Here is a 57,671-nt window from a genome sequence, read left to right on the forward strand (position 1 = left end):
CCAGCTTATTGTTTTCCGGCCTGGAATAAGCGCCATAAGCTCTGAAAGATAAGGAGTTTGTGAGCCCAAAAGTAAACAAGCCTGAAACACCTTTGTAGTTAGTAAACCCATTAGCATCTTTAGGCTCATAGTTTCCTGCTATAGCTTGAGCAAACCAATACTTGAGACTGTTTCCTCTACCTATTCCAGACACGTCTATTTCCGGAACCGCCAAAGCTTCAACGACTTCGTAACGAACAGTAACAGACCAATCTCCTGCTTGACGCAAAGAACCTAAAGTTCCTCCGACAAACCAAGCAAAATTTTCTTTTTTATTTAGTGTTGTTTCAGTAGCTTTTGCTAAATAGTTTGTTAAGACTGCTCCATAAAGATATATAGACTTTCGCTTCTTTTTTCCCCAAGGCAACGAGGATCTATTTCCTAGGAGGAACTGACCGACAAGATACTCATATTTCTGAGGTAAAGCCGAAGGTTTCGCCGAACTCTTTGGAAAAGAATCACTAAACGTTTCAGGCTTAAAGGAATTCCAATCAATAATGCTATACTTCATCAAGAAATTTGCAGGAAGATTACTCAAAATACCTTCTGCTACCCAAGCATAATGCTTTGTAGCCATATTCACTACAAATGGTCCTCCATGAATAATAACATTCCATGGTAAAGCTTTTGCAATTCGTCTAGAGCAGTATACGTGCACTCCGTCAAATTGACTGGAAAATTGCACTTCGGATTCAAACATATCCCCCAATCCAGATCTTCCGATCTCAATGAAAAAATCCGACTTAGTTGCAGGATTTCTAAACAAACGATAACCAATAAAGGCCCTATCTATGTCGACACCTGCTGCCGTATTCTCTCCGCCAGCAACCGCTGCCCAACGCATTTTGGATGACATCCAATTATTTTCTGCTTGGTAGCTAACATACATGTTAAATTCGCTACGATAACGATTGATAGGTAAAGGCGTTTTTGTATCTACAAATGTGTCTTCCTCTTTTTTCAAATCTTCTCTAGCATATATCCAACGAGCTCGAACGTCGCCAGCTAATCTTAAGACACCTCCCCGACCTCTAGTTTCTACATAGCCTCGCTTGGTCATGTATTCCTGAACATCGCTCCAAGAAACCGCTGCACTATCTTTTGTTTTTCTTGAAGCTGTTGTAAACTGATCAGAAGCAAGGGCCGAAAAAGAACTTCCTAGAAGACTACTTCCAAGAAGAAAGCATAAAAAGTTTTTCCTCATAACTCTCCACAAATAGGTATTTATCTATCAAGACGCCGTAAGCGATACAGGACAGTCTTTTCGCAAAGAGGTTCTTGCAACAACCCAAAAGTCAATGGAGGAAAAGTCTTAAAAAATGACGAAAGAGCGGCTGACCAAGGAAAGAAAAGGATTTCCTAACTTTCCTGCTCTTCTACCAATTGCTCATTTCGCCGCAAAACCCCTCCCTGACCTCTCCAGTAATCGAAAGAAGTCAAATTGAGAAGATCCTCAGTCCCGAAGAGTTTGGCAAATATAAACAAAAAAGCCAAGAAAATGCCGCTTTCAGAACAAAAAGCAAAGCACTGAGAGTATACTGCGGAAATAGAAAAAGCTTCTTTGGACGTTAATGAGTGAACCCAAATCACATTTGTGGTATGGGTAAGGAAGTTTATTCCTACAGTCACTAAGGCTGCTACTAATGTAGTAAAAAGCACTTTAAGCGCTCTAGAGAACGTTGCAGAAAGTATCCCCTTGTATGCGTCAAGTCTTTTCCCGGAGTACGTCCATAAAAGATATAACTGCACCCAAGAAACTATGGAAGTAGCCAAGGACACCCCATACACATTGTGGAAGAAATTCCCAAAGAAAAAGCTTAAACAAATATTGGATAGAGCTGTAACCACACCTATAAGCAGCGGTACGGTATATTTCCTATCAGCGTAAAACAGCACAGAAACCAGCGCGCTTAATGCCATAGGAATAATGCTTCCTCCGTATCCCCAAAGAACTTTGACTATTGCCTGCACAGCATCTTTGGAAAACTGTCCGTGTTCATACAACATCCTAACCCCAGGCAAGGCTAATAAAAACAGCCCTGTAGTCATGATGATCATTACTGATATAGTCAAGTTAAGAGCAAAGGAAAGAAGCTCGGAGCCTTTTTCATCATCTTTTTTCTGCACACAGCGTGAAATTGCTGGTAACAAAACAGTAAACACGCCCAAACCAAAAAGATGGATAGGCAGTTGCTGTATACGTGCTGCATACCAAAGATATAAAGGACCTATAGGATTGATATATTTTGCAATGAACATATCGCTCATTGTGTTGATTTGAAAGACTGCGCTATTTAGTAGACCTAACGACAAAGGTGCTAGCACTTTCTTAATGCTATCGATTTTTTGTGGTCTTGTTTTCCATTGAGATAAAAACTTTTGCACTCCAGGAACCGTCACAAACCATTCTAAGACAAAGCCACAAGTGATGATTATAGCAATTCGAATGATCCCTACTCTAGGCGGCACATTACGATTAATGATTACAGAGGCGATCCAAAGTAAATTTACAAGGGAAGGAGCCAGCCCAACGCCAAGAAATTTTTTCTCACAATGAAGTAGGGCTGCGTTCACGGTATAGAACAAAAGGAATATCCCTGCAGGCAACATAATCATCGTTAGCAAAAGAACATCCGAAGAATAATTAAGTGCTCGATATCGGTGAAACAATCCAACTTCTATTAAAAGTGTGAAGGAAACAGAAAAACTGACAAAAAACTTGAAGAACCTTCGAAAGAAGAAGGCTGCTCTGTTGGGATCTTGAGACCTTAAATATTCGAAATATGGAATAAAAGCGGTTCCTAGGACGTTTCCTCCTAAAACTTTTCTGAGCATGAAAATCATTCGAAAAGAGATCCAGAAAGTGGCCACTAAGGGATCTGCTCCAAAATACGTTGCCATAACTATTTCTCTTGCCATTCCTGTAACTCTACTAAACAAAGTTCCGGAAAGGACATTAAAAACAGCTCCTGCTACAGACTTTTGCCCATCTTTCTTATTCATTAATATTTTTATCTCCTTATATACTTCGAATGAATCGCATTATTTTATTTAATCATGGAAGTACTCGCACACCCAGATGAAATTCTCTTAGGAGCTCATACGTCAACAGCGGGAGGGCTGCACAACGCTCTCATAGAAGGCCAAGAAATAGGCGCGTCCACTGTTCAGTTATTCACAGCGAATCAAAGGCAATGGCGAAGAAAGCCTTTAACAAAAGAAGCCATTGCAGAATTTTACCAAGTTAAGAAGCAATCAAACTTAACCTATCTTATGAGCCACGCCAGTTACCTAATCAACCCAGGCTCTCCAAATTGTGAGACTTTAGCAAAAAGTCGTGAATGTTTGTACCAGGAAATTCAGGACTGTGTTTCTTTAGGAATTAGTTTTGTCAATTTTCATCCGGGTGCAGCCTTAGATTCTTCTAAAGAGCAATGTCTTGACACTATTATCCAAAGTTTTCTTTTAACAGCACCTTTATTTGAGCAATCTCCTCCTTTAATGGTTTTACTGGAAACTACGGCAGGGCAAGGTTCTTTGGTCGGCAGTTCTTTCGAAGAACTAGCCTACCTTATAGATGGACTAAAAAGCGTCATCCCTGTAGGAATTTGTCTGGACACCTGTCATATTTTTGCTGCTGGGTACGATATATCAACCTTTGAGGGGTGGGATTCCGTACTAAACCATTTTGACTCCACCATAGGTCTTTCCTATCTCCGAGCATTCCATTTAAATGACTCTGTCTTCCCTTGCGGCAAAAACAAGGACCGCCACGCTCCTCTGGGAGAAGGGTGTATAGGGCTAAAATGCTTTGAATTTTTAATGAAAAACCCAAAGACTCGGTTTATTCCTAAATACTTAGAAACCCCTGGCGGGCCAGATCTTTGGGAGAAAGAGATCCGAGTACTCAAAGGGCTTGCTTGATAACACCAGGCAAGCCTTCTTCTCTCTTAAAAAGACATAGTTAATATCTTTTTAAGTTCTGTGAGACAAGAACTCACAGATTAACGGAACGTTGATGGGCAAAGGAAGCTGCCCCTCCACCTGATCAGCCTCAGGAGAAGACACTAACACCCCTTTACACTTGGACTTATCCAAGGATATGTACGAAGGCAGCGAAGACTCGTCTTTAGCTTCCAAAGCTTCGCATACCATCTTCATCCGCTTAGATTTTTCTCCCAAGGTGATCTCCATTCCGGGGCGCACAAAAAACGATCTCCTATCAACCCTCTTCCCGTTGACCAAAACATGTCCGTGAGAAACCAGCTGCTGTGCTGCAAAGATTGTCTTAGCAAATCCCATCCTGTAAACCAGGTTGTCCAACCGGCACTCGAACCTTTCTAGAAATAGCTGAGCAGTATTTCCGTTTTTCCTTTCAGCTTCTTTGAAAGCTTTGACCAACTGTCTCTCCATGACCATGCCGTAGCATGCCTTTAACTTTTGTTTTTCTTCCAGCTGAGCTCCATATTCAGACTTCTTTCTTCTTTGAGCTCCGTGCTGCCCAGGAGGGTTCGCTTTTCGCAAGAGAGGATTGCGGCTTCTACCAAAAATGTTCGCTCCGAAGCGACGAGCTATTCTGTTCTTAGGACCACAATATCGAGCCATTATCCACCTTAAAGTTCTTGCCGCTGGCCTGATTCGCCTGCGGCGTTCTATATCGAATGATCAAAAAATACGAGTTAGTGCATCATTCTATTACTCGAAGGGAATTTTCTACAATGGAATTATTTTCCTCTTTCTGGTAGGGTTTTCCCCATGAAAAAAGATTATTATGCTTTAGCTTATTATTTGTTTACTGAAGTAAGCGATCCTCATCTAGAAATAGCTTTACACAAGGAGCTTTTTCAGAAAATGGACGTTAGCTGTCGGATCTATATCTCGGAAGAGGGTATTAACGGCCAGTTTAGTGGGTTTTTGCCAGATGCAGAATCTTACATGGCTTGGCTCAGGGAACGCCCGGCTTTCTCGGCAATAAAATTTAAAATTCATCATATTAAAGAAAACATTTTCCCTCGGGTAACTGTTAAATACAGAAAAGAGTTGGTTGCTCTTGGGTGTCAGGTGGACCCCTCCAAAGGAGGTGGGCATGTTTCCCCTGCTAAATGGAAAGAAATGTTGGATGATCCGAGATTTCTGATCTTAGATGTTCGCAATAACTATGAAACTAAAATTGGGCACTTTGAGAACGCCGTTCTACCGGACATTACAACTTTTAGAGAGTTCCCTGAGTACGCAGACAGGCTTTCTAAAGAGTACGATCCGGCAACAACTCCTGTGATGATGTACTGCACTGGGGGCATTCGCTGTGAATTGTATTCCTCTTTGCTTAAAGACAAGGGTTTCAAGGAAGTGTATCAGCTGGATGGCGGAGTCATTGCTTATGGAAATCAAATTGGCGACGACAAGTGGAAAGGAAAGCTTTTTGTTTTTGATGACCGACTTGCCGTTCCCATTGACGAAAAAGCTCCTCCTAGAGAGCCCATCGTCCAATGTTCTTCCTGTAATAGGCCTAGCGACACCTATTATAACTGTGCAAACGTGGATTGTAATTTGCTGTTTCTAAGTTGCCCGGATTGCATTCAAAAATCCAAGGGATGTTGTAGCGAGTCTTGTCAGAAATCTCCAAGGATACGGAGCTTTGATGAAAGCAGAGGAAACAAGCCTTTTAGAAGAGCTCATCTAGAAAAAACGAGGGCTTCTAAAAACACTTCTTCCTCCATAGATTGCTGCGGGTGTTCTGTATAGCTTAGAAATCCCCTCCTTCCTAATTAGGTGATATCGCACTAGTAGACAAGAGGAGGGGCGCTTTAGGCCGCGTAACCCTCCACTCTGCCGATCTTTTAAAAAAGATGCTTTCTTTTAAATGTCTAGATCCAAAAAGAATTTGTTATGATCATTGGCTCTCAAAGCAAGATTTTGTGCAGTGAGATCATTCTCTTTCAACAAAGAATGCAGGGTTTCCAAAGTCTTTTCAGCCCTTCCAACACAAAGAATGCATACACTCTCGCCCCTTTCTAACCCCTCTCGAATAGAACTGATCGTTTGACACAAAGCCAAACTAAAAGAAGCCTTAGACTCTTCAGAGGATAAATTAGCTCTGATAACAGAGAAACAGAAAGAAAATATTCGCGAAGCTAGCTCTTCTTTAAAAATCACTGGCATGACTCGAGTTACTCTAGGAAGTAGCGCTAAAACTTTGTTTAACTCCCTTTCGTCATCAACTTGGCAAAGAAAACAAGATTTGGGAGCCACTTGTAAACGAAAGTGTTTTATAAAATGGCGCCGCAAGAAAACGTCACAAAACAGTCTGTATAAAATCTCTCTCCAAAAGAAGAGGTATCCCAAACTCAAAAGAGAAACAATCCAACCAATAAAAGCGAAGCTTTTTCCTGGGTCTAGTTGCAAAACATTCCCTAAAAACCACAAAACAAAGGAAGTCAACAAGACTCCAAAAAAGTCTAAGAAATTATTAGCAGCAAGAATCCTCCCTCGCTTATGTTCTGGACTGACGTACTGAACATAAGCGTGCAGGGGAACTTGATAAAAACCTCCGAAAACACCAAGGAGAAATAGACAACCTATCAAAGAAAAAAGCGTAGAAGAGAAATGCAGCCCCATTAGGAAAAATCCTATACCTACGCCAGCTAGAGGAGTGTAAGCCAACTCTATGTTTTTCCCGGAAACAACCCCAGCCAAGTATGAGCCTAAGCCAACACCTATAGCAACCATAGGAAACAGAAATCCCCCGTAATGTTCAGGCAAACCCAAATCGAACTGAACGAAGGGAACAATTTCCAATTGTACATAAGCTCCCATGAGGAGAAAGAAAGAACCTAAAAAGATCGCAGAAGTCAAGTAGCGAATGGATGTCGTAGCTCTCAGAGTTATCCAAATTTCCTTAAAATTAAACAGCTGAATTTTTTGATTTTTATTATCTACACGACTTCTAGCTATGTAGAAGGCTATGAGCGCTCCTACCAAAGAAAAAATCACACAAAAAGAGCTTATAAAAACATATTTTTCAACCCCACTTCCCCCAGTAATTCCACAAAACACAGAGGCCAAGCAAGAGCCCAAAATGCTAGCAGAATACGTTGCAGCGGCCATAATGCCATTGGCACGAGATAGTTGCTCTGTAGGCAAAATTTCTGGTAATATACCGAGCTTTGCTGGACCAAAAATGGCCGTGTGGGAAGCCATTAAAATCAATACTAAATACCCACCCCATTCGGACTGAATATAAAATAAGAAAGTCCCGAGGCAGGCGCAGAAAACCTCTACGGCTCGGGTAAACAAGATGATATTTCTTTTTTTAAACCTATCCGCTAAAGATCCCGCAAAAGGAGCTAATAAAAGAAACGGTAAAGCAAAACAGAAGCTGACTATGGACAGTATCTTCGTACTCTCTTGAGGAGTCTTGTCCTTCACAAGGAAAAAGACTAAAAGAAACTTGTACAGGTTATCGTTTAATACTGTAAGAAAATGAGTCGTAACTAAAGCTTTAAAAGATATCTCTCTGGATGTTTTCATGTCTCACAAAGAAAATAATGTTTTTTTTAGTAACTCTCTCCATCACCTGTTAGCGAAGCTTTCTATAGACTTATTCTCTACAAAGCAAACCCCATTTTCCAGAAGACGGATTCTCGTACCGACTATAGAAATCTGTAATTGGGTTCAAAACGAACTTCTTTCTGCATCCCCGAATCACACCGTTTTAGGCTCCAGATTTCTGACTTCTCCCGAAGCTTTTATCAAATTCCTGTACACGGAGTTCTGCCAAAAAAACTCCGAATTCCCTGATTTTCCCACACTCCCCCTATGGCTGCATGAGAAAATCAGAGAAAACACAGAAAACCCTATCTTTACAGACTTTTTTCAACAGCTAAAAAGCAAAATACCCTTTAACTTTACACTCTCTCTAGCCCAGGCCTTTAGAAAGTACTACTTAAACCACCAGCCCATAGGAGGCGCTAACAATTATTACCAATTGTTTTTTGAAAAAGTCTGCTCCCATTTTGTAAGCCCCACCAATATTATGCAAGAAATTCGGACGCAAGGCCGCCTGAAAGACAGCAACCTATCTCTTTTTGTTTTTACCCTTTCTGGCCTCCCTCTGCACATGCTTTCCTTTCTGTCAGAAATTTCTGCTCAAATCCCGGTATATTTCTACGTTTTGTTGCCCACTAAAGAATATTTTGGAGACATGATTTCTGATAACTTCATAGATAAATATTTAGAACGCCATATAGAAAAAGCCTCAACAAAGGCTCTTTCATCATGGGAAAACTATGTTTTCAGCAATAGAAATTCCCTTTTAGCCAACCTCTCCTTCTCCTGCAGATCTGCTTTAAATTTCTTCGTAGATAAAAATTTTTCATCAACAGAGCATTTTTTCCCGCCTAAGGAAGACTCTTCTTTTGAATTATTAAAAAGCGACATCTTTCAGCTAAAAGAAAGCTCTAAAAAAGAATTCTCTCAAAAAGCTTCTAGCATCACTATAAGCAAAGCCCCATCTCTAGTAAGAGAGGTACAAGCAGTTTTTTGTAAAATTTCTACTCTTATTCTTTCTGGAACCTCCTTAAAAGACATTCGAATTCTTTGTAAAAAGATCAAAGATTATGCTCCTATTATTCGCTCTATTTTTTCCCCGCACATTCCGTTGTCTATTAGAGGTGTAATTTCCTCCTCAGGGGAACGCTTGCAAAATAAAATTCGTATAATTTCTTCCCTGATCCTATCTAGAGGAAGTTTACCAAATCTACACAAGCTATTCTCCCATCCAGATATGCGGAGAGTTGACTATAAAGAAGATCTCGAAACTCAATTATCAACTATAGACAAGATTTTTTACCAAATCCCGATATCCGAAAGGAAAAAAGGATCTCATCTAAATTCTTTGGCAGATGCTATTATCGATAACTACCCCTTTTCAGAAACAACTGGTAAAGCTGTCTGTCCAGAACTTTTGGGAGAAATGGCTTTAACCTTGTACCGATTACATAGCCTTGTAGAAGAGAATCTTTTAGAGAAAGAAGCATCTATACAAGATTTTACTGAAAAGATTTTTTCTTTGATGGAAGATATCTTCCTTTTAGAAAATGAGGAACAATTCCTCGTTGACAAACTTAAAAAAAATTTAGCCTCCTACAAAGACCTTTCTTGTTCCTTGTTTTTCTTTTTTGACTTTTGTCTCCACTTTGTAGAATGTTTCCATCAAGAACCAGCCTTACATCAAGGAAAGCTTCTAGTCGGTCCCATCCAAACTTTAGCTTCCATTCCATCTACGCATACTTTTGTATTAGGAGCCTCCTCCTCACAAACTTCTAAAGAAGAGGATTCGTTTTCATTAGACCTAATAAAGTTAGACGAAGATAGCAACAATAACGACGATAAGAACAGCTTATTCTTAGAAATAATAACCTCAACAAAGGAAAGCTTACACATTAGTTTTTCCTCATCAGGAGAATGTCCCGAAGCACCTCTTCCGGCTGTTGAATGGATTGCGGAAGCTTCCCACACTCCTATGCAGACCATCCCAACCCAACCGTTTTCAAAAGAAAACTTTAAAGAGAGGCTCCCATTACACTCTTCCATGACCTATCATTTTGAGTTAGCAAAAGCCTTTTACTCTCCTAGAAAACAAGCCGATATTTTCATCAACTACGACCCACCAGTCTCTTATCCACAAGAAGAAAAAATCATTTCTCTATCTATTGCAGACATCGTTTCTACTCTTCAAAATCCTTTAAATGCGTTTTTAACAAAAAAAGCAAAGTTCTCCCCCTCTATTTTCTCTACCATCACTTCTCCCCTTTTATACACAACATCATACAAAGATCTTTTGAAAATATGGACAAACTACATTCGAGGAAACACAGAAAACGCTTCACTATCTCACAAGTATATTTCGGAACGGTTACGATCTGAGCTTACATCTCAGTCTAAACACTTAGTATCTTTCTTACAAAAATTACAAGCGGCCAAACAATCTGCATTATCTTCTGTTCGCTTTTCCTCTTCACTATTTCAAGAAAATTTTCAGGGAAGGAATGCGCCTGAATTCGAAATATTATGGAATGAGTATAAAATTAAACTTCGGGGAACCATTCATGGAGTTAGTGCTTCTGGCCTCAGCATTCTTTCTCCAGCCATGAGTTCTGGTTATAAGAAAGCTTTTCCTTTGTCTATTTTTTCCGAAAACCATCCATATCTCCATCATAGGATAGAAGCTAAGTTGTACATGGCTTTGCTTTCTTTAACAAAAATGATTTCACCTGACGCGAAGGTTATTCAAGAGGTTTTTTGTCTTCCAAACGAAATTTTTACAGAAAATCATTCCCAACAAAATCTTGATCCGGGAGAATATTTGCGCACAGTTTTAAAAACTTACTTTGCTGTCTTAGAAGTGCCCTTTCCTTTGTTTCGTACTTTGGATCAGGTTCACCAGATGAAATGGCTCAGTATGTCTAAAGGAGATTGGAATAAGTTTTGTTGTTCCACAAATCAACCCAAAGATTTTTCTCCTTCATTTTGGGTTACACAAAATAGGGCGCTTTCATCAGAGGAGTTTGAGGAGAGAACAAGAGACATTTTCGATTTATATACAAAATTACTTTGAAGAGAACATATGGCAGAAAACACTATTGGTTTCGATGTTACGAGTTTAGACTCCCCTGTTAAAGGAAAGTTTTTTTTAGACGCTTCGGCAGGAACAGGAAAAACTTTTGCTATAGAGAACATCGTTCTTAGATTAGTTCTCTCTGGAGATATTTCTTCCTTAGATAAGATCCTTGTGATGACCTTCACTAGAGCTGCAACAGAAGAATTGAAATCTAGAATTAAAGACACATTGCTCTCTGCAAAGAGCGCCTTAAAACTCTATCTGGATGACAGAGAGTCTTCTTTAGAATCTCTGCCCTATTATCTCTCTCCAGAGATGCATCCAGAAAAAGTAAAGCAGCTTTACATTCGAGTACGCCTAGCCATATCTACTTTAGAAAATGCTTCTATTTACACAATTCACGGCTTTTGTAGAAAGGTTTTAGATGAATACTCTCCAGGGTTTCAAATTCCTACTCCTCCCCCCGGAATGACCCGTTCTCAAAGTTTCCAAGAAGTTATTTCTCATTATCTATCACAGGATTTATGGAAGGACATCTTGTTTCCTCAACAGTTTCATTTCATAGCTTACCAACACAATCCCAATAAACCTGGAAGTATTGGATTGATAGAAAAACTCAAAAGTTCTCTGGAAACAAAAAATTTAGAACCTCTCTCTAAGGAGTACTTTTTTGAACGAGCTAAACACTATTCCTCTTCGCTGCAGCCCCTTATAAGATTGCCAAGGAAAGGGTTGCGAGCTCATTTAGAGCACGCACGACAAAATTTAAAAAAAGATATTCCTATAACAGAACATGATGTGGAAGCTTTTTTAGACAGCTTGTACAGCCTTCATCATCTCCAGGAGAGCTCGAATTATTCTTTAGAAGATTCCGCTCCCTCTATATTCCTTCATTATCGAGTAGCTCTAGCATTTTTGAATAATATAAAACAGTCCGCCCAGAAAATACTAAACTGTCCTGTGTTTTCTCTTTTGAGAACTTCCGGGTTGCTTTCCGATATAATACTTTTTTTCCATGAAGAAAGACTTCTTGCTACTCTAGCTATGGATATTAGAAAACATCTAGAATCTACTTTTGGTCCCTGTCTATCCTTTGATGACCTTGTCTCTACAGTGGAAAATATCCTATGCAGTAATACGGAAAAAGCTTCTCAAATTCGAAATACTATTCGAAATCAGTATGAGTTAGTATTGATAGATGAATCACAGGATACTGATAAGGCACAATGGAATATTTTTCAGTCTTTATTCCTTAGTGAAGAGTATTCTGGAAATCTTTTCATTATAGGAGATCCTAAGCAATCCATATATGAATGGAGAAAAGCCGACCTATCCTCTTACTTAAACATCAGAGATTCTTTCCCACCAAACAGTATTCTGCAAATGAATACGAACTATAGATCTACGCCAGATCTTATGCAGTCCATCAACCTTTTTTTCTCTTTAAGAAAACCTTTTTTAACAATCCTTTCAGAACAAAACTCTTCACCCAAGACACTTGATTATCACCATTGTCTATCGGGGAAAAATTCTCTTCTTCCGCCTCTGACACCAAGAAAACCCATCCATTTTTTTCTTTCAGAAACTCTTGAGGACGCAATTTCCAATATTTGTCAGGAAGCCCTCCGTCTCCATGAGGAGCATAAAGTTCCTTTTGGAGATATGGCTGTACTAGTATCCCAAAATGAGCACGCTTTCACATTTATTCGAACATCATCATTGCCAACTTCTCTATGTAAATCGAAATCTATTTTTTCTAAAACGCCTTCTCATACTTTATTACTCTTGCTTTTAGAAATTCTTAAGGACCCTTGCAATGCCAATAAAGTGGCAGCCATTCTTTCCAGTTGTTTATTTGGTTACACCTCTTCTGAAATCCAAAGAAAACTAGAAAGTGAAATTGAATTTTTTGTCGAACTATCCGAATACGTAAAAACAAGAAAACTACTTTCTACCTTCTACAAATTAATGAGTCGCTGTGGAGTTTCTCTTCTTTCCACTACTACCGAGGGTTCTTTAATTTATCAAGAAATGGAGCTTCTCTGTATTTACCTGGAAAAGCAAACGCCCAATCCAGCTCAGTATCTTATCTATTTAAAAGATCTTGAAGAATTAAAAGAACGAGAAGAAGAATTGCTAATAAATTTCTCTTCTGAGGACAAAGAAACATTAAAAGTCACTACTATCCACAGCTCTAAAGGATTAGAATACGAAGTGGTTTTCCTTTTGGGCCTCTTTTCATCAACAAAAAAATCTATAACGGAATCTATTCACGAAACTTATGTTGCTGTGACCCGAGCAAGAAGACAAGTATACATTCCCATCAATACAAAGACAAAATCTTCTCTATTTCACAATTATATAAAAGAAATCACCTCAGAATCAGCAGAAAGTTTTGCACAAAACCTATCCCAAAATCATTCTGAGTCTTTTTCTTTTTCTGAAAAAATGCAATATCAGACAAAAGAACGAAACCAACCCAAGGGAAACGACTCTTCACTAGCAGCCCCTCACCCATTTTCTCTTCCCCATATTGAAATTTCAGAAGTTTTATCTTTCTCGAAAGTATACGAAAATCTTTATCCCTACCCCGCCTCTACAAACAAAGATGAAAACATTCCAAGGGGACGCGCTTTTGGAATACTCGTTCATGAAATTTTAGAGAAACTAGACTTCTCTCTCTTTATCGACGCAAAAACTGAAGACAAAATACGTCTTGCCTTAGAACCTTTCATCAAAACTTTTACTAAAAATACTCCATTCCAAGAGCACAATACCTTTATAGCCCGAATCATTGCTAAAGCTTTTTCTACTCCTCTTAGTTTTAAAACTAATACGTTCCAACTAAGCGAGGTTGACCCACAAAAAATTTTTAGAGAAGAAGATTTTCTAACTAAAGATGACAATAACACTTGGAAAGGCGTTATAGACCTATTTTTTGAACACCAAGGTTCTTATTACCTCATAGATTGGAAGACAACAACTTTAGAAAGTTATTCTCAAGAGAACCTTTCTGAATACGTAAAACAAAACAACTTTGACAAACAAGCGGAGATCTATCTTACAGCTACAAAAAACTTTCTAAAACAATTTGACATCCAAACAAGCCCCGAGATAGCCTTTATTTTCCTCAAAGGACTTGATCAAGATGGTCAAGGAGTTTTTATTCCTTAATCCCACGGAGTTCCAAAAATATCTGGCCTATCATTGGGGTTAAATGACATTGGGGGTAAAATGCTTACCCAAGATAAGCGTTCTAACCCACTTATCAAAGACTTTGCTTCCAAAGAAAAAGTACAAGCGCCTTCTTTTAGGGGAAAAATCTTTGTCACTTCTGCCACAAGAAGTCCTGGAGGAAAGACTCCGTCCATACCAGTTGTTACCAAAACATCTCCAAGACTTAATCTTTCCTTATCGATATCACCAGAATAGCAGTAAAATCCATCTCCGTGTAAGACATCGACAGTGTTGCTCCATAGGGGATTTCCAGAACCAAAAAGAATTCCTCTGAAAACAGGACCGTCTTCTTCGCAACAAATAGAACGAGAAAACTCCGTTATCAAACGAATAAAATTTGCTTTTTCTTCATCTTCCAAACAACTTTGTGGAAGAGATTCTAGAGAAGCTACTAATCTATCTGCCAATATTTGGATACTTCCAGACTTCATAGAGCTTTTTGCAGAAGCTACAGAGGGCTTCATTCCCACATCAGAAACAACTCGAACTCTGGACTGTCTTTCTCCCACATAGTCTATTATTCCCAGAAGAACCTTACCGCAAACAACAGGGCTTTGTTTCTGGACAGAACAATTTTTTCCTACATTAATCCAAAGAGAACTCCCCCAACAAGTTGGATCTCTAAAAATTATCTTAGCTTCTATAGATTTATCATAGTATGGGCGCAAAAACTCTTCCATTACGGGAGAGGTTTTCTTTATACTATAAGAAGCTCGAAGTAGGTCTTTTGCTGATTCCAGCTCTTTTTTTAATAAAAAGTTTTCTGTTTCCAAAAAATGCGCTTCTGATTTCTTTTGTTCTTTGTTAGTTTCCCAGCTAAACAACGTCATGTAGGCGTCAACAAAAGCTATTCGAGCTCTTTCTTGTAAGGTCTTTGGTAGACATAAAGAACCAAAAACACCTAAAAAAATCAAAAGATAGATCCTAGCTCTTTTAAGAAATTCGATGTTGCGCATATGCCTCAGCAAAACCCTTGACAATCTTGGCTACATTCTTTTCTGTGATTCCATTTAGGTTAAATCTACCTCCAGGAGCCGTGTAAATAGCGTATTGCTCTCTTAAGAAGTCCACCTGCTCTTTAGAAAAAGCGGGATACCCGAAGAATCCTTTTTGGTTAAGGATATAGTCAAAAGCTCCTTTACATTCTGCAGACAGTTTTTCCACAAAAAACTTTCGTTTCTCATTCATAGCGGAGCGCATCTCTTCTAGTTCATCTCGCCACTCCTGTCTTAAGTATGGATTTTTCATGATAGTGTTAACTATCAAAGCACCGTGTCTTGGAGGATTAGAATATTCCCCACGAATTTTTTCTTTCATCAATGAAGACACTTTCTTTACACTATCCTCCGTCAAACAGTATATGGCGAACATGCCCACCCGTTCACCATACAAACAGAAATTCTTACTGGAACAAGCCGCCACAGCAACAGGAATTTCTCGATTAACGAAAAGCTCCACAGGAAACCTATCAGACTCTAGTCCGTCTCCAAACCCCTGATAAGCCATATCTATTATTGGAAATAAACTTTTAGTCTTAACGATCTGAGCTATTTCTTCCCATTGGCTTTTAGAAAAGTCTGTTCCAGTTGGATTGTGACAACAGCATTGAAATAAGATTACAGATTTTTCTGGAACACCTTTTAAGAATTGAAAGAATTCGTTTATTTTCAAACACTGCTGGTCGGGATCATAATAAGGATATTTAGAAACTCCTAATCCTAAATTGGAGAAAATTCTTTCATGATTTCCCCAACTTTGTTCTGAAATATAAACGTGTTTGTTTACCTCTGGTGCCGTTGCAAACAATATTGCAGCTAAATGCAGAGCTCCAGTCCCCCCCAGAGATTGACAAGAAAAGATGGATGTCATCCCATCGTTAGAGCCAAAGACCATCTTTCGCATCTCATCGATGTATCCCGAAAAACCTTCTATTGGTAGATACAATTTATTGGTTTCTTCTTCTGTTATCAAAGTCATCGCTTTTTTAATAGCTGAGCAACCCCCAAAACGCTTTGTAGGATGGACATACACTCCTATAAGAAGGTCTATTTTTTCTTCTCTAGGGTCTTCTTTAAAAGCTGAATCCAAGCCAAAAATAGCATCTGGTGGGAAAGACGGTAGCTCACTAAAAAAATTCATATATCCTCGTGTTTTAATGAAAGAGAGAGTTGATTCCAATACCCCTATCATGTTAGATTTACGTTCCTTTCCGGGGCATTAGCTCAGTTGGTAGAGCGCAACAATGGCATTGTTGAGGCCAGCGGTTCGACCCCGCTATGCTCCATAACTTCTTCTCAAACTTTTTCCAAGAAAGAATCTATTTTCAGTATAGAAAAAGTTTCTCCCCTAAAAGAGAATGTTTCGTTTAGCTTTAAGCCCTTCATTGCTTGAGCAAACTTTGATTGCATAGATAAAATACTCTTCTCTGGATCAGCGTCCCAGGCTCCAAGAAGTGTATACTCTATTTTCTTCCCAGATTCATTTTTTAAAGAAACAATACAACCAATACCGACACTGTCTGTAAAGATATCTTCTTTCGTCAAAATTCGGGCCTTATTTACTTGCTCAGAAAGCATTCTTATCCTTTCTTGAATACGGGATCTTCTTTCCAAGGCAAACTTATATTCAGAATTTTCTCTTAAATCTCCAAGGGCTCTAGCTTCTTCTATTTCTCGAGCATTATCTACCATTTCCCTGCCAACTAAAGAGCTCAACTCTTCCTTAGCTCTAGAAAAGCTTTCAGATGTACACCAGAAGATCTCTTCTTCTTCGTTTTTATCTTTTTTCAGCTCAGGACTAATTGCCTCTGAAATCCCCTGAAAAGCTCCTAAATCAGCGGAAGAAAACTGCGGACATTTTGTAGACAACAACAAGAACTCCTTCAGATAATTACTAGAAGCAGAGGAAAGGATCTCTCTTACAACCAAATATCTTTTGGCAACCAAAAATGCATGTACCTTTTTTCCTAAATCTTTGTGTTCTTGAGAGCTATAAACGCTATACATAAAATTCAATGCTGCTTCTAGAAAGGTTTGCCGTATCTGCTTGTCCCCTTGAAGAAAAATACCATCTTCTTTGCTACACAATTTCACAAAAAACCAAACAAAGACATCGGGAAACATTGTTGGTCTGTCTACTAAACTCAACAACCTCTCTTTCAATTCTTCTTTCCCTACGCTATCGCTCCTAAGTTCTTTAAAAAGGTATTCTCTAATAACCTGAGAAGATGTTGAAAACAACACATTAAAAAATATCTCAGACCATACTGCTGTTCCTGCTCTCAAATATGCTAAAAAGTTTTTTTGCAAACTAGCTATGCCCATGTTGTTGACCAATATGGACACATCAGAGTAAGAGCTCGCGATTTCGTTTATCTCTTCGCTTTTATTTTCTTCAAAGAAATCTGATATTAACAAAAGAGCCTGGATACAGATAGCAGGATCTACGTCATCTGCTAACTTGTTAAGTTCTTCTCGAATAAATTGTCGCCCAAGCTCTCTTTTAGCCTCTCCAGGGAAATCTCTCAGAAAATTATAAACGAGTGTGAGCTTTGAAAGCTTATCTAACGGATTTATTTTCGATATACTGTTCTTAAAAACATCTAGATGAGAAATTTCTTCTGTTGTTAAGAAAAAAGCGTCCCTCACATTCGAAGGAAATGCTATCCTGGTGTCTTTTTTTATCTTTAATTTAGCTCCCTGCCACCATCTATTCCAATCCTCTTGAGGAATAATAAGATCCAGAAATTCATCCTTGATCTCTTTTGCTGTTTTTGGCCCCAAATCTCTAAGCATCAAAATGATTGCTTCTACAGGACTCTCTTTAGCAAACCGTTCGAAAGCATCTGGATCTCCAAATCTCCTAGTCAAGAAATGCTCTTTAGATAGAGGAGAAAGGTTTTTTATAGCTGAATCAAAAGAAACGTCTTTAGCAGACATAACCCCTTCAAATTCAATACACACTTTTTTTTGTAAGAAGGAGCTTTCCATAACTTCTCCAACCCCCCATCCTCCGGAATGGAAGACAAAATTTCCCACCCTTAGATGTTGGATTAATTCAAACCTGCTAATAGCGTATTGAAAATCTCCTTTCTCCCTCAGGCCAACAAACCTCAAAGCATCACTAAAGTGATCATAATCAGAATATCTATCTGAAAGAAACTTAACGGCTAATTCAAAAAAAGTTTTAGAGTTTGTTGTTTGCAAATCAACAGCCAATCTAAAAACTTCGTCTTTTTCTTTGCCTTTTGGAAGCTTTTCCCAAAGGGGAAGCACGGTTTCTGCAATTCGACCAAAGATAGGAGCAACAGAAGAGCCTTTGATACTTTTCAGGATACCAACTAGCTCGTCTCCTCTGACAACATCATTGAAGCAAAATTCTTCCCAAAGAGACACAAATTCATTGGGTTGATCAGAGTCTATAAAGTACTGAAGTTTTTCTAGGTAATCCACGGCGATCTCTTAACTTTTTGAAGAAATATACGGAGACCACAAAAAAAGAGCAATAAAACATTACAATTAATAAAAGCTGCTTTAAAATAATAAAAAACACGGGGTTTTTATTATTATGAACAACAAATCCACACAACAAATATTAGATTCTATTAGACAAATACTACAAATATATAAAATAGATATAGATACCTCTTTTGAAAATGCTCTTTCTTCAGGAAATGAAGCGGACTACCAATACCTTATCGAAAAAACCCAAGAAAAAATCGAAGAACTCGATAAAAAAAGCAAAGAAATCTTAAAACAAACTGGAATGACCGAACAAGAGATGGAAGTGTTCGCTAGAAATCCAGACAACTTTTCTCCAGAAGAATGGCTTGCTCTAGAAAAAGTTAGAGCCTCTTGCGAAGCATACAAGCGAGAAACTGAAGCCATCATAGATGATATCTCGAAAGGTATCGGCTTTAACGCACCCTCTTCTAAAACACCTCAAAAGCCAACTTCTAAAAGTGGAGAGAAAAAAAATAAGAAAAAAAACTGGATTCCCTTATAGATTCTCTTATAATTCTCTTTCATGAGAATTTGTGTGAAAAAAGGCTTAGATCTGACTCTTGGTGGGTCTCCAAACCCATCCAAGAGGAAAGGGATGTTCCAATCGCAGCTTGTCGCCGTAGATTTGGAATCTTACTTTCCTGTCCCCTTGCGCCTCCTTGTTAAAGAAGGCCAAGAGATAAATAGAGGTGCTCCTGTTGCTGAATATAAGCATTTCACAAAAGTGAAAATCGTTTCGGTACATAGCGGTTCCGTCGTCAAAATTGTCCGAGGAGAGAAACGGCGCCCAAGATTCGTCGTGATTTCTGTGTCTCAAGAAACTAACAAAATCCTTGGGAAGCCTCCTGTCTCATTGACAAGCATAAGCAAAGAATCCCTAAAAGACCTTTTTGAAGAAAAAGGTTTGTTTGCTCTTCTCAGACAGAGACCTTTTGATATTCCAGCTCTTCCTATAACACAGCCTAGAGACATCTTTATCAACCTAGCTGACAACAGGCCCTTCTTCCCCCCGTTAAAAAAACAGTTAGAAGTTTTCTCTTCTATGGAAGAAGGATTAAAAGCCTTTTCTATAGCCATAGACGCTCTACATAAGATATTTGATGTAAAACCAAAAATAATACAAAGAGAACGTTTTACTTTACCCATAACAGATTTTCCAAACGCAGACTTTTTTGAAGTCTCAGGTCCTTATCCTTCTGGATCCCCGTCCATACACATTCAAGAGATATCTCCTATAAAAAGTGAAAAAGATTCTGTTCTGACTCTGGGATTTTATGAAGCTTTGTTCATAGGTAACTACCTTCTAAACGGCTCACTATTAGATTCTCGGGTTATATCTTTAGCTGGATCCTCTCTCAAAGAGCATTTAAGATCTTATATCAAAGTATCTAATGGATTTGATATATCCCAGCTGCTAACAAAGGATAACATAGAAGAGCCTTGTTCCATAATCTCTGGAGACCCTTTGAGCGGCAGATTGTGTAAAGATAAAAATGATCATTTTTTAGGCCTCTATCATCATGCAGTATCTGTACTACCTACACCCACACAAAGAGAGAGTTTTAGTTTCCTTCGCTTGGGAATGAAGAAATTTACCCTAACTAAGACGTACCTATATAGTTTCTTTAGACAGGGTAGACCTACGCCAGACACAAACCTTCATGGTGAAACAAGGCCTTTCATAGACTGCGATGTTTATGATAAAGTCATGCCCATGAAAATACCTGTAGTTCCCTTCATAAAAGCTCTTCTGACAAATAACTATGATTTGGCTACACAATTAGGTTTATTTAAGGTTAGTGCAGAGGATTTTTCTTTACCAACCTTAATAGATCCATCTAAAAATGAGATGGTTAAAATTGTTAGAGACAAATTAAATGAATACGTTATTGCTAATGGCATTCTCTGCAGTGATTCAGATTGACGTTCTCCAAAGAACAAAAAGTTCTCTACCATTCTAAAGGATTTTCTCCTAGCTTTATAAGCGTGGCGACGTCCTTAGAAGCGTACGAAACAATCATAGAAGCTCCTGCTCTTTTGATACAAATCATGGACTCATAGAAAGCCTTATTTTTGTCCAAAAACCCCTTCTGAGAAGCTATACTCAACATGGAATATTCTCCGCTAACTTGATAAGCAGCCAAAGGCAAAAGTGTTTTTTCTCTGACAGATTTAAGGATATCTAAATAATAACCAGCAGGTTTTATCATGAGTATATCAGCCCCTTCTTCTTCATCTAAAACGCATTCTAAAATAGCTTCTAAAGCATTTTTGGGATTCATTTGATACCCCATTTTACCTCCATAAGCTGGATGTGAACTCAAAGCATCCCTAAAGGGAGAATAAAAAGAAGAAGCATACTTAGCGCTATAAGACATTATTAAAACAGAAGTTAGTCCCGCTTGATCTAGCTTTGATCGTATATATCGAACTCTTCCATCCATCATATCGCTAGGAGCAACAATATCTGCTCCAGCCTCAGCCAACATGATAGCTTTCTGACCTAAGATGCAAACGGTCTCGTCATTTAAAACTTCACCAGAAACTGGATCTAAAATACCATCATGACCACTATCCGTATAAGGATCTAAAGCCAAATCGCCTATAACACAAATCTCTGGAAAAGTTTTTTTTATGCTTCTAATGCTTTTGTAAAGAAAGTTTCGGTGGTTTAAAGCATAGGTTCCGAAAGAATCTTTATTGGAGGAGTCTATTACAGGAAAGAGCATAATAGACTGAATACCAACTTCTAAAATATTTTCTAATTCAAATAAAAGAAGGTCTTCACTCCACCTGTATATGCTAGGCATGCTGGGGATAGATTCCTTTTTATTTGTTCCTTCGATTAAAAAAAAAGGAGCAATTAGATCTGAAGATGTTAAAGATGTTTCTTGGTTAAGGGCTCTTATAGCTAAAGATCTTCTGTTTCTTCGAGGTCTTTTCAGGATATTCAGAGACATTTCATCCTCCTATCAACAATTTCCACAACAGCATAATAGATATAGAAATACTATTAATAAAATTCTCTTATTCTTTAGGGGGTGTGGAAGTTGTTTAAAACAGTAAATTCTCGAGAGAAAATTTGTGGAAAACTTGTTTAAAACTTTGTTTAAATTGTGAAGATTTTGTTTAAAACTTTTAATCTCCAACAAAAAGATCGGAATATTCAACCACAGATAAACAAAAAATCCCCAAAAATTCGCTTTGATTTTTCCTTATAGATGTGGCAGGCTCTTGTTTTTTTGGGGTTTTGTTATGTCAGACAACAGCGAAGTTTTTTCAGATAAGCAAAAAAAAATTCTTTCCCAGTATGTTTCTAATTTGGAAGGTAATGTTTTTGTTTTGAAAAATCTTCCTGAGGTTATCAAGGGGGCCCTTTTCTCAAAGTATTCTCGATCTATTCTGGGAGTCAGAGCGGTTCTTCTTAAGGAGTTTTTAGAATCGGAGGAATCTGGTTTTATTGCTGAAGATGGGGTTCTTGCTGATAATGAAGAAGGGGTTCGTAGGGCTAGCGCTTTTTATGAAAGAGTTCTCGATGGGTTTGGAGATGACTCTATCGGAGAACTAGGAGGCGCCCATTTAGCCATAGAAAGAGTCTCTATGCTAGCGGCTAAGATTTTAGAAGATTCTCGTATAGGCGGGTCCCCTTTAGAAAAATCCACTAGATACGTCTATTTTGATCAAAAGGTCAATGGGGAGTATTCATACTTTAGAGATCCTATTTTGATGACCTCAGCCTTTAAAACAGCATTCCTGTCCACTTGCGATAATTTATTCAAGACTTATTCAGATCTTGTTCCAGAAGTCACCACTTTATTTGAAAAAATGTATCCAAGAGATCCGGAGGTCTCTAAATCTTCTTACAACGTTTCCATTAGGGCTAGAGTATTGGATTGTTTGAGAGGATTATTGCCTACGGCAACATTGACTAACGTGGGTTTCTTTGGAAATGGAAGATTTTGGCAAAATTTGATTCAGAGATTGCAATTGCATAATTTATCTGAAATCAAAGGAATAGGAAGCAATGTCTTGACAGAACTTAAATCTGTAATTCCTTCCTTCGTTAGTAGAGCAGAATGTCATCATAGACACCATAAGGGGTTAGCTAGATTTCAAGAAAGCATGGTTGAGAGAATTCTTGGAATTTCAAAGAAAATGAAAGCTCCTTTGGAACCTTTAGAGTCTGGAGTAAAGCTTGTTTACGGAGATCCGGAAGGTATTTACAAGGTGTGTGCAGGGATTCTATTTCCACACACTAACGTTTCTTTTTCTAGCTTAATAGATCAATGTAAAAAAATGCCTAAAGAGGAACTTAATAGCATTATAGAAGCTGTGACGTACCCCAGAGAGAATCGCAGACACAAATCTCCTAGGGGATTAGAATGTGCCGAGTTTGCTTTTGATATTGTCGCAGACTTTGGAGGTTATAGAGACTTGCAAAGACATAGAATGTTAACGCAAGAAAGACAATTATTAACTGCTTGTTTGGGCTATGATTTCCCAAAAGAATTACTAGATACTCCCATGGAGAAACCTTTTAGACAAGCTGTAGAGCAAGCCGGAGAAGTGTACAGGGCTATAGCAGAAGAATTTCCAGAGGAGGCCCAATACGTTGTCCCTATGGCATACCATATTCGATGGATGTTCCATATTAATGCTAGAGCCTTGCAGTGGCTTTGTGAGCTTAGATCCCAACCTCAAGGTCATATCAATTATAGAAGCTTAAGTGTAGCAATGGCTAGAGCTGTTTGCGATTTTGATTCAAGATATGAGCCCTTCTTTAAATTCGTAAATTATGATGATGTTGGCTTAGGTAGACTCGAGCAAGAGATTCGAAAAGAAGCAAAAGTTAATAGTTTTTCTTCTGAGGCTGAATAGCTTTTTTCTGAAAGTTTTCTTGTTTTATTTTTAACAGAATTCTTTCTTGAAAGGAACTTATAAAAACTGATAGTCTTTGTCCTCTGATTCTTTTTCCACGTTTTTGTATTTATGAAGAAATTCTTAGAAAACAATCTTGTCAGGTTTAAAAATATTTCAAAAAATAAACACGGCATGTTTGTTAACTTCAAGGTTAAGGGAGAACGAGGCGGAGCTTCTTTCACAGCCTCTATTACGGTAGATATATCTGCCGCGGAAGTAGATACGGGGGACTCTTTAGAGAAAATTATAGAGAGTTGTGCTAAGATTGGAGTTTCTGAGTTTCAACGTTGTGAATTTCAGTTTGAAGGCATTACCTGCCTATAATATTGCCTGGGTGTAGCGCAGCCTGGTAGCGCACTTGCATGGGGTGCAAGGGGGCGGAGGTTCAAATCCTCTCACCCAGATTTTTTTGTTGATTCGCTGTTATCCCGGCACTTCTTCTTCTACTCTTCCACTCGACGGAAGCCAGTATTGGCGCATAAATATCTTCTTGTTCACTTATAAAAAAGGCCTTTCTCTCTTCATCAGAAGGGGGAGAATTCAAAAATTTTATTTTTGGAGCTTCTGTTATAACTGCTAGAGGTGTTTGCTCGTTACCTTCTCCCATACAAAAGACTGCACTTACGGCTAAAGCATCTATAATATTCATTTCTGTAGTTTCTAAAGCCCTTCCATAGCAGTCTGGCTTACCAATGTAGCTGTAAATGGGGTCAAAACCACACCAAGAAAGAGCTAGACCCAAGACTCCTTTTCTCATAAGGGTTGTATGACTGTCTGTGAGGATAACTCCTAAATAATTAATCTTGTCTCTATGCTTAAGAAAAGACCAAATTTGAATCGCTGAAGAAAAAACATCTTCTGGATATAAGACGTATCCATTCAAAGAATTTGATTCATCTATTCCTGCGGAGGGTATAAGAATATTGTTTTTCTTTGTTAAAATAGGAGATGATGCGCAGGAAGGAAGCGGATCTAAGTACATATCTGCATGATTTCTAATTAATTCTTCTTTTGAAGGCACCTTGTTTTTGTCGACTACGCATCCTTCGCAGATACTCACAATTTTTGAAGAAATAGCGACGATGGAGCCTTCCTCTAGAGGGGGAAGGTAGGCGTCTAAGACTTGCTCTAAATCATCTGAAGTGGACACAGCATGGGTTTTATAGGCTCTAACAAACATAGAAATATCCTAGAAGAGTTTTTAAGTTTCTTGAAGAAAGAAGACGGCAGTAAAAATGCTTTAGTTTAGAGAAAACAAGCAAAGAGCTGCTCAAAATGGAACTATTTTTTATTGTGTTTTTTAAACAAGTTCGAGTTTGGGGACAAATCAAAAGAAAGCCTACGAAAAGACTGGTTAGAAAAACATCGATACTATTTTTTGTTAGATTAAGCTTCAAGGGTAAAAACCCTCAGAACACTTTTATCTGTTGCTGAGAGTTTTTAAAAAATCACTTAGATTTATTTGTCATGGGTTTTTCTTCTTCAAGAAGATCTAAGAAGGCTCTCAGTTGTTTAGATCTTATAGGATGACGCATCTTTCTTAATGCTTTAGCCTCGATTTGTCGGATACGCTCCCTAGTGACATTAAAGGCTGAACCCACTTCTTCTAGTGTTTTAGGTTTTCCGTCTAAGAGACCGAATCGGTGAATTAGAACAAATCGTTCTCTCTCTGTTAAAGTTTTTAGAACTTCTTTCATTTTATCTTTCAACATTGAGTAACCGGTGGCTTCTGCCGGGGATTCTACGCCCGTATCCTCGAGAAAATCCCCAAAAGAGCTCTCGCCACCTTCTCCGACTTCTGCCTGCAGAGATATGGGGTGTTGCGCTATTTTGTAAATTTCTCGCACGCGATCAGGTGTTAAGCCTAGTTCTTCAGCCAACTCTTCTGGAGTAGGTTCTTTTCCTGTTTCCATCATTAGTTTTTTTGCTCCACGAAGAACTTTGTTGATGGTCTCGATCATGTGAACGGGAATACGTATAGTCCTGGCCTGATCTGCTATGGCTCGAGTTACTGCTTGACGAATCCACCATGTGGCATAGGTGGAGAACTTGTAACCTCTACGATATTCAAACTTTTCAACAGCTTTCATTAGTCCCATATTTCCTTCTTGAATGAGGTCTAAGAAGGAAAGGCCTCTATTAGTGTATTTTTTTGCAATGGAAATAACTAGACGTAGATTGGATTCAACCATTTCCTTTTTTGCTTCCTGGCTTTTATCCATCCATCTCTGCAACATTCGAACATCTTTTTTAAATTCTTCTAAAGTTCTCCCCGCAGCAACTTCTCTGTTTCTTAATTTTCTCCGAGCAGCAGAAAGCTTCGCAGCAGCAAACTTATTTCGCTCTGCCCTTACCTTTAGATCATTTATTTCCTCTTCTAGACTTAGGAAAGAATCATATGCTTTAAAGACGACTTCACCAAAATCCTCTGTTACGTTATGCCTACAATGGAAACATCGTAAGTAAGCTTGCGTTCTAATACGACATTTTTCTAAGGCATCATTTAATTTAGCTGTTTCTGCCTTAGATTGTTGAGGTTCTCTCAGCTGTAGTAAGAGGTTTTCTAATATAGAGTCTTCTTCTTTTAGTAGAGAGATCAACTTGGGTAGTAGCTCCAAAAATCGAGCCTTATCCTCAACCTCTTTCTCAGAAATAATTTTATCGAAACGTTCTTTCCCACTTATCAGGTAGTTTGCTATCGAGATGGCCTCTTTTGTAGAATAGCGGAATCTCAAGATGATGCGTTCGATTTGTATTTGGGCTTTTTCTATTCTCTTAGAAATCTCAACTTCTTCTTCTCTGGTAAGCAAGGGAACAGTACCCATTTCCTTCAGGTACATTCTTACAGGATCATCCGGCGTTCCTTCCGAACGTCTGGCAAGACCTTCTAACTCTTTTGCTTCTTTTTTTCTTTCTTTCTGACGTTCTACATCGGCTTGATTAAGGACCTGAATATCCATCCCTGTGAGAAAGATCAAAACTTGATCTATCTGTTCCGGAGTATCAAAACTCATTGGCAGGATGTCGTTTATTTCTTCATAAGTAATAAAACCTTGATCCTTGGCTAGAGCAACTAATTCTTCGAGCTTTTTTTGAGGTTCTTCTTCTAGGGAGACGTCCGTATCAGTTTTTGTGTTCATGTTTGAAGTTGTGCCTCTTTGGGAATCTATAAAGCGTTATCTATAGTTTGGAACATAGTTTATCTCAACAAACATAGGAAAGCTAGGTATTTTTGAGTAGGCGAGACGGAGTGGGTGTAAATAAATTTTTTGTTCCAAACAAAACACGTCATTTCTAATAAAAGCCGGTTTTTTTCAAAAGTTAGGGTTTGTGTTGTAGGTGTTTCATAGAATTTGTTTCTCAATTATTTCTACATGTTTTACAATAGGCGCCCTTAAAGACCCTCACGTGGGTCGGTTTTTTCAATTTTTTTGACTGGAGTCTTATGGTCACCAAAAAAAACGCGAAGAATGCGAAGGTTAAACGTTCTAGTGCAGAGAAGAGGGTGATAACCTCTAAGAAGCGAAGCTTGATCAACCAAAGTTTTAAATCGAAAGTTAAAACTGTTGCCAAAAAGTTCGATGCTTCTTTGAAGACAAAAGATTCTGCTCTTATTTCTGACAGTTTAAACAAGCTATACAGCCTTATTGACAAAGGGGTGAAAAGAAAAATTTTCAAGCTTGGCAAAGGAGCCAGAATGAAGTCTAGAGCAATGGCTAAGATTGCTTAAGTTTTTAACCCTCAAAAATTAGGTGGTGTGTTGTGAGTGCTCTACCCTCTTTAAGTTCTATTTTTCGTCTCGGGACTCGACCTTTAGGCGGTTTCGATAATTTTTTAGCAGGTCTTGGCGGCAAAGCTAAGGTTTTAGGCGATTCTGCCGGCCTGTTGGGCGATCTTTGTAGTGCAGCTTCGCATTCGAGTGCGTTAGCAAAGCATATACTGTCAAAAGATGTTTCTCAGCGTCCCGGTCCTGGAGGGAAGGTCCCTTCTCCTTTAGGTGATAGGGAGCAAGTTTTTGCAAAGGTAGATTCCCTTCTTTCTAGTACGGCTCTATTGTCCGAGGGAGTAGAGGCTGTTGGTCTCTGGGGAAGATTCCTTACAGGACATTTGTTCTGGGAGACATCCTCTAACGGTAATTTTAGGTATGTTTCAAAGACTGCTTACGACGGAAGTGTTAGCACAGAAAGAAGCCGAAGGTCTTTCTTGAGTATAGCAGGAAAGACTGCTGCATTAGTTGGAAGGACCGCTGGCTTTGCTTCCGGACTACATGAAAAGAGTTTGATAAATCTCGGAGCGCATGCTCGAACTTTAGGTTATTCTGCCGGAGTAGCGTTCTTTGGTTCAGCGGTACAATACTCTGCTAGTTTATTGGAGGCTTCTTTAGACATCAAACACGCTAAGGATTACTATCAGGATCTTTCTGCTAAGGAAGGTTTCGACGGGGATGTTGCTAAAAACACTCAAAGAAGTGTCAGATGCTATCTGAGGGAGAAAGTTATTTGCCTCATAAGTAATATCTTGAATTTGATAGCTTTGCCTCTCAGCGTTGGTTTGATTTCTGGATTTGGCTTCGTCGGAACGACGGTGTCTATCGTAATTTGCCTTTTGGCTTCTATTCTCAATATTTTCCGAGATCTGACAGAATAGAGCCCTACGCTTTTGCGGCAGGAGCCAAAAACCTGCCGCGGCCCTTCTCTTTGTCCTTATTTCTGAAATAAAAGTTCCCAGCTCGTGGGGTCTGCCCATATCTCTACGGTGGATTTTGCTCTTGTTATGCCGGTATATATAAGGGATAGATCAAATTTTTCGCTTCCTTTAGGTATTAGTAAAAGAACCTGTTCAAATTCGCTGCCTTGACTTTTATGAATGGACAAAGCGTAGTTAAATGAGTATCTCGGAATAGATTTTATGTGAATAGGAGCCCTGTAAGAAAAAAATACTTTTTTGGAAACAGGATCTAACATTCCAACATCTCCGTTATACAGATCTAGCGAAGGGAAGCTATCCATAATCATAATAGGCACAGGTATAGAGGGATTGGCTAGTTTAATTTTTCTCGCTACTAAGGTGTTGAGATTCAAAGAGCCCCAAACGCCTTGTCTTAGAGGGGTTAGAACACAAAAAGAGCTGTCATTATTAAATAGAGCTTTGTTTGAAAGTTTTTCCAAAAAGAGATTGGAAATAATGTCTACAGCTTGCTCTAGGTTTGGAAGAGGTTGCGAAGGAATAAAAGTTTTTTTTAAAACAGAAGAGGACAGCTGTTGTATAAAAGAATTCTTGGTTCTTTTAATTTCTGTTAAATAAAAGGTGTTTTTTTTATATCTAGTAATCCATTCTTTCAAAGGTCTCCCAGACCCAATACCTATTGGTGGCAGCTGATTAGGATCTCCTAAGATAATGAGAGAAGAACAAAATTTTTGATTTGCGAAGTTACTATAGCCTTTAATGCCTTTTAAGAGGCTTAAAAGCATGCCAGTTGTTACCATAGATCCTTCATCAATAAGAATAAAATCTGGATGAGGGATGAGATCCTTTTTTATTTCATGAATCAATTTATGGATGGTTTTTACGGAAATTTTTTGGAATAAAGTTTGAGAAAGATTTTGTTTTAGTAGAGAGGCTGCTTTTCCCGTGGGGGTTCCAACGACTATATTTTTTACCAGATCTGTTGCTGCTAGAGTTTGTAGGATATGAGTCGCCAAAAAACTTTTTCCAGTCCCTGGGCCGCCACAAATAAATGTTAGACAAGAAGAAATAGATGTTTCAAGGATGGTTCTTTGCTCTTGGGTTAAAAGCTTAGTAGATGAATTTAATGGAATAGGGGATAGCATGGGCTTAGCATTTGCTAGGACGTCTAGTTTCTCGTAAAGCTGATGCTGTTCTTCAAAAGTTGGTTTAAAAAATAAAACATTCTCTTTTTGAATGAAGAGAACGTTCTTGATAGCTGTTGGAAAGGAACAAAAATATTGATAAAACTCTGTGGGGCAAAGATCTTTTGATGAGGGAGAGAGGGTTTTATTATCGGTATCTATGGTAAGGAAAGCGTGCCCCTCTCTGAGGACAGACGAAAGGGCGCATAAAAACAGGAGGTCCTGCTTCTTAGCATTAGGTTCTGCATGTCTTAGAGCAAAAGATATGTCTAAAGGGATGAAGGCTTTTCTATCTAATAAAAAAGAAATATCGAAATTTTTATATTTTTTCGTTTCAGTTAGAAATAAGTTCATTGCTGCTTTTTTGATTCAGACTTTTTTTGTAACCTAGAAGCAAATCGTGAGTCAAATGATTTTGGCATATTGTTAGCGCTTTAAGAACTTTAGTATCGTTGATTTTTTCTTTTGGAGGAAGGTGATTAAAGCATTCTAAAGCTTGTTGATACTCTTTTTGCTTGGTTAAACAAAGGCCTAAAAGGCGATAAAAGTGAGTGCTAGGAGAGACTCTTATTAGCCAGCGACAGTACAAAGCAGATTTTGCGTAAAGTCCGTGAGAGAACAAATACTCCGCGTCAGCGAAGAAATTAATAAGTTTTTCTTCAGAAAGGCTAGAACGAAAAGGAAGGTGTCCTTTCAAAACGAAATCCTCTAATTTCAAAAGCCTTTCTATTTCGTGGGAAGACTCTGCTTGCGCATAAGCTTTTTTTACAAATAACAATACTGCGCTTTCGCATTTTATATCATAGTGAGTAAATTTCAGAAGCTCACTAAGAAGTGTTAGAGCTTTTTCGTCATTATTTTGGTTCCAAAGGGTTTTTGCTAAAGACACAAGAGTGTTTACAAGTGCCTGATGGTCAATGTTGTGAGGTTGTATTTCTTCCCACAGGGACAAATAATTCTTTAGTTTAGTGTTTTGAGAATCATTCTCTAGAATTAATTGTTGAAGAGCTTCTTCTGAAAGAACTAGTTTACTACTCAAAGAAAGGTTCCCATCTAACTTATGAATGAGGGAAAGAGTTTTTTTTGCTTGTAGGATGGCTGAATTCTGAATGTTAAGAGATAGGTTGTTGGTAAGGTTGGAAATGAGTTCTGCTTTGCAGCTAGCGAAGGGTTCTGACTGCGAGAGGAGGGAAAGAAACACGCAAAGGTTAGAGATGTTTTCTTCTTCAAAGCTTTGTTCTATAAGAGAAACCAACAAATGAGAATCCGCTGATAAAGAATTTTGTTTCCAGACCTCTAAGAGTTTTATAAGTATGGTTAGTTTTTCCGGAGGGAAAGAAGGTAGATCTCCTAGAAGAAGGTTTAAAAGGAGTTCGGTCGGAATAAAAGTACTAAAGATAGGTTTTTGAAGAGAATTAAGTTTAGACAAATAGAAAAGGACGGTTTCATAATAATTTATTCTATTGCTTTTTGCTTTTGTGGCTTCGAGTAAGTAGCTTCGAGCCATTAAAAGCATGAGAGCGTCGTACTTTTCTGTACTCCACAAAGAATCGTTTTTTACAGTTTCTTGGATTTTTTTATTTAAGATGAGCCTTCCTATGGAATGAGAGTGCGTTTCTATATAACAACGAGCTTTTAAATAATCTTTGATATCATCGACTAGTTTTTCTGAGAGGATCTGTTCCTCTAGAAGTTCTTTTTGTTTGGGTTTGGCTTGCTCCCAAAGGAGGATTTGTTCTAGGGCTTCTTGGTAGAGAGTCTTTTGGGAAAGGACAAAGGCTGTAAAAAGGGGCTTAAAGCTTGATTGAGGGAAGTCTCTAGTAAAAATGTTTACTAGTTTTTCTAGGTCGCAAGTTTGATTGAGACAGAAAGTGTTTATAATTCTTCTTGCTAAAACTTCCTTTTGAAGAGAAAGAGCTGAAGGGAGCTTTTGTTTAGAAAATTCTTGATGAACTCGAGAGAAGCATTGCTCTGCTTCCTTATATTTTTGTTCATTTTGCAAGGTTACGCCTTGCATATAGGTAAACGAGAGAGTCTTAGAATCTGTCAACGGAGAGGCTGTATTTTGGTGTGTGCCTTTAGTAATAGATTCAGAATAGAACTTTTTTTTGTTAGGATAGAGTGTGAGAAGAAAGAACAGGCCGTTACCAGCAAAGAAGCAGGAAAAGATAAATATCAAGAGGGAGTAAAGGGTTTTAGGCGGCTTCATATCACACAGAGAGAGTTTTTTTAGAGGTTTTCTAATTGGTTGAGACGTAATAGTATAATTGTTTTTTGGTTAATGCAAATTGAATTTTTTAGTTTTCTAAAAACAAAAGGATATCACGCTTCTTTAAAAAATATTCTTATTATATTAACTTTCGATCATTCAATTGAGGTGAGACATATATGGCCTCTACGAAGACTGTTTTATTAGTATCAGAAAATTTACAGCTGCGTTCTCAATTAACGACTCTTTTTGAAGGAGTAGAGGGATATGAGTTTTTATCTACAGATTCCTTTCCTTCTAATCTCGTTGAAGGGGAACTAGTTTTGTGCGAGCAAGCGCTTCTTCCTTTGTCCTTTTTTTCTGAAGGAATAAAGTCTAAAACGAAATTCTACCTATGGGTCCTATTTCGTTCTTTTGATGAGGAGAAGATTATCCGAATAATGCATGCTGGAGCTAGCGACTATTTAGTTAGTCCTTACACAGCGTCTATTATAAAAACCAAAGTAGAGGCCTTTTTTTTAAGTATGCAGAAGATCTCTGGTGTGATACCGGAAGAGCTGTTCTTTGGAAACGCCTCTTTCGATGTCTTGCATCATACGGTGAGCTTCCCTGAGCAGAAACCTGTTTCTCTTACGCCTTCAGAATCTGGAATTTTGAAGCAATTATTAGTAAATAGGGGAGAGCTCTGTTTGCGAACAGACTTGCTTCAAGAAGTGAAAGGAAATTTAGATACGATCATTCCAAGAAATGTTGATGTACACATAGCTTCTTTGAGAAAAAAGTTGGGGAATTATGGTTCTTGGATTGTGACGATCAGAGGAATCGGGTATAAGTTTGTTGATGGAGAATCGACAACTTTTCTTGAGGATTCTCAGCTATAGATTTTTCTTTGGGGTGTTATAATTCTTTTACTTGTAAATCTATTAATAGAGGCAGATACTCTCTTTTTTTCTTTTTACTGCTAGCTTTATGTTCTTTTTGACAAAAAATGTTTTTCCAAAAAGGGACTTTCCCTTCTCTAATTTATTTGATGAAGCTGAAAATGTCTGGGATATTTTAGATAATTACAAAAGGCTGGCTCTTTCGTATCAGTTCAAAGGAATTCTAGGGACTGTAGAGCCTGGGGCTTTCTTTAAGAATGAAGATAAAATAGAGATAGAAGAGGGAGCTTATATAGAATCAGGAGCATACATCGTTGGCCCCTGTTTTCTTGGAGCAGGAACTGTTGTTAGACAAGGCGCGTATTTGAGAGGAGACGTATTTGTTGGAAGATCCTGTGTCATAGGGCATTGTACGGAGCTAAAAAACGTTTGCTTTGGCAGAGAAGTTAAAGCTGCTCATTTTGCGTATGTAGGAGATTCTGTATTAGCTTCTCGAGTGAATTTGGGTGCAGGAGTGAGGTGTGCAAACTTTCGTTTGGACGGAGGCGATGTTGTTTTGCGCGATGGGAAGACAAAAATTTCGACAGAGAAACGAAAGCTTGGAGCTTTTATAGGGGAAGCGGTTTCTGTCGGGTGCAATGTGGTTATTAATCCAGGAACTATCATAGCAGATAATGTGCAGATTTTACCTGGAGAAATAGTGTCAGGAACAATTAAAAGGTAGGACGTTTTATGAATGCTTCTGTAATGAACGAAATATTGTCCTCGTATTCATCAGATATAGAGAAGATAATGAGAGATTCAATACAGGATTTTGGACTAGAAGATTCTGGGTTGAGAAGTCCTATAGAATATGCATTGTTTTCTGGGGGGAAAAGGATACGCCCGTTAATCGTGTTGATGGTAGCAAAAAACCTTGGTAAGGGATATGACGTTTCGGACGCCGCTGTTGCTATAGAGTTTGTTCATACATCAACTTTAATAGCAGACGACCTTCCTTGTATGGATGACGATATTGAGCGAAGGAATCGGCCAACTGTACATATAGCATTTTCCGAGAGCAAGGCTTTGTTGGCTTCGTATGCATTAATTTCTGCTGCTTATGAGAGAATTCGTTTGAATGCGCACAAGCTGCGTGTTGTAGAAGATTTCGAGCGTGCAAACTTGGCATACGATAAAGTGCTGGAAAATGTCACCTATAACACTGGTGCTCACGGTGTTATAGGCGGACAATATGAAGATATGTTTTCTTCTGACCTTAGTGAAGACACTGTTCTTAGTATTTTGCATAAAAAGACCGGGGCTTTATTTGAGTTATCTTTTGTTATGGGATGGCTCTTTGGCGGCGGAAGTTTATCTGGAGTTGATCTGATTAAAGACTTGTCATATCAGTTTGGTTTGCTTTTTCAAATAGGGGATGATTTGTTAGATTTTGCTCAAGATAGCGCTAAAGATGAAGCGTGTTTAAATTACGCTATTCTCTTTGGGAAGGAGCGAGCAAAGAGCCGAATAGATACTAGTGTGAAGCAAATAAAAGCTTTGCTAGGAGAGCTTCGTGAGCGGCATGCTTTTCAAATTGAAGAGTTTGAGGCTTTAGTGGAGTTTCTTTCTTCTAGGCTGTATTGATCTAATATTTGTAAAGGAGAGGGAGGAGGGAAGCTGTTGTTTCTCTCCTCCGTTTTGAAAAGATTATTCTTACACTAAAGATTCCACGGGTTCGTGTTCTTTGTTTGAGATAATAGCAGCTGTTGAAGGAGATGTTTTATTAGGACTCTCTGCATTATCTGCATTAGAAGGAGTGTTCTCCGAGGAGCGTTTTTCTATAGCTACTAAGATTTTCTTCTCTAACTCGCTAAACAGGGAGGAGTTTTTCTTCAGTTCTTCTCTGACAGCCTCTCTCCCTTGCCCGAGTTTTCGTTCTTGGTAATTAAACCAGGAACCTTTTTTTTCAATGATGTTGTATTCAACAGCTAAATCTAAGATACAACCCGCAGAGGAGATTCCTTCATTGAAAAGTATATCAAATTCAGCTGAACGGAAAGGAGGTGCTAGTTTGTTTTTAGCAACCTTCACTTTGATTTTGTTTCCAATGTCAGAGTTATCGCTTCCTTTGATAGATCCTGTTCGGCGAATATCTAACCTAATAGAGGAGTAAAACTTTAACGCTCGGCCACCTGTAGTAGTCTCTGGATTTCCGAAACTGACTCCAATTTTTTCTCTGATTTGGTTAATAAAAACAGCACAGGTATTAGTACGAGCAAGCGTAGCTGTGAGTTTTCTTAAAGCTTGAGACATCATGCGAGCTTGTAATCCGACATGAATATCGCCGATATCGCCTTCTAACTCACTTTTAGGAACTAAAGCAGCAACAGAGTCGACAACGATAACATCTACAGCGCCAGAGCGAGCAAGAAGTTCTGCGATGCTTAAAGCATCTTCTCCACAGTCTGGCTGAGAGATCATTAACTCATCAATATTCACTCCTATCAAGGAAGCATAATTGGGATCCAAAGCATGTTCGGCATCGATGTAGGCAGCAACACCGCCATTTTTCTGAGCATTAGCCACGATGTGCGTTGCCAGAGTAGTCTTTCCAGAAGATTCAGGACCAAAAATTTCAATAATCCTACCTTTAGGTACTCCTCGGATTCCCAAGGCTAAATCTAAGGAGAGAGCACCTGTTTTTATTACGGAAATCTCGTTAATAGAAGAGTGTTTGCCTAAGCTCATAATTGAGCCAGAGCCGTATTGTTTTTCAATATAGGCAATAGCTGCTTCCAGAGCCTTCTTTCGATCTGGTAAGTTCATCCTGCTTGTCTCCTTGAAATGTTGTAGTTTCGTTTGTCTGATTTATTTTTCTGAGCTTTTAGCAAAGTCCTCTTTGAGAGACTATACATGATCATAGCGTGAATTCTGGAAAACAATTCATAATCCTTTCTAGAAGCTTAACAAAAGCTTGTGAAGAAGAGTGGGGGATTTATGATTTTCACAACTTCATTATTGGGAAAGAAGGGTTTTTCGTGAAATAGCAAAAAATCATTTTTATTTAGAAGAGTTTCTCTGTGGAGAAAGCAAGAGGGAGTTTTATGTTCGGTTGGCAATGGTCATTAGAAACAAAAAACCTCTTTGACAGGAACATCGTGAGCTTCTTTTGGAAGCTCCTGTTGGTACAGCTGTTCTTGAAAGCATATTCCCCATGAAACGATATTGGGGTGTTGCGAAAGAAATTTGTCGTAACAGCCTAATCCATAGCCTAATCTTGTTCCAAAAGAATCGAAGACTATCCCAGGAATGAGAGCGTGAGTAATTATGGTTCCAGAAAAAACGGGCTTGGAGGGGATTTTCTCTAGAGAAGAAATAGATGAGAGAGCTTTTTTTTCTGAAATTTTAACGACTAGCAAGTTGTGGTTTTCTGTATGTTTTGGGAAAAATAATTGTGCCCGCTCAAGCAAAAAGTTGTTCGCAAGGGAAGTGTCTATTTCTGAGCCTATGGAAGAAAAAGACAAAACTTTAGCTTCTTTAGGAATAGAGGAGACGAAAGCTAGAAGATTTTTAGAAGCTTGTTGTCTTCTGTTTTTAGATAACTCTTTCCGAATTTGTAAAAATTGTTTTCTTATAAGAGCTTTTGCCTCTGGAGCGCCGTTTCGGATACACATATTATTAGAGTAGAGAGTTTAGAGAAGGCCTTTATTGTTGCAGGGAGGGTTTCCCATCTTGGTACCAGATTTTTTTTAATTCGCTTCCTGAAGGAGAAAAAAATACTGCGGTGCCATAACCTTTTTCTACTTTCGAGCAAGGAGTTTTGTCTTCTGGACGGAAGTATTCTCCTTTAATTAAGAGGTCCTTGTCATACTCTTCAGTAGCCATGACTTTCCCATTTGGATAACGAAAAGTACACAATCCTGATTTTTTATTATTTACCAGTTCTTTGCTGCTTTCCAAAGAACCGTTTTGGTACCATGTTTTTACTGGTCCTTGTAAAACATTTTGATGCCAAGTCATTAATAGTTTGGGTGTCTTTGTGTTGGGGTAATAAATTATCTCTTCCCCCTCTTTCATATCGTTGATCAAGTTATAAGACCGAGTTAGTTGGGAGGTTTTGGGGTCTAAAATTTCCACTCGCCCTTGACAAACACCTTCGTGGTATTCTCTGACTTCTATAGGGGTTGTTTTTCCATAGAGGGTGCGAAGACCGTGACCTTCTGTGACAGAGGACAGGAGTTCTCCTTCGTCGTTGTAGTAGACTCCAGAAAGTAGTTTATCATTTTTAAACTCTTCTTGAGACAAAATTTTCTGAGAGTTTGAATCTGTGTAACGAATGAACACGCCCTCTTTTTTTCCGTTAACAAAGGAAGAGGTTTTGATGAGTGTTCCTGAGGGAGAAAAGATAGAGAACTCTCCTTCCGCTAATCCTTTATGATAGGAGCATTTTTTCCATACTGCGCCGTTGTCATGAAAATATGTGGACTCGCCTTCCAAAAAGCCTTTTTCATAAAGGATAGAGGCAATAAGAGAACCTTCATCGTTGTATGCTAGTGTGGAGCCATGGAACAACCATCCAGATTCTGCTGATGGGTGGAGGTCTGCTATGCCGCCAATGACTGTTGCTTTGATTTTTATTTTTCCATTAGAAAACCACTCTCGATAACGCCCATTGGCTCTATTATTTACGCACTCCAAGTATTGTTTTAATTGGCCATTTTCGTGGTAAGAGGTTAAACAAGAGACTAATTCGCCTTGTTTATTCCTATACATACGAGAAACTTGCTTGTAGGGCTGGGGTTGTAAGAAGTCTACTTTTGCATACTTTTTTAAGCGTTCTTTAGAACTAATTGTCTCGGACAACCCGTTGCGGTCGATAATATTGATGCTTACTAAAACGAGGTTTTCATAAGTTTTGGAAGATGTTGTAGAGTTTTTCTTGCTGGCGGCAAGCAGAGGTGCTGGTAAGGCAAAGCTAGAAATTATAAGAACCAAGGAAAGGGTTTTAGTGAACATCAGAAACCTCTCGTTTTATTATAGTTGCTTGCACCAACCAAACTTCATTTCCTAAAGGAGTTTTCTTTTTTTGCATTTCCCATTTTTTTAAAAAAGAGGGCTCTAAGGCTGCGTTGTTAATGGAGGCATCTAGTTTGAGAAGTAGATTTTCGACATCTTTTTCGTTGCATTGGATGGGGGATCTAAAAGAAATTTCAGTTGAAGAAGCATTTTCTTGTCGTTTTTGGAGGAATAGCACCCGATTTTGAGTGGTTAAAAATTGGTAATATTCAACTTCTTCTGGAGATGCAAAACGAGATTCATTATTGATGAAGGCCTTGAGTGATGCGCGCTCTTTTTCAAGAAAATTAGTTTCCTCAGAAACCCTTTGACAAAACACCTCTGTAGGCTCAGGGACGGCAGTGGAAACAAAACGAGCATTGTTTTTTTGAACCAAAATGCGCTTGTCGGAAGCTGTTTTAAGCTGCAAAACTTCTTCATTAACCTGAGCCCAGCGGGTCATGTCTCTTTTATGTTTAAGAAAAAAAAGCCCAGAAGGAAGGCTTGTCAGAGCAATCATTGTCAGGGGAAACATTTTCCGCCAAAAGCTAGGAAAGAACTTTATGTTACTCATGAAAAGCGCCCCTTGTTGATTTCTGGTGTAAAGGAAAGTTCAAAGGTCTCTCCCGATTCTTTCCATGCTAGATTGGAAGCCGAAAATGGTAGGGAAGGGGAGCGAAGAAGAGCTTTTAACTTTTGAAGAGCTTCCTTAGACCCAGAACCTTTCACCTGAACAGTTGAGGAGTAGGGGATGTGAGGAGTTTCTTCTGTGGGGAAGCTGTTCAAATCGTAAGAAAGGTGAGAAATTTTTATCGATGATCCGGAGGGCGTTTTAGCAAAATCGGAGAAGAAAGCTAAAACATGTTGTATACCAGGACCATTTGGTACATATGGATAGTCTTTGCATTGTTGTTGTTGTGTTTCTTTCCATTTTTTTATTTGATTTAGGGCTTCTTTAGAGGTTCGAGGAAGGATAAAATTTTCACCTAGGGAAAAGAGATTTTCTTGGATTTCTTTTCGTACAGACATTTTTTTGTAGGAAGCTGTAAGGCTGACAAGAATCAAAGAAGACAGAGCCAGCTTTGCCAGGGGGGAAGCGATTTTTCGTAATAAAAATTTACTTCTTTGTTTGGAGAGAAGCAGGGCTTCTTTGAATTGAATTTTTTGCGAAGAAAATCCGTGGTAAGCAGCGGCTATTGCGCTTCCGTATAATTTCCAAGAATCTGGTTGTAGCCCCTCAATACGTGTTAAAGGGACAACGTTTAGCACCAAACGTTGGGTTTGAGATTGAATAAGTTGAAGCAAGGTTTCGCTGCCTTCGGTCGAGTTATCGTTATCCATATCCCAGAGTTTTATCGTGAGTTCTTCTTCTTTTGGATAAGAATTCAACATGTGATTTAGGGTAGTAAGGCACTCATTGGCGTTTTCTTGCAAAGATCTTTTTTCAAAGCTTCTGGTAGCCAAAGGGTGTCGTCCTTTAAGAAGGGTGCAGGATATTTCTCCGTCTAGAGAGACTACAAGAAAGGATAGCCGTTCTTCTTCGGGTTCGAGCAGGTGGATGAATGCTTCTGGCTCACAGGAGATATCATCCGCGCGCAAAGAAATTTTTTTTAAGCGATCAAAATAGGAGGCAATTCGCTCTTTAGTGGTGATCCAAGAAGAAACTAGCGTTTGATCGGTTTTTTTTTGAAAGACCGTTGTTTCCGTGAAGATAGAGTCTGGAGGAAAGGGGAGAGTGTGTTCTAAAGAATTTTCCGCTAGTTGTTTTGCTTGTTTTTTGTTTTTGAGGGAAGAAAAGGTCGTGCGTAGGAGAAGCCCAGGACCTTTCAGAGAGAGGACTACAGGACAAGAGTAGAATTTCCCAGGCAAATAGATACGGGCACCGTCAGCAAAAAGTGCGGACCAAACAAGGACGTGACCTTTACAGGTTTTCCGTAAAACTGCTATTTTGGTTGTCATGTCTTCGCAAAAGACGATGCCAACTCGGTAATTGAGAAACCCAAAATGCATTTTATTTCATCATAAAAAACAAAAGAAGACATTTTAAAGAATAGAAAAGGTTTTTTCAAGAGAAACGCTTGTTAGTCTTTTATTTTAAACAAAGAGAGTTTCTAGATGATATCCTACTTTGTAAGAACATTTGTTAATGTCTACAGTTTTTTAATTTTAATTTACATTTTTGCTTCTTGGTTTCCTGAATGGCAGAGAACCAGGTGGTACACCGTGATATTTCGTTTGGTTTCGCCCTATCTTAAGATTTTTAAAAGATTTATTCCTACTATAGGATTCATAGATATTAGCCCTATGGTAGCCTTGGTATGTTTAGAAGTTCTTCCTATAGTGATTCTTAAGATCGTGTACTTTTTTGTGGAAAAATTTTTTCAGGCTCCGTGGATACTACAATACATTTAAAAAATCTCTTGCTGGATTCTCCGGTCGTTTACGCCCCTTTGGCGGGTTTTTCAGATTATCCATACCGTAGAATGGGAGTGCCATACGGTCCGGCCCTGATGTTTTGCGAAATGACAAAAGTAGAAGGCATTTTATGGTCCCCTAATCGTTCTTTAAAATTGCTTGAGTTTTCAGAGGATATGAGGCCCATAGGAGGGCAGATTTGTGGGAGCAATCCTTTGTTTGCAGCAGAAGCTGCTCGAGTTGTGGAGGGCTTGGGGTTTGATCTTATAGATCTAAACTGTGGGTGTCCTACGGATAAAATCACTAAGGATGGTAGCGGATCAGGAATGCTTAAAGACCCTATAGGGCTGGGTAAAGTTGTAGAAGCTATAGTTTATTCGACATCTCTCCCCGTGACGGTCAAAATCCGTTCTGGTTGGGACTATGAAAATATAAATGTTGAAGAAGTCGTTCGTATAATTCGAGAATCTGGAGCTGATGCTGTTTTTGTCCACGGCAGAACTCGTTCTCAGGGCTATGTGGGGCCTGCTAATAGGGATTTTATTAAAAGAGCCAAGGCTGTAGCGGGATCGATGAAAGTTTTTGGAAATGGGGATATTTTTTCTCCCGAGTCGGCGAAGGATATGTTAGAAACTACAGGGTGCGACGGTGTTTTAGTTGCTAGAGGGACTATGGGCGCTCCTTGGATTGCTCAGCAAATAAAGGAGTACTTGGCAACAGGTTCTTATCATACACCAACATTTGCAGAGAGAAAAGAAGCCTTTCTTTTGCATTTACAATACGTGGAGGAATATTATTCCAGCGAAGCCAAGCTTCTCACAGAGACAAGAAAATTATGCGGGCATTATCTTGTTTCTTCTGCCAACGTTCGTTTTTTACGCTCAGCTTTAGGGAAAGCAAAAACTAGAGAGGAGATATACTCAGCCGTGGAACGTTACTGTGAAGAGCATTGCAAGGATGAACGGTAGCGTTTATAGAAACTATTAGTCATTCTCCTGATCTTTGGAGAGATGCTGGGATAGAATCTTCGGCAGTCTGAGCATATCCAGAGCTTCGGGAGAGCCAAAAAGAGCTCCTAGAAGAGCATCTGGCCGAATTAGCTTCTTGTTACTGGGGTCTTGGAGAGAGTGGGTTTTAATATACTCCCAAAGCTTTTTGGTTGCCTCTGGTCTGGAAACTGGTTGTGAACCTATTAAGGCTGCAAGTTCTTTGGATGGCGTTAGCTGTGGTGCAGCTTTTGTTGTCTTGGAGACATTCTTTGTTTTGTCTGTTTGTTTTTTCCCAGATTTTCTCCCTGAAGTTTTTTTGCTGGAAACTTTCGTTTTTTCATAAGCAGTTTTAGGTCTGTTGACGTACTTGTCCATGACTTCATCAACAGAGTTTCCTATAACATCGCAGGAGGGGAACTCAGAACAAGAATAAAAGAATTTATTAAACCTGGATTTTTTTCGTAAGATTTTTCCGGAGCACCCTACAGCAGGGCACGGTACGGGGTCAAACTCTGGAGTAGGAGCTTCTCCTTTTTTTAACAGGGTTATAGTTCCTCGGCACTTTGGGTAGTTCTCGCAGCCTAGAAAGGCGCCGAATTTTCCGTGTCTAATTTTCATAGGGCCTTGGCAAATAGGACATGGGCTATCCCACGGATTGTCTTGGCTATAATCATCTTTATTGAACGAAAACTCTTCTTCAGAAATTTTGTATTCACATTCAGGATACTCTGAGCAGCCGAAGAAGTAATGATTTTTTGCCCATATTTTTGTTAGAGAGCCTTTTTTGCATGAGGGGCAAGGAATGTCTGTTGCTATGCGGGGTATGGTGGCCTCTTTTTCAGCGCTTGTTACTTCTGGAAGAAAATGGTCCCAAAACTCTCTGATAAGGGTTTTCCAAGACTTCTTATTATCAGCAATGAGTTCCAATTCATCTTCCATACGGGCAGTAAACCCGACATTCATAATTTGAGGAAAATTTGTTTCGAGAAAAGCAGAGATAACTTTACCCAAATCCGTAGGCTTTAACCTGGAATTTTCCTTCACAGTATATTCTCGTCTTTGAATTTTATCCATGATGGCAGCGTAGGTAGAGGGTCTACCTATGCCAGATTTTTCCAGTTCTTTAACCAGAGAAGCCTCAGTAAATCTTGGAAGAGGTTTTGTGAACGACTGTTCATGGAAGAGTTCTAAAAGGTTTAAAGTTTGTCCAACAGATAAGGGTGGGAGGGGAGAAAGCTCTTTGTCTTCTGCAGTATCATCATCTTCCTTTTCCTGGTATACAGCAAGGAATCCGTTGAATTTCAATACGGACCCAGAAGCTTTTAGTTCAACTTGAGAATCTGTTTGGATGCGTACAGAAAGTGTGTCATAAACAGAAGGCTGCATTTGAGAAGCTACGAAGCGTTTCCAGATAAGTTCGTATAAATTTAACTGATCTTTCGTTAGGTATTTTGCTAAAGTTTCTGGAGTAAGAGCGATATCTGTGGGTCGAATAGCTTCGTGAGCATCCTGGGTCATTTTTTTTGTTGAATATCCATTTGGAACTTTAGGAAGATACTCATTTCCGTAAGTTGTTTGGATGAAAGTTCTTGCCGCGTCTATAGCTTCGGGTGCTGAGCGAACAGAATCTGTTCTCATGTAAGTAATCAGTCCTGTTGCTTCTCCTTCTTTTAGTTCTACTCCTTCGTATAAAGTTTGCGCTATGTTCATAGTTCTGGAAGCTGAAAAACGAAAATGTCTGCTAGCTTCCTGCTGTAAAGTAGAGGTTGTAAAAGGAGGCATAGGATTACGCTTTTTTTCCTTTGCTTCTACTTTAGATACAGTGTAAGTAGCGCCTTGCAATTTTCGGATAACAGCTTCAGCTTTTTCTTGTGTATCTATTAGCAGAAACTCTGTTTCCGATTTGTTTTCAGGAGGTTCTTTTTCCCATCGTTTTCCATCCACAGCATGTAGAGAGGCGGAAAAAGATTTTTGGCTTTTAGGATCTAGAAGATCGGCAGAAATGTTCCAGAATTCTTTTGGAACAAAGGTTTCTATAGCGTGCTCCCTGTCTACGACGAGTTTAAGCGCTACGGATTGTACTCTTCCAGCAGATATTCCAGAGCGTTGTTGTAATTTTCTGCTTAGAATAGGAGAGATTTTATATCCCACGATGCGGTCAAGAAGGCGTCGTGCTTGTTGAGCATTGACCAAAGCCATGTCGATTTGTCTGGGAGTTTGTAGCGCTGCTGTTACCGCAGACTTTGTTATCGCGTTGAAGGATACTCTATGAATTTGAGTTGTTTTGGGTAAATATTTAGCTATATGCCAAGCGATAGCTTCTCCTTCCCTGTCGGGGTCTGGAGAGAGATAAACGGCTTCACAGGAAGAGGCTATTTTTTGAATATTACGGATAACATCTTTTTTATCGGGTAGAATTTCGTAGTGAGGTTCAAAATCATTTTCAATATCGATACCAAACTCTTTGCTTGGAAGGTCGGCAACATGCCCGATGGAAGACGCAAAAACAAAATTTTTACCTAGAAACTTTTGCAATGTTTTAATTTTGGCTGGGGACTCAACAATAATCAGGGATTTTTTCATATAAGCATTCCAAATCCAAAATTCCTCGTTCTTAAGAGTGAACACATGTCCTTAGAAAAGAAAAAGAACTTAGGAACGTCGACAATCTGAAGTTAGTTCCGATCTTTTAGCTAACGTTTTTCTGTTAACCGTAATTATTTATTTTAACAACGAAAATTATAGAGAACATGGTTCAAAATACTTTATAACGGATTTAGAGAAAAGCAGATCTTTTACGAAGAGCTTTTTAATATGAGTGAGATACCGTTTATAGCTAATTTCAAAGTTGATGAAGAAACTCTTTCTCAGGATTTAATTTCTTTAAATCGAGAGGGTTTTTTGGTGGGGCCCAACGAGGAAAAGCCAGCCTTTTTTGCTCGAGTAGATCGAGATGGGGAGAAAGGAGGCTATACTTTCCCTGAGGAGTTAGCGCAAATTTTTGATGTAAGACCTAATCATTTGGAAGTGATTTATTCTGATGAAGGTATAGGGGGCTGGGAAGGAGGGTGTACTTGGATAGAAAGTTCTGGTGTTTCTATTCAATTGCGAAAGAAGTTTTTAAAGTCTTCCAAATTATTTTTTCTTTATTCCAGAAAAGAAGTATTGATGCACGAAGCCGTTCATGCCGTAAGAATGAAGTTTCATGAGCCTTTGTTTGAAGAGATTCTTGCCTATAGAACTTCTCGTGGTTTGAGGCGATATTTGGGACCTTTATTTCGTCACCCAGGTGAAAGTTATTGGTCGATTTTTGGAGCTTTAGTAGGTCTAGGAATAAGTTCTTACGATTTAGTTGCCGGATTACTAGTTGCGATAGCTGTTCCTATATATTTTTTGAGTCGACTGATTTTTTATTTGAGAATTTTTGCTAAGGCGCAAAAAAAAATTCGCAAACTTTTAGGGATACCGCCTCTTTGGGTTCTTCTACGGTTAACGGATGCGGAGATAAAGTTTGTTGCTTCTCAGCCTCTTAGAATCATTGAGGAGTATGCTAAAAAGAAGAAGTTAAAAGATTTGCGTTGGCGACAAATTTACGCCTCTTATTTTATGTAAAGCCGTTTTACATCGATTATTTTTTGAACATTAAACGCTGTTTCCTCTTGCTGGCAGGGAGGATTTGCAGAAGTTTTCTGTATTTACTGACAGTTCTTCTGGCGCAAACTATACCCATCTTTAACAAATGTTCGGAAATAGCTTCATCTGATAACGGGATAGGTTCTTTGGCTATAATCTTTCTAATAGCGTCTTTGGCTTTCTCTGAATGGATAGAAGAGTTCTGTAGTGTGTGTAATCGGTTTTTGTTCGATGGGAAAAGATTTTTAAGAGGAATAATTCCTATGGGACAAGATACCGTTTTATTCTCTATAGCACGAAAAATTGTAGAAACATGGTAACCCGCTTCTTCCGCAATCTCCTTGGGGGGGCAAAGAGACGGATAGTCTTTTTTCCCCAAAAGAAAAGCTTCCTGTATAGGAAGAATTTTTTGCATGAGAATTATTAACGTTTGTTCCCGTTTTTTTATAGATTTTAAAAGATGCTTGGCTGCCGAGATTTCTTTAGAGCAACAACCAAAATTAGTCTCCCGGAATAACTTAAGTATCTCCATATCCAGTTTGAGTTCTGGAAGGCCTTTTTTATTAACATTTATTAACCATTGCCCTTCTTGTCTCTGCAAATAAATGTCTGGAGGAGGAAGTCTTAAAGAAGCTCGGGGGTGTTTTAAGTTAGAAAAGGGAGCCCAGGATATTTTGCGGAAAGCCTCCCTTAGAGAAAGAGAAAAATCTTCGATAGGGACAGAAAGTTTTTTTGCTATAGTTGCAAACTCACAATCAACTAGCAAAGGATAATAGTCTTTGACGGCTTGATATATTAAAGGAAACTCTAGATGTTTTAATTGCAGCAGCCAATGTTCTCTTAAGTTGAAGGATGCCACGCCTAAGGGAGAAAATTGTTTTATTTTATCCAAAACAGTTGAAACTTTTTGCTCCGACTGGTCTGTAAGAACAGCTAACTCCTCTATGGAAGAGGATAAAAATCCATGGTCGTCGAGACTGCCTACGATAAATTGTGCTATAAGACGTTCTGCTTCAGATGAAAAGGAGGCCTCTATTTGGCGATTCAAAAGGTGTAAAGGAGAGATTTCTTCAGAAAAAAAATGGTCTGGGAACAAGCCTAAATCTTTAGGCGAAGAATCGAAATCTTCCTCCAGATCCAAAGAGGTTAGATCAAATACAGGATTTGCAATTATTTGTTGTATAACTAATTGTGACAGCTCGTCTATTGGTGCTTCCAAGACTTTCAAGCTCTGCTGTAACTCTTGCGAAAGAGCATGCGTAGCAGAAACTTGTAAATCTTGGTGTAACATGGTCAGCGCATTTGCACGAGATAATCTATAGGGATCTCTCGGAGAAATCTACTTGGCTTCATAGCTCGTATGGATCCCCAAAGGAATCGTGTCTGTGCCGCTGTGAGGTAGAGTAGGTCCTGAGCCCTAGTAATTCCTACGTAACATAGCCGACGTTCTTCTTCAAGGTTTTCGTAATTGCCCTTGGAATTTGCATGGGGAAACAGGTTCTCTTCGAGTCCCACAAGAAAAGCGATTTTAAATTCCAATCCTTTACCATTGTGAATCGTCATTAAATTTAGTCGATCTCCTGAGAGGCTTGTCTCGTCAGTAGAGCTTTTCAGTGCTAGGTCATCAAGGAAAGCCTCTAGTCCTCCCGAAGGATTTTGTTCTGCCCATTCATAAGTTTTGGAAATTAATTCTTCTATATTGCTTTTTCTATCTTCGAAAGTGTCAGGATCTTCTTTTAAGACATCAAAATATTTTGAAAGCCTAACCGTTTCGACAAGCAACTCATGTAATGGAAGCTTCTTGATGCGTTCTCGTAGAGAGTCTATGAGAGAAATGAAAGATTGTAGACCTTCTTTTTGTTTTTTCCCTAGTTTAAGAGATTTCTCTTCTAAGATTTTTTTGCAGGCAGACAAAACGGGGAGATTCTCCTTAGAAGAGAACTCTATAATACTGGAAACGGAAGATGGCCCCAGTCCCCTCTTGGGTAAGTTGATGGTTCTTTCAAAAGCAACATAATCTCTATCCGACGTGATCAAACGTAAAAAAGCTATAATGTCATTGATTTCTTTCCGCTTATAGAAGGAGATTCCGCCAATAATTTCATAAGGGACCCGTCTGCGTAGTAAAGCATCTTCAAAAGTTCTGGATTGGAAGTTGGTTCGATAAAAGATGCAAAAATCTCTGAGGGGGATGCCATGGTTTTTATGTAGACTCCAGATTTCGTCTGCAACGAAATCGGCTTCGTCTTTATCTGTTCTCCCAATGAACAAGCGGATTTTTTCTCCAGGTCCTTTTACGCTGCGTAGTATTTTTTTAAATCTTGATTCGTTGTTTGCTATCAAGGCGTTAGCTGCTTCCAGTATGTTCCCATGGCTTCGGTAGTTATCCTCTAGACGTACGAGAAGAGCTTCTGGATAATCTTTTTCGAAATTAAGGATATTGTGAATATTAGCTCCGCGCCAGGAGTATATAGATTGATCAGGATCTCCTACGGCAAAAATATTATGATGCCTCTTTGCTATAGCTCCGGCAATAACGTATTGAGCATGGTTAGTGTCTTGGTACTCGTCGATTAGTAAAGCGTCCCATAAGTGTTGATACTCCTCTAAGGTTTCTGGAGATTCTTGGAATAAGCGCACAGGAAGGAATAGTAGGTCGTCGAAATCTAAGGCGTTGGCTTCTAAGAGTTTTTTTTGATAATTTTGATATATAGGGACGATGGGTTCCTCATATTCTCTAGGGTCCATGTCTTCTGGATAGAGGAGAGCGTTTTTTGCTCGAGAAATATAATACTGGACAGTGCCAGAGAGATTTTTTTTCAGATTAAGTTCTTGCAAGCACTGCTTAATTAACTTTTCTGAGTCGTTTTGATCATAGATGATAAAGTTGGGGCTTCTGTTGAGTTTGTGGATAGAGCGTCTGAGGATGAATACGCCGAGACTATGGAAGGTGCAAATCATGGGGCGGTGTTCAATGGAAAGGCTCTGGGACATCATATGAAAAATCCTTTCATCAAGCTCTCTGGCTGCTTTGTTTGTAAAGGTCATTACAAGGATTTTGTTGGGAGAGATTCCTTGCTGGATGAGTCTGAGTATTCTGTAACTTACTACACGAGTTTTTCCTGCTCCAGCACCCGCAAGGACGAGGACAGGACAAAACGGAGCCGTTGCCGCGGCATACTGCGCTTCATTTAATTCTGAAAATAACAAGGTCACGAGGAGGCTCCTTTTTTACTTGTTCTTTCGCTTTTACCAAAGAATTTATGGAGATGAAATCTTGTGGCAGAGTATTATATCTTGCAGTTTAAGAAAATGGTATTTTTGTGAATGTCTTCTTAGACTTTGATAAGTTAGATCATTCTTGGCGAGAAAGGTTGCAGCCCGTGCGAAACTCTCCAATAGTTGGAAGGCTGGAGGCTTTCCTTGCTTTGGAGTATGAAAAACAACAAATTTTCCCTAAGAGAGAAGACATCTTTCGCGCGTTAAAGCTAACGCCCTTTGATAAGGTGCAAGTTGTTATTTTAGGCCAAGACCCGTACCATGGCGAAGGGCAGGCTCATGGGTTGTCTTTTAGCGTTCCTGATGGCGTGCCCTTGCCAGCATCATTGGTGAATATTTTTCGCGAACTTAAAGAGGATATTGGAGTAGTCAACACCAAAGGATGTTTGCAGTCCTGGGCTGCTCAAGGAGTTTTGCTATTAAATTCAGTCCTCACAGTAAGAAAAGGGCAACCTCGATCTCACGCCGGTAGAGGTTGGGAGTTCGTAACAGACGCCATCATTTCAGAATTAGTTAACAGAGAGGATCGATTAATCTTTGTTTTGTGGGGCAGTGATGCTAAAAGAAAATGCGACATATTGTTTCGGTCTCCACAGCGTCACGCCATTTTGAGTGCTCCGCATCCTTCCCCGCTTTCTGCTTATCGAGGATTTTTTGGTTCTTCCCCCTTTTCAAAAATTAATTATCTGCTTAGAAAGCAAAATAAACCAATGATCAATTGGAAGCTTCCATGAGCGAAAATATTTGTTTTATTAAGCTTGGGCAGATAAAGAAGATTGTTTCTCGACCGGCTGCTAGCTTGGAGATGACCGCTTTAACTGAAGGAATCAGAAAAAGTGAAGGGGTTATTTCTTCAGAAAAAATACAAAACGACTCCATAAGAATGGAAAGCATTCTTTCTGAGATGCGAGACCTACGTGTGGAAGTCGAACAATCTTTGCAGAAGAGTTTACTCCCTGAGGGTTAGTGCCTCTTGGGATAGAGTAGATAAAACTTCGGATAGCTTTTTCAGAGCTTTAGCTCTATGAGAAACTCTGTTTTTTATATCTTCTGTCAGTTCAGCAAAGGTTAAATTGTAATCATATTTAAAAAACAGGGGGTCATAACCAAAGCCTCCAGATCCTTTTTCCGTATCAGCAATGTATCCTTCACAACAACCGTTAGCTTTATGTATTTCTCCTGTAGGGGAAACTAAGATTATACTGCATTCAAAGTAAGCAGATCGTGCTACGGGTCCTGAAAGATGGGCCATTTGTCGCAGGAGCTCCTGTCGATTATCTTTGTCAGAAGAATTAGGCCCAGCGAAGCAGCTAGAGTTTTTCCCCGGAAGACCATCCAGAGCAGGAACAACAAGGAAAGAGGTTTCTGCTATAGCCCACATGCCCAGAGCTAGGGATGCTTGATGTGCTTTTTTGAAAGCTATCTCTTCAGGAGAGTTTCCTTCTACAGGGTGTGGGTGGTAAGAAGGAAAGTCGAGCAAAGAAAAGACGTCAAAACTCCCTGTGTCTTTCAAAAAAGTCTTTGTGGCGCGAATTTTGTACCCGTTGGTGCTTACTATAACAATATCCATGGGAACCATCGGAAAGCAATTTTGGAAGTTTCGTGCGCAGGGGGTAATAGCCCTGAGAGCACCTTAGCTCCAAAAATAACATTCGCAGGATTAAAGAACAATGGTCCTGAAAGCTTCTGCAAGGCTTGTTTTGCTTTAAATTTTTTTCACAGATAGTATGAGGGCATGAACAGGTTTTTTTTTATTGTCGCCTTTATCTATTCAAGTTTTCTTCTCCCTCAGCTCTCTTCTGGGGTTGAAGTTGGCTTAGATCGAATTTTTACTGAGGATAATTATCGTAAAGTTATTCAAGGAAAGAGAGTAGGGCTGATATCACATCATGCAGCAATCAATAAGGAATGGAAAGATGCTCTGCAAGTGTTTGAAGAGCAAAAAGCGTGTACTGTTAAAGTGTTGATGTCCCCCGAGCATGGATTCTATGGCGCTTTTTTTGCTGAAACACTAGGAAAAGATCAAAGTGAGGTTGTCAAAAAATATACGCACATATCCTTGTACGGAAAGCCAGAAATTCCTTCTGCTGTTGCAGAGTTGTGCGATGTTTTGGTTTTTGACATTCAAGATATCGGCGTCCGTTCGTATTCCTTTATTAATGTGTTGCTTAAGGCGGTGCGTGCTTCAGAAAAATATCAGATGCCACTGATAGTTTTGGACAGACCGAATCCTCTGGGAGGTAACCTTATTGATGGCCCTTTGCCAACAAAAGGTTTTGTTCCAGATATTCCTTATTGTCATGGGATGACCTCTGGTGAATTGGCAAAGTTTTTCAAGTCAAAATATGCTCCAGGGAGCAATGTGATAGTGGTCCCTATGAAAGGGTGGAGTCGGTCTATGAGTTTTCAAGACACGGGATTATCCTGGATACCTACTAGTCCGCAGATTCCTGGGGATAAAACGCCTTTTTTTTATGCCGCTACGGGGATTTTAGGGCACCTGTCTCTAACGAGTATCGGAGTGGGATATACATTGCCTTTTCAGGTTGTGGGAGCTCCGTGGATAGAGGAGGAGCTTCTTGCTCGAACTTTGAATTCTCTGAAACTACCAGGGGTTTTCTTTTTTCCTTACCAATACGAGCCTTTCTTTGGAAAATTTAAGATGGAGCTTTGCAGAGGGGTTCTCCTTGTGGTTACTGACAAGGAAAAGTTTTTACCATTGGAAACTCAATGCGCTATATTGGGGATTTTAAAACGACTTTATCCTAAAGAATTTGCCGAAGCCATCGCTATTTTCAATAAAATTCCTTATAGGAAGACTGCTTTATCGAATCTTTTGGGTAGGGAAGATTTTTTTGAAATCTTAGAAAAAGAGACATACGTAATGTGGCCGTTGCGAAAGTTATGTGCTAGTGGAAGAAAGCAGTTCTTAACTCTTAGAGAACCATTTTTGATCTCAGAATATTCGGATTAGCATTGACGTTTGTTGTGTGCTAAAAAGCCTTCTGAATGGTTTGACAGGAATGTTTTTTGTTTTTAAGATGTCGATCTTTATTGTTCACTCAAGACTTGGGTTAGCTTCATCCCAAGGTTGAGGGACTTATCGCTAGCGTCTCGTCGATGTTAGTTTAAAGCGTTTTTCTAAGAATTGTGTGGTAGGGATTATCAATGACTAAAGTTTTTAATGATCGATTTGAAGGATTAAAAGCCGTTTCCAAAGGTGTACAGGCTTTAGCTAGGGCGGTCTCTGCCACTTTGGGTCCTAAAGGAAGAAATGTTATTCTAAAGAAACCTGCTTCCGGCCCCGTTTCAACTAAAGATGGAGCCACAGTTACAAAAGAGGTGGAACTAGAAGACCCTTTTGAAAATATGGGCGTCAAATTACTGAGAGAAGCCTCTATTAAAACTGCTGATGAAGTCGGAGATGGCTCTTCGACCTCTGTTGTCCTTGCTGCTAAGATTTTTCAGGAGGGTATGAAAGGGATTGCTTCTGGGATGGATGTAAGGAAAATTATTCAAGGGATATCTCTAGGAGCAAAAAAGATCGACGAAGCTTTAACAGCTATGGCTACTCCTATAAAAAAAGATGAGGAAGTGTTACAAATTGCCTCGGTGTCTGCCAGTAATGATCCCGCTATAGGAAATATTATTGCTGAGGCAATGAAAAGAGTCGGTAATGATGGAATGATCACTATCGCAGAAGGTAGAGGTGTCGACACTGTTTTAGAAGTTGTTGAAGGTATGAGTTTTGATCAGGGATACGCGTCTCCTTATTTCGTTACCTCTCCAGAGACTATGACGGTAGAGTTGGAGTACGCTTACGTGGGCATTCTCGATCATAAGCTATCTTCTGTGAGCAAACCGTTGATTTCTTTTCTTGAGAAAGTGGTTGCTGAAAGTAAGTCTCCTTTAGTTTTGATAGCAGAGGATTTTGATGATCAAGTGTTGACCACTTTGGTTGTGAATAAGTTAAAGGGAGGGTTTCCCGTCTGTGCTGTTAAGGCTCCAAATTTTGGAGATCGGAGGAAAGCTGTTCTCTCAGACATAGCGTTGTTGTCTGGAGCTACGGTTATATCCAGTGAAGTAGGGCTATCTCTAGATAAGGTAGGAACAGAAGTTCTTGGTAAGGTAAAAAAGATTTCTGTAGCAAAAGACAAAACTGTTCTTATCGGGGGATGTGGATCTCCCGCGCTTATTGATGAAAGGGTGCGCCTGTTAAAAGGAGAGATAAGGGCTTGTGAATCCGATTATGAAAGGTCGTTTTTGGAGGAGCGGCTAGCAAAGTTGAGCGGAGGTGTAGCAGTAATTAAGTTAGGTGCTATTACTGAGGCGGAGCTTAAGGAAAAGAAATATCGAGTAGAAGATGCTCTGCACGCTACAAAGGCAGCGGTTTCTGAAGGTATAGTTCCTGGCGGCGGGGTAGCTTTAGCCAAGAGTTCCCTTGTATTGGAGGGGATTAATGGGAAGTGTTGCGACGAGAATTTTGGTTTAGCAACGATGTGTAAAGCAGCAAAGGCTCCGTTATTGGCGATAGCTTCCAATTGCGGCCGGGAGGGAGAAGTTGTTCTAGAGCAAGTATTGGCTCAAAAAGATAAAAACTTCGGATACAACGGACTAACGGATGCTGTAGAGGATTTAGTCGCTTCCGGAGTTTTGGATCCTGTATTAGTTACTCGATCTGCGTTAAAGAATGCAGTTTCTATGGCGTCGATGCTGTTATCTAGCGCGTACTTCATAGCAGATAAGCCTTCGAAAAAGAATTCTTCAGGAACAACCTTTTCTGGTGGAAGCGGTTTCCCGGGGATGTAATTAGATTTTTGATTGCTTGGCTTTTCAGAAATCGTTTTGTATTGTCTCAGAGGAAACAGCTTGATCATATGTGTTTTCTCGGATACACTGCTCTCGTCGATTATGCACTGGTAGCTCAGCTGGATAGAGTACCTGGCTACGAACCAGGCGGTCAGAGGTTCGAATCCTCTCCAGTGCGTAGATAAGGAGGTATAGAAATGAAGTCTTTAGTAGGAAATGAGGCCCCCTCTTTCATAGCCAAGGCTGTGGTTGATGGAGAGGTTAAAACTATTTCTTTAGAGTCTTACAGAGGGAAGAACGTCGTTCTTTTTTTCTACCCCAAAGACTTTACCTTCGTTTGCCCCACAGAATTACACGCTTTTCAGGATGCTCTTCCTGCGTTTGAAGAGAGAAATTCTGTAGTCTTGGGGTGCTCCGTAGATGATGAAGAAACGCACAAACGCTGGCTTGCTACTCCCAAAAAAGAAGGTGGAATCATAGGAATTTCTTATCCCTTAATTTCTGATGTCAGCAGAGAGATTTCTCAGAAGTATGGCGTTCTTCACGAACAGGAAAACTTGTCTTATCGAGGACTGTTCTTGATTGATAAGGCTGGAGTTATTCGACACGCAGTCATTAATGACCTTCCTTTGGGACGTTCTGTTGACGAAGAGCTTCGTGTGTTAGATGCATTGCTTTTCTTCGAACAAAACGGAATGGTTTGCCCAGCCAACTGGAAGCAAGGAAGTAAGGCAATGGTTCCCAATGATGAGGGGCTTAAAGAATACTTCAGCACTATTGATTAGAAGGTGAAAAGATCATAGAGGTCTTTTTCTGAAAATAAAAGCAAACTGCTATATCTTTTACACGTTGAGCAGAGAGCCTCTATGATATTGTCATCCCCAACTCCCGGAAGAGCTATAGCGATTATGTTTTTTATTGAGTTTTGCGTATTTAGGAAGTGTATTCCGTAAAAGTAGTGCTCTATGGAGTAGCCTTCCTCTTTCACTCGAAAATATACAACGCTATAGTTGTACATCAAAGTTTTGATAGCCAAAGAAATCCCACAACTATTAGAATGCCCCAGGTGGGTACAGAGATCCATGGGTGTGTGGCACAGGTACGCAGCATCAAAGCATCCCTTTCCTGCTTCGCCAAACAACGCTACAGTTGGTCGCATCTGGAGTTTAGTTGGTGATTTTTCCTCTAATTTCGGATCTTACAAGAGCGTTTTATTATTAGCCATCGAATAATAGTTCGATGTAGTGGGACTATTTGTCTTTTTTTTCAGAAGTTAAACAAAGTCTTTGGCCCGCATAGATATCATCGGAATTAAGTTTATTGATTTTTTTTAGTTCTTTAGGAGAAATCTGAAATTTTTTTGATATGGTCCATAGGCTGTCCCCTTTTTGGACGGTGTAAAATTTCTTGGAACTCTCGCAAATAATTTCAGGATATTCTCCCGGTTGAGATCCATCTATCAAAGACGCTAGTGAGCGTCGAAGTAGCTTCATATCCTTCAGTAAAAGTTCATGATTCTCGCCTAAAGCTTTGAGTTTTTCGTAAAGACAGGTTTGAGTTTCTTTTAAAGAGGAAGCTAATGCTGTTAGAGAAGTTTTTATTTTCTTTTGCTCTGATTCTAAACTTGCAATTTTGGGTTGCAAAGCATTCTTATCCTTCAGTAAGGCGGAAGAGATTTTGGTTTCCATTTCATCTAAGCGATCGGAAAGAAGAGCTAATTCAGCCTCATGGTGAGAAAACTTAAGCTCTAGCTCTTCTAGTTCAGCTTCCAGCAATTGAGAGATGGGAATCTTTTTCTGCTCTTTCGCAAAAGCAGACTCTAAAGACCCTATGACAAGGCAGACCATTATGGTCTTCAGGATGTTATTAACCCACATGGATTTTGAACTCCGCACGACGGTTTTGTTGCCAGGCCAACTCGTTATGTCCGGGATGGACGGGATGCTCTTTGCCGTAAGAAACTGTCAATAAACGATTGGCTGGAACCCCTTGTTTAATAAGGTATTCCTTTACAGCATTAGCTCTTCGAGAGCCTAAGGATAAGTTGTAGGCAGCAGCTCCGCGCTCGTCAGTATGACCTTCTATGAATAGCGTTGTTTTAGAATTTTTCTTCAGGTATTGAACTAAGCTTTGCAAAATAGCTAAATTATTTTCTCCTTTAATTGTGTAACTATCTGTCGCGAAAGTGACGTTTCTAAAAGCATTTGTAGTTTTGGGCGCTTGTTTGTAGAGCTGTTCTTCCTTAACATCATAATCGCCAACTTTTCCTTGAGTGAGGTCCTCTTCTTCGTAAAAAGGAACAAAAGCAAATTGGGATTGATGTCCCTTACGTAAGAGCCCGTGACATCCTCCGCAACAGTTGTCTTGCCACACGGGCATTCCACAAGAGGAGAGAAAAAGACTGGTAATTAGTAAGCTAAAAAATAAGCGGTATATTTTCATAATAATCTCTTTGGTTGACTCGCAAAAGCTCCCCAGGAAGGAAAGCGCTTCTCCCCTGGACCCGAAGTAATTTTAGTTGTTTTTTTAGTAAAAATGCTAAGTAAATAGATATCAGATTTATCTGAGGATCCGGAACTGAAGACCAAATGCCAATCATCCTTGGCCCAAGAAGGATTTTCTTTGTTCTCCGGGGAAAAAGTGAGCTGTAGATCTTCTTTTGTCGCCAGATCATGAACAAATATTTGACGAAAGCCCTTGACTACAGCACAAAAGGCTACAAACCGCCCATTATTGGACCACGAAGGACAACTACAGTTGCGATAACGTTTAGTGAGTAAATAGGGGGCCCCAATTTCCGGTTCTATAGGCATGATATAAATTCTAGGAGAGCCGTCCTTATTGGAAACAAATAATATCTTTGTTCCATCTGGACTAAAGGTAGGATTTCCTTGTGTTCCAAAAGATGCATTCAATAAGGGAAAAGGTTTGCCTAAAGTTCCAGATGCTAGAGAAAAAGGCTGTAAAAAGATGTCCGGATTGCCATTGATGTCTGAGACAAAAACTAGTTTGTTTTTATGACAAGAAATATCAGGCATTAACTGATTCCCCCGCAGAGATATTACGCGTTGTCCTTGGAGTTTATCAAAGGTGTTGATGAAAATCTTTGGAACGCCAGTCTTATAGGAAACATAGAGGTAGGGATAAAATTTTGAGGTAGAACGGATAAATCTGGGAGTTACAGAAAGGGACTTTTCCTCCGTCCTTTGGGCCAAGTTAGCCCCATCATAATCTATTGTCCATAACTCGCCCTGTTTCAAAGATTCTTCATTTTGTTGATGAGAGGTGCTTAATGTGAAAAGGATAACTCCAGAACAAATGCCAGGAACGCCCGTGAGAGCTTCGTGAACATTATCCGCCAAGAGATGAATTTTTTTTCGATCTTCAGCAAGAATTCCAGAAAGTAATTGAGGAGGCAGTTTGAGATTTTCTCTACCTTCCCCAGAAAAGCAACAAGATGCTGAGAGCTCTGGATAACGAATCTTTAATGATACGCGTAGAGGGGTTGTCGCTGCATCAGTCTTAGTAGAAATGGGCGTCAGCCGGTCTCCTGCGGCGAGATCTTTTTTAAAGATTTCGAATAATTGATCGGAATAATTACGTTTTTCTTGCGCCTGAAGTTGAGACGCCGAAAAGTCTAAAGAAACGCTCACAGGAACAGAGCGAGCCTCGGTTCTTACCGAAACTTCCAGCTCTTTGGCGAGGGAAGGCTGGGAAGAAAGGATTGGCAGCAGGCAGGTGATTATGAAAGAAAATCGACTTCTCATACACACTGGATAGCAAAAAGCCTCAGAATAATCAAGGCTCTCCCACGAGTTTAATATGGAGAGAGATATTTTTCGAGTTTTTGTGTTTTTTTACAAAGTCCTCAAAAGAAATTTCATGGATTTTTGACAAAACGTATTGTTTGTTAAGTTCTGTTTCAGATTCATATACGGAGCAATTTAATAATTCGCCCTTTGGCGAAATAGAGAGCTGCATGCGCAATATTCCAGGTAAAGGCAATACTAAGTGCTTGCGTAAAAGTTGAGTCAATGTTTCAGGATTCAGTTCGCCAAATTCTTCCGAAGGATCGCCAGAAGAAACGAAAATAGCTGTTTTTCTTAGTACCGGGTCATGGAGGCGTTTGTTATCAGCTTCCAATCTCCTTGTCATTTCATTGGCCATTTTTGCTAGTTCTCGAAGCTTTTCATTTCTTTGGTTGTCTAGGAGAGCTTTTTTGTTCTGTTGTGGTAAAGGAACCTCTTTTGTGTTTGAGGCTGTCTTTGTTGATGAAGGAAGAGGCTTATCTTTTACATTTTTGGTTTCCTTAGGGAGGGTTGAAGGGGTTTTTGATGGGAGGGCTTTATCTGGCGAATTTTTCTCTTGAAGGAGCGGTTTAGTGTCGGAGAAAGTTTTTGGGGAGGTCGGCTCTTTAAAAGTAGTCTTTTCTTGGGCGTGAGGAGTTTTTTGTATAGGATGTTTTTCTTCAAGGGGGGTGGATTGTGTCGCTGATTTCGGTAGAGCAGAAGGAGAGACAGAATTGTTTTTCCGTAGCTCTGAGGGAGAGCTCCTTTCTGTAAAGGTTCCTACAAAATGCTCTCGTAGTTTTATAGGCGGACGTTTGGGTTCCGTGACGTTCATAGACAATAATGCGATGAAGATAAGATGGAGCCCTAACGAAAGAAATGCTTTGCCGAAAGGAATTTTTTTGTTCACGAGTTCCTCAAAGCTACGTGGAGATCTTTAAATCCGACAGCCTCTACCTGATCTTTGATTTTTCTGTAGGTTCCAAAGGAGGCTTTCTCATCATGTAAAAGAAGAGGAATAGCGAGAGGGTGTTGTTGCTTTAAGCTCTTTAATTTCAATGACAGAGAATGTATGTCCGCTGGTTGATCATTTACGGTGACGGCTCCTTCTGCAGAGACTCGTAAGATGATCTCCGGGAGCTTTTGCTCTGGAGTTGAAGTGTTCTTTGTTGTCGAAGGGCTCAGAGCTATGGAGTCCAGTCGGATAAAAGGGACAGAAACCATAAAAGTCATTAAAATCACAAAGACGACATCTATCAATGGCGTAAGGTCGACAGAAGGTTCTTTGTCCTCTTTAGAAGTGAATAGGAACCGTTTCATAAGCTTTTTACAAAGTGTTTTGCCTGTATTTCACTGAGATGGCGTTTAGGAGCAGATAAGCAGTCTGCTCTATTTCTAGAGTTAGAGCGTTTTCCTGTGCTTTCAAGTAATTGTAAGTCACT

48 protein-coding genes, 3 tRNA genes and 1 pseudogene (2 of these 52 running past the window's edge) are annotated in these 57,671 nt (G+C 39.4%); 24 read left to right on the forward strand and 28 right to left on the reverse strand.

The features are described 5' to 3' along the window. Together KJA58_RS04245 and KJA58_RS04250 are read right to left on the reverse strand one after the other, a co-directional pair. Nucleotides 1-1,243, reverse strand: the 5' portion of a protein-coding gene (locus KJA58_RS04245) for a hypothetical protein (RefSeq protein ID WP_213358189.1). The gene continues 53 nt to the left of window position 1, outside the view; 1,243 of the gene's 1,296 nt are visible here — the first part of the coding sequence; its start codon is at nt 1,241-1,243; the stop codon falls past the left edge of the window. A 155-nt stretch (nt 1,244-1,398) separates the two neighbouring features. Beyond that, nucleotides 1,399-3,042: a lipid II flippase MurJ gene (locus tag KJA58_RS04250; RefSeq protein ID WP_213358190.1), complete on the reverse strand. Its 1,644-nt coding sequence runs from the start codon at nt 3,040-3,042 to the stop codon at nt 1,399-1,401. Nucleotides 3,043-3,096: 54 nt separating this feature from the next. On the opposite strand from KJA58_RS04250, the gene KJA58_RS04255 reads away from it, so the two are divergent. Then, on the forward strand, nt 3,097-3,963 hold the full coding sequence (locus tag KJA58_RS04255) for a deoxyribonuclease IV (RefSeq protein ID WP_213358191.1): 867 nt from the start codon (nt 3,097-3,099) through the stop codon (nt 3,961-3,963). A gap of 51 nt (nt 3,964-4,014) precedes the next feature. Here the strand turns inward: KJA58_RS04255 and rpsD are convergent, their stop codons facing one another. Beyond that, nucleotides 4,015-4,644 (reverse strand): 30S ribosomal protein S4, encoded by a 630-nt coding sequence (gene rpsD, locus KJA58_RS04260; protein ID WP_213358192.1) that lies wholly within the window; start codon nt 4,642-4,644, stop codon nt 4,015-4,017. Between the two features lie 150 nt (nt 4,645-4,794). Here rpsD and trhO point away from each other — a divergent pair, with 150 nt between their 5' ends. Continuing rightward, on the forward strand, nt 4,795-5,784 hold the full coding sequence (gene trhO, locus KJA58_RS04265) for an oxygen-dependent tRNA uridine(34) hydroxylase TrhO (RefSeq protein ID WP_213358193.1): 990 nt from the start codon (nt 4,795-4,797) through the stop codon (nt 5,782-5,784). 114 nt (nt 5,785-5,898) lie between these two features. Here the strand turns inward: trhO and KJA58_RS04270 are convergent, their stop codons facing one another. Next, nucleotides 5,899-7,569: an MFS transporter gene (locus KJA58_RS04270; RefSeq protein WP_213358194.1), complete on the reverse strand. Its 1,671-nt coding sequence runs from the start codon at nt 7,567-7,569 to the stop codon at nt 5,899-5,901. On the opposite strand from KJA58_RS04270, the gene KJA58_RS04275 reads away from it, so the two are divergent. After that, the gene (locus KJA58_RS04275; RefSeq protein ID WP_213358195.1) at nt 7,568-10,657 is read left to right on the forward strand and encodes an exodeoxyribonuclease V subunit gamma; all 3,090 of its coding nucleotides are present in this window, start codon (nt 7,568-7,570) and stop codon (nt 10,655-10,657) included. The two genes, KJA58_RS04270 and KJA58_RS04275, sit on opposite strands and share 2 nt — an antisense overlap. Nucleotides 10,658-10,666: 9 nt before the next feature. Further along, nucleotides 10,667-13,834, forward strand: a complete 3,168-nt coding sequence (locus KJA58_RS04280; RefSeq protein ID WP_213358196.1) for a UvrD-helicase domain-containing protein — start codon at nt 10,667-10,669, stop codon at nt 13,832-13,834. Here KJA58_RS04280 and KJA58_RS04285 read toward each other — a convergent pair. Next, nucleotides 13,831-14,853 (reverse strand): rod shape-determining protein MreC, encoded by a 1,023-nt coding sequence (locus KJA58_RS04285; protein WP_213358197.1) that lies wholly within the window; start codon nt 14,851-14,853, stop codon nt 13,831-13,833. The two genes, KJA58_RS04280 and KJA58_RS04285, sit on opposite strands and share 4 nt — an antisense overlap. Continuing rightward, nucleotides 14,831-16,036, reverse strand: a complete 1,206-nt coding sequence (locus KJA58_RS04290; protein WP_213358198.1) for an aromatic amino acid transaminase — start codon at nt 16,034-16,036, stop codon at nt 14,831-14,833. Before KJA58_RS04290 ends, KJA58_RS04285 begins: the two co-directional genes overlap by 23 nt. A 72-nt stretch (nt 16,037-16,108) precedes the next feature. Here KJA58_RS04290 and KJA58_RS04295 point away from each other — a divergent pair. Further along, nucleotides 16,109-16,181, forward strand: a tRNA-Ala gene (locus KJA58_RS04295). 10 nt (nt 16,182-16,191) lie between these two features. On the opposite strand, the gene KJA58_RS04300 is transcribed toward KJA58_RS04295, so the two are convergent. After that, complete coding sequence (locus tag KJA58_RS04300; protein WP_213358199.1) at nt 16,192-18,348, reverse strand: GreA/GreB family elongation factor; 2,157 nt, start codon at nt 18,346-18,348, stop codon at nt 16,192-16,194. Nucleotides 18,349-18,463: 115 nt separating this feature from the next. Here KJA58_RS04300 and KJA58_RS04305 point away from each other — a divergent pair. Then, nucleotides 18,464-18,788: pseudogene (locus KJA58_RS04305) on the forward strand (hypothetical protein); the annotation flags it as partial. A 134-nt stretch (nt 18,789-18,922) separates the two neighbouring features. Beyond that, nucleotides 18,923-20,323, forward strand: coding sequence for an NADH:ubiquinone reductase (Na(+)-transporting) subunit A (gene nqrA, locus KJA58_RS04310; protein WP_213358201.1), 1,401 nt, complete (start codon nt 18,923-18,925; stop codon nt 20,321-20,323). 25 nt (nt 20,324-20,348) lie between these two features. Here nqrA and hemB read toward each other — a convergent pair whose 3' ends face one another. Continuing rightward, a complete protein-coding gene (gene hemB / locus KJA58_RS04315) occupies nt 20,349-21,359 on the reverse strand; it encodes a porphobilinogen synthase (RefSeq protein WP_213358202.1) in 1,011 nt (336 codons plus the stop codon). 295 nt (nt 21,360-21,654) lie between these two features. Here hemB and KJA58_RS04320 point away from each other — a divergent pair, with 295 nt between their 5' ends. The 3 genes from KJA58_RS04320 (at nt 21,655) to KJA58_RS04330 (ending at nt 23,723) form a co-directional block, all read left to right on the forward strand. Continuing rightward, entirely contained in the window at nt 21,655-23,277 is a 1,623-nt protein-coding gene (locus KJA58_RS04320) for an FAD-dependent thymidylate synthase (protein WP_213358203.1), read from the forward strand. Between the two features lie 111 nt (nt 23,278-23,388). Further along, nucleotides 23,389-23,643 (forward strand): hypothetical protein, encoded by a 255-nt coding sequence (locus tag KJA58_RS04325; RefSeq protein WP_213358204.1) that lies wholly within the window; start codon nt 23,389-23,391, stop codon nt 23,641-23,643. Nucleotides 23,644-23,649: 6 nt separating this feature from the next. Beyond that, nucleotides 23,650-23,723: transfer RNA gene (locus KJA58_RS04330), tRNA-Pro, on the forward strand. Here the strand turns inward: KJA58_RS04330 and KJA58_RS04335 are convergent. After that, complete coding sequence (locus tag KJA58_RS04335) at nt 23,705-24,499, reverse strand: coenzyme F420-0:L-glutamate ligase (protein ID WP_213358205.1); 795 nt, start codon at nt 24,497-24,499, stop codon at nt 23,705-23,707. The two genes, KJA58_RS04330 and KJA58_RS04335, sit on opposite strands and share 19 nt — an antisense overlap. Before the next feature lie 268 nt (nt 24,500-24,767). Further along, the gene (locus KJA58_RS04340) at nt 24,768-26,459 is read right to left on the reverse strand and encodes an RNA polymerase sigma factor (RefSeq protein WP_213358206.1); all 1,692 of its coding nucleotides are present in this window, start codon (nt 26,457-26,459) and stop codon (nt 24,768-24,770) included. A 305-nt stretch (nt 26,460-26,764) separates the two neighbouring features. Here KJA58_RS04340 and rpsT point away from each other — a divergent pair, with 305 nt between their 5' ends. Further along, nucleotides 26,765-27,049, forward strand: coding sequence for a 30S ribosomal protein S20 (rpsT, locus tag KJA58_RS04345; RefSeq protein WP_213358207.1), 285 nt, complete (start codon nt 26,765-26,767; stop codon nt 27,047-27,049). A 32-nt stretch (nt 27,050-27,081) separates the two neighbouring features. Then, nucleotides 27,082-27,966, forward strand: coding sequence for a hypothetical protein (locus KJA58_RS04350; protein WP_213358208.1), 885 nt, complete (start codon nt 27,082-27,084; stop codon nt 27,964-27,966). 56 nt (nt 27,967-28,022) lie between these two features. Here KJA58_RS04350 and KJA58_RS04355 read toward each other — a convergent pair whose 3' ends face one another. Both KJA58_RS04355 and KJA58_RS04360 read right to left on the reverse strand, forming a co-directional pair. Then, complete coding sequence (locus KJA58_RS04355; protein WP_213358209.1) at nt 28,023-29,543, reverse strand: AAA family ATPase; 1,521 nt, start codon at nt 29,541-29,543, stop codon at nt 28,023-28,025. Next, a complete protein-coding gene (locus KJA58_RS04360; RefSeq protein WP_213358210.1) occupies nt 29,524-31,398 on the reverse strand; it encodes a DUF1347 family protein in 1,875 nt (624 codons plus the stop codon). Before KJA58_RS04360 ends, KJA58_RS04355 begins: the two co-directional genes overlap by 20 nt. A gap of 179 nt (nt 31,399-31,577) precedes the next feature. On the opposite strand from KJA58_RS04360, the gene KJA58_RS04365 reads away from it, so the two are divergent. The 3 genes from KJA58_RS04365 to KJA58_RS04375 all read left to right on the forward strand — a co-directional run bounded on the left by KJA58_RS04365 (nt 31,578) and on the right by KJA58_RS04375 (nt 33,905). Further along, nucleotides 31,578-32,279, forward strand: a complete 702-nt coding sequence (locus tag KJA58_RS04365; protein ID WP_213358211.1) for a winged helix family transcriptional regulator — start codon at nt 31,578-31,580, stop codon at nt 32,277-32,279. Between the two features lie 88 nt (nt 32,280-32,367). Further along, nucleotides 32,368-33,003 (forward strand): LbetaH domain-containing protein, encoded by a 636-nt coding sequence (locus KJA58_RS04370; protein ID WP_213358212.1) that lies wholly within the window; start codon nt 32,368-32,370, stop codon nt 33,001-33,003. An 8-nt stretch (nt 33,004-33,011) separates the two neighbouring features. Continuing rightward, nucleotides 33,012-33,905, forward strand: a complete 894-nt coding sequence (locus KJA58_RS04375; protein WP_246485725.1) for a polyprenyl synthetase family protein — start codon at nt 33,012-33,014, stop codon at nt 33,903-33,905. Nucleotides 33,906-33,974: 69 nt separating this feature from the next. Here KJA58_RS04375 and recA read toward each other — a convergent pair whose 3' ends face one another. The 5 genes from recA to KJA58_RS04400 form a co-directional block, all read right to left on the reverse strand. Then, complete coding sequence (gene recA, locus KJA58_RS04380) at nt 33,975-35,087, reverse strand: recombinase RecA (RefSeq protein ID WP_246485726.1); 1,113 nt, start codon at nt 35,085-35,087, stop codon at nt 33,975-33,977. A gap of 299 nt (nt 35,088-35,386) precedes the next feature. Continuing rightward, nucleotides 35,387-35,935, reverse strand: coding sequence for a 5-formyltetrahydrofolate cyclo-ligase (locus tag KJA58_RS04385; RefSeq protein WP_213358213.1), 549 nt, complete (start codon nt 35,933-35,935; stop codon nt 35,387-35,389). A 31-nt stretch (nt 35,936-35,966) separates the two neighbouring features. Beyond that, nucleotides 35,967-37,277, reverse strand: coding sequence for a toxin-antitoxin system YwqK family antitoxin (locus KJA58_RS04390; RefSeq protein WP_246485727.1), 1,311 nt, complete (start codon nt 37,275-37,277; stop codon nt 35,967-35,969). Further along, entirely contained in the window at nt 37,267-37,890 is a 624-nt protein-coding gene (locus KJA58_RS04395) for a hypothetical protein (RefSeq protein ID WP_213358214.1), read from the reverse strand. Before KJA58_RS04395 ends, KJA58_RS04390 begins: the two co-directional genes overlap by 11 nt. Next, nucleotides 37,887-39,326 carry a hypothetical protein gene (locus KJA58_RS04400; RefSeq protein WP_213358215.1) on the reverse strand — a complete coding sequence of 480 codons (1,440 nt, stop codon included), beginning with the start codon at nt 39,324-39,326 and terminating at the stop codon, nt 37,887-37,889. Before KJA58_RS04400 ends, KJA58_RS04395 begins: the two co-directional genes overlap by 4 nt. A gap of 105 nt (nt 39,327-39,431) precedes the next feature. Here KJA58_RS04400 and KJA58_RS04405 point away from each other — a divergent pair, with 105 nt between their 5' ends. Beyond that, the gene (locus KJA58_RS04405) at nt 39,432-39,728 is read left to right on the forward strand and encodes a YggT family protein (RefSeq protein WP_213358216.1); all 297 of its coding nucleotides are present in this window, start codon (nt 39,432-39,434) and stop codon (nt 39,726-39,728) included. After that, the gene (gene dusB, locus KJA58_RS04410) at nt 39,707-40,699 is read left to right on the forward strand and encodes a tRNA dihydrouridine synthase DusB (protein WP_213358217.1); all 993 of its coding nucleotides are present in this window, start codon (nt 39,707-39,709) and stop codon (nt 40,697-40,699) included. Before KJA58_RS04405 ends, dusB begins: the two co-directional genes overlap by 22 nt. 15 nt (nt 40,700-40,714) lie before the next feature. Here dusB and topA read toward each other — a convergent pair whose 3' ends face one another. Further along, on the reverse strand, nt 40,715-43,303 hold the full coding sequence (gene topA, locus KJA58_RS04415) for a type I DNA topoisomerase (protein WP_213358218.1): 2,589 nt from the start codon (nt 43,301-43,303) through the stop codon (nt 40,715-40,717). A gap of 231 nt (nt 43,304-43,534) precedes the next feature. On the opposite strand from topA, the gene KJA58_RS04420 reads away from it, so the two are divergent. Then, nucleotides 43,535-44,332, forward strand: coding sequence for a hypothetical protein (locus KJA58_RS04420; protein ID WP_213358219.1), 798 nt, complete (start codon nt 43,535-43,537; stop codon nt 44,330-44,332). A gap of 16 nt (nt 44,333-44,348) precedes the next feature. On the opposite strand, the gene rpoN is transcribed toward KJA58_RS04420, so the two are convergent. Both rpoN and KJA58_RS04430 read right to left on the reverse strand, forming a co-directional pair. Beyond that, nucleotides 44,349-45,644 (reverse strand): RNA polymerase factor sigma-54, encoded by a 1,296-nt coding sequence (gene rpoN / locus KJA58_RS04425; protein ID WP_213358220.1) that lies wholly within the window; start codon nt 45,642-45,644, stop codon nt 44,349-44,351. Between the two features lie 2 nt (nt 45,645-45,646). Then, nucleotides 45,647-47,563: an ATP-dependent helicase gene (locus KJA58_RS04430; RefSeq protein WP_213358392.1), complete on the reverse strand. Its 1,917-nt coding sequence runs from the start codon at nt 47,561-47,563 to the stop codon at nt 45,647-45,649. 113 nt (nt 47,564-47,676) lie between these two features. Here KJA58_RS04430 and ung point away from each other — a divergent pair, with 113 nt between their 5' ends. Both ung and KJA58_RS04440 read left to right on the forward strand, forming a co-directional pair. After that, entirely contained in the window at nt 47,677-48,366 is a 690-nt protein-coding gene (gene ung, locus KJA58_RS04435; RefSeq protein ID WP_213358221.1) for a uracil-DNA glycosylase, read from the forward strand. Next, nucleotides 48,363-48,599: a hypothetical protein gene (locus KJA58_RS04440; protein WP_213358222.1), complete on the forward strand. Its 237-nt coding sequence runs from the start codon at nt 48,363-48,365 to the stop codon at nt 48,597-48,599. The genes ung and KJA58_RS04440 overlap by 4 nt, the downstream gene beginning before the upstream one ends. Here KJA58_RS04440 and KJA58_RS04445 read toward each other — a convergent pair. After that, nucleotides 48,582-49,202 carry a non-canonical purine NTP pyrophosphatase gene (locus tag KJA58_RS04445; RefSeq protein WP_213358223.1) on the reverse strand — a complete coding sequence of 207 codons (621 nt, stop codon included), beginning with the start codon at nt 49,200-49,202 and terminating at the stop codon, nt 48,582-48,584. The two genes, KJA58_RS04440 and KJA58_RS04445, sit on opposite strands and share 18 nt — an antisense overlap. Nucleotides 49,203-49,367: 165 nt before the next feature. Here KJA58_RS04445 and KJA58_RS04450 point away from each other — a divergent pair, with 165 nt between their 5' ends. The 4 genes from KJA58_RS04450 (at nt 49,368) to KJA58_RS04465 (ending at nt 53,226) form a co-directional block, all read left to right on the forward strand. Continuing rightward, nucleotides 49,368-50,606, forward strand: coding sequence for a DUF1343 domain-containing protein (locus tag KJA58_RS04450; RefSeq protein WP_213358224.1), 1,239 nt, complete (start codon nt 49,368-49,370; stop codon nt 50,604-50,606). A gap of 194 nt (nt 50,607-50,800) precedes the next feature. Continuing rightward, nucleotides 50,801-52,441, forward strand: coding sequence for a chaperonin GroEL (gene groL, locus KJA58_RS04455; RefSeq protein WP_213358225.1), 1,641 nt, complete (start codon nt 50,801-50,803; stop codon nt 52,439-52,441). A 104-nt stretch (nt 52,442-52,545) separates the two neighbouring features. After that, nucleotides 52,546-52,619, forward strand: a tRNA-Arg gene (locus KJA58_RS04460). A gap of 19 nt (nt 52,620-52,638) precedes the next feature. Beyond that, nucleotides 52,639-53,226, forward strand: a complete 588-nt coding sequence (locus tag KJA58_RS04465) for a peroxiredoxin (RefSeq protein WP_213358226.1) — start codon at nt 52,639-52,641, stop codon at nt 53,224-53,226. On the opposite strand, the gene KJA58_RS04470 is transcribed toward KJA58_RS04465, so the two are convergent. From KJA58_RS04470 to KJA58_RS04500, 7 genes are all read right to left on the reverse strand, one after another. Then, the gene (locus tag KJA58_RS04470) at nt 53,223-53,600 is read right to left on the reverse strand and encodes a hypothetical protein (protein WP_213358227.1); all 378 of its coding nucleotides are present in this window, start codon (nt 53,598-53,600) and stop codon (nt 53,223-53,225) included. The two genes, KJA58_RS04465 and KJA58_RS04470, sit on opposite strands and share 4 nt — an antisense overlap. A 91-nt stretch (nt 53,601-53,691) precedes the next feature. Then, complete coding sequence (locus KJA58_RS04475; RefSeq protein ID WP_213358228.1) at nt 53,692-54,318, reverse strand: LysM peptidoglycan-binding domain-containing protein; 627 nt, start codon at nt 54,316-54,318, stop codon at nt 53,692-53,694. Next, nucleotides 54,308-54,883, reverse strand: coding sequence for an OmpA family protein (locus tag KJA58_RS04480; protein WP_213358229.1), 576 nt, complete (start codon nt 54,881-54,883; stop codon nt 54,308-54,310). The genes KJA58_RS04475 and KJA58_RS04480 overlap by 11 nt, the downstream gene beginning before the upstream one ends. Continuing rightward, on the reverse strand, nt 54,880-56,208 hold the full coding sequence (tolB, locus tag KJA58_RS04485) for a Tol-Pal system protein TolB (protein ID WP_213358230.1): 1,329 nt from the start codon (nt 56,206-56,208) through the stop codon (nt 54,880-54,882). Before tolB ends, KJA58_RS04480 begins: the two co-directional genes overlap by 4 nt. Before the next feature lie 31 nt (nt 56,209-56,239). Beyond that, nucleotides 56,240-57,139, reverse strand: coding sequence for a hypothetical protein (locus KJA58_RS04490; RefSeq protein WP_213358231.1), 900 nt, complete (start codon nt 57,137-57,139; stop codon nt 56,240-56,242). Then, complete coding sequence (locus tag KJA58_RS04495) at nt 57,136-57,549, reverse strand: ExbD/TolR family protein (RefSeq protein ID WP_213358232.1); 414 nt, start codon at nt 57,547-57,549, stop codon at nt 57,136-57,138. Before KJA58_RS04495 ends, KJA58_RS04490 begins: the two co-directional genes overlap by 4 nt. A 7-nt stretch (nt 57,550-57,556) precedes the next feature. Next, nucleotides 57,557-57,671: the final stretch of a MotA/TolQ/ExbB proton channel family protein gene (locus KJA58_RS04500; protein WP_213358233.1), read on the reverse strand. 578 nt of this gene lie beyond the right edge of the window; 115 of the gene's 693 nt are visible here — the last part of the coding sequence; its start codon lies off the right edge, out of view; it ends in the stop codon at nt 57,557-57,559.

This window comes from Chlamydiifrater phoenicopteri (assembly GCF_902807005.1).
Classification (GTDB): domain Bacteria; phylum Chlamydiota; class Chlamydiia; order Chlamydiales; family Chlamydiaceae; genus Chlamydiifrater; species Chlamydiifrater phoenicopteri.

What these genes read in the sequence shown, in the direction of transcription:
- KJA58_RS04250 (WP_213358190.1), bottom strand. Translation starts at nt 3,042, where the DNA reads ATGAATAAGAAAGATGGGCAAAAGTCTGTAGCAGGAGCTGTTTTTAAT.
- KJA58_RS04255 (WP_213358191.1), top strand. Translation starts at nt 3,097, where the DNA reads ATGGAAGTACTCGCACACCCAGATGAAATTCTCTTAGGAGCTCATACG.
- rpsD (WP_213358192.1), bottom strand. Translation starts at nt 4,644, where the DNA reads ATGGCTCGATATTGTGGTCCTAAGAACAGAATAGCTCGTCGCTTCGGA.
- trhO (WP_213358193.1), top strand. Translation starts at nt 4,795, where the DNA reads ATGAAAAAAGATTATTATGCTTTAGCTTATTATTTGTTTACTGAAGTA.
- KJA58_RS04275 (WP_213358195.1), top strand. Translation starts at nt 7,568, where the DNA reads ATGTCTCACAAAGAAAATAATGTTTTTTTTAGTAACTCTCTCCATCAC.
- KJA58_RS04270 (WP_213358194.1), bottom strand. Translation starts at nt 7,569, where the DNA reads ATGAAAACATCCAGAGAGATATCTTTTAAAGCTTTAGTTACGACTCAT.
- KJA58_RS04280 (WP_213358196.1), top strand. Translation starts at nt 10,667, where the DNA reads ATGGCAGAAAACACTATTGGTTTCGATGTTACGAGTTTAGACTCCCCT.
- KJA58_RS04285 (WP_213358197.1), bottom strand. Translation starts at nt 14,853, where the DNA reads ATGCGCAACATCGAATTTCTTAAAAGAGCTAGGATCTATCTTTTGATT.
- KJA58_RS04290 (WP_213358198.1), bottom strand. Translation starts at nt 16,036, where the DNA reads ATGAATTTTTTTAGTGAGCTACCGTCTTTCCCACCAGATGCTATTTTT.
- nqrA (WP_213358201.1), top strand. Translation starts at nt 18,923, where the DNA reads ATGAGAATTTGTGTGAAAAAAGGCTTAGATCTGACTCTTGGTGGGTCT.
- hemB (WP_213358202.1), bottom strand. Translation starts at nt 21,359, where the DNA reads ATGTCTCTGAATATCCTGAAAAGACCTCGAAGAAACAGAAGATCTTTA.
- KJA58_RS04320 (WP_213358203.1), top strand. Translation starts at nt 21,655, where the DNA reads ATGTCAGACAACAGCGAAGTTTTTTCAGATAAGCAAAAAAAAATTCTT.
- KJA58_RS04325 (WP_213358204.1), top strand. Translation starts at nt 23,389, where the DNA reads ATGAAGAAATTCTTAGAAAACAATCTTGTCAGGTTTAAAAATATTTCA.
- KJA58_RS04335 (WP_213358205.1), bottom strand. Translation starts at nt 24,499, where the DNA reads ATGTTTGTTAGAGCCTATAAAACCCATGCTGTGTCCACTTCAGATGAT.
- KJA58_RS04340 (WP_213358206.1), bottom strand. Translation starts at nt 26,459, where the DNA reads ATGAACACAAAAACTGATACGGACGTCTCCCTAGAAGAAGAACCTCAA.
- rpsT (WP_213358207.1), top strand. Translation starts at nt 26,765, where the DNA reads ATGGTCACCAAAAAAAACGCGAAGAATGCGAAGGTTAAACGTTCTAGT.
- KJA58_RS04355 (WP_213358209.1), bottom strand. Translation starts at nt 29,543, where the DNA reads ATGAACTTATTTCTAACTGAAACGAAAAAATATAAAAATTTCGATATT.
- KJA58_RS04360 (WP_213358210.1), bottom strand. Translation starts at nt 31,398, where the DNA reads ATGAAGCCGCCTAAAACCCTTTACTCCCTCTTGATATTTATCTTTTCC.
- KJA58_RS04365 (WP_213358211.1), top strand. Translation starts at nt 31,578, where the DNA reads ATGGCCTCTACGAAGACTGTTTTATTAGTATCAGAAAATTTACAGCTG.
- KJA58_RS04370 (WP_213358212.1), top strand. Translation starts at nt 32,368, where the DNA reads ATGTTCTTTTTGACAAAAAATGTTTTTCCAAAAAGGGACTTTCCCTTC.
- KJA58_RS04375 (WP_246485725.1), top strand. Translation starts at nt 33,012, where the DNA reads ATGAATGCTTCTGTAATGAACGAAATATTGTCCTCGTATTCATCAGAT.
- recA (WP_246485726.1), bottom strand. Translation starts at nt 35,087, where the DNA reads ATGAACTTACCAGATCGAAAGAAGGCTCTGGAAGCAGCTATTGCCTAT.
- KJA58_RS04385 (WP_213358213.1), bottom strand. Translation starts at nt 35,935, where the DNA reads ATGTGTATCCGAAACGGCGCTCCAGAGGCAAAAGCTCTTATAAGAAAA.
- KJA58_RS04390 (WP_246485727.1), bottom strand. Translation starts at nt 37,277, where the DNA reads ATGTTCACTAAAACCCTTTCCTTGGTTCTTATAATTTCTAGCTTTGCC.
- KJA58_RS04395 (WP_213358214.1), bottom strand. Translation starts at nt 37,890, where the DNA reads ATGAGTAACATAAAGTTCTTTCCTAGCTTTTGGCGGAAAATGTTTCCC.
- KJA58_RS04400 (WP_213358215.1), bottom strand. Translation starts at nt 39,326, where the DNA reads ATGCATTTTGGGTTTCTCAATTACCGAGTTGGCATCGTCTTTTGCGAA.
- KJA58_RS04405 (WP_213358216.1), top strand. Translation starts at nt 39,432, where the DNA reads ATGATATCCTACTTTGTAAGAACATTTGTTAATGTCTACAGTTTTTTA.
- topA (WP_213358218.1), bottom strand. Translation starts at nt 43,303, where the DNA reads ATGAAAAAATCCCTGATTATTGTTGAGTCCCCAGCCAAAATTAAAACA.
- KJA58_RS04420 (WP_213358219.1), top strand. Translation starts at nt 43,535, where the DNA reads ATGAGTGAGATACCGTTTATAGCTAATTTCAAAGTTGATGAAGAAACT.
- rpoN (WP_213358220.1), bottom strand. Translation starts at nt 45,644, where the DNA reads ATGTTACACCAAGATTTACAAGTTTCTGCTACGCATGCTCTTTCGCAA.
- KJA58_RS04440 (WP_213358222.1), top strand. Translation starts at nt 48,363, where the DNA reads ATGAGCGAAAATATTTGTTTTATTAAGCTTGGGCAGATAAAGAAGATT.
- KJA58_RS04445 (WP_213358223.1), bottom strand. Translation starts at nt 49,202, where the DNA reads ATGGATATTGTTATAGTAAGCACCAACGGGTACAAAATTCGCGCCACA.
- KJA58_RS04450 (WP_213358224.1), top strand. Translation starts at nt 49,368, where the DNA reads ATGAACAGGTTTTTTTTTATTGTCGCCTTTATCTATTCAAGTTTTCTT.
- groL (WP_213358225.1), top strand. Translation starts at nt 50,801, where the DNA reads ATGACTAAAGTTTTTAATGATCGATTTGAAGGATTAAAAGCCGTTTCC.
- KJA58_RS04465 (WP_213358226.1), top strand. Translation starts at nt 52,639, where the DNA reads ATGAAGTCTTTAGTAGGAAATGAGGCCCCCTCTTTCATAGCCAAGGCT.
- KJA58_RS04470 (WP_213358227.1), bottom strand. Translation starts at nt 53,600, where the DNA reads ATGCGACCAACTGTAGCGTTGTTTGGCGAAGCAGGAAAGGGATGCTTT.
- KJA58_RS04475 (WP_213358228.1), bottom strand. Translation starts at nt 54,318, where the DNA reads ATGTGGGTTAATAACATCCTGAAGACCATAATGGTCTGCCTTGTCATA.
- KJA58_RS04480 (WP_213358229.1), bottom strand. Translation starts at nt 54,883, where the DNA reads ATGAAAATATACCGCTTATTTTTTAGCTTACTAATTACCAGTCTTTTT.
- tolB (WP_213358230.1), bottom strand. Translation starts at nt 56,208, where the DNA reads ATGAGAAGTCGATTTTCTTTCATAATCACCTGCCTGCTGCCAATCCTT.
- KJA58_RS04495 (WP_213358232.1), bottom strand. Translation starts at nt 57,549, where the DNA reads ATGAAACGGTTCCTATTCACTTCTAAAGAGGACAAAGAACCTTCTGTC.